At 66.9% G+C, this 56,139-nt stretch carries 56 protein-coding genes and 1 pseudogene (2 of these 57 running past the window's edge); 31 read left to right on the top strand and 26 right to left on the bottom strand.

What is annotated here, in order from left to right:
- The 3 genes in view from LWC34_RS30040 to LWC34_RS30030 are tightly spaced (each overlapping or abutting the next) and all read right to left on the bottom strand, a layout consistent with a single transcriptional unit that may run on beyond the window.
- Positions 1–436 carry the start of a TIGR02680 family protein gene (locus LWC34_RS30040; protein WP_233728440.1) on the bottom strand. The gene continues 3,593 nt to the left of window position 1, outside the view, so the window shows 436 of its 4,029 coding nt (coding positions 1–436); its start codon is at positions 434–436; its stop codon lies beyond the left edge, outside the window.
- Positions 433–1,617 carry a TIGR02678 family protein gene (locus LWC34_RS30035; RefSeq protein ID WP_233728439.1) on the bottom strand — a complete coding sequence of 395 codons (1,185 nt, stop codon included), beginning with the start codon at positions 1,615–1,617 and terminating at the stop codon, positions 433–435. Before LWC34_RS30035 ends, LWC34_RS30040 begins: the two co-directional genes overlap by 4 nt.
- A complete protein-coding gene (locus tag LWC34_RS30030; protein ID WP_233728438.1) occupies positions 1,614–3,146 on the bottom strand; it encodes a TIGR02677 family protein in 1,533 nt (510 codons plus the stop codon). The genes LWC34_RS30035 and LWC34_RS30030 overlap by 4 nt, the downstream gene beginning before the upstream one ends.
- Positions 3,147–3,657: 511 nt before the next feature.
- Here LWC34_RS30030 and LWC34_RS30025 point away from each other — a divergent pair.
- On the top strand, positions 3,658–4,227 hold the full coding sequence (locus tag LWC34_RS30025; protein ID WP_233728437.1) for a Uma2 family endonuclease: 570 nt from the start codon (positions 3,658–3,660) through the stop codon (positions 4,225–4,227).
- Positions 4,228–4,429: 202 nt separating this feature from the next.
- On the opposite strand, the gene LWC34_RS30020 is transcribed toward LWC34_RS30025, so the two are convergent.
- The gene (locus LWC34_RS30020; RefSeq protein ID WP_233728436.1) at positions 4,430–4,801 is read right to left on the bottom strand and encodes a hypothetical protein; all 372 of its coding nucleotides are present in this window, start codon (positions 4,799–4,801) and stop codon (positions 4,430–4,432) included.
- 513 nt (positions 4,802–5,314) lie between these two features.
- Here LWC34_RS30020 and LWC34_RS30015 point away from each other — a divergent pair.
- Entirely contained in the window at positions 5,315–5,539 is a 225-nt protein-coding gene (locus LWC34_RS30015; RefSeq protein WP_233728435.1) for a hypothetical protein, read from the top strand.
- 141 nt (positions 5,540–5,680) lie between these two features.
- On the top strand, positions 5,681–6,514 hold the full coding sequence (locus tag LWC34_RS30010; RefSeq protein ID WP_233728434.1) for a hypothetical protein: 834 nt from the start codon (positions 5,681–5,683) through the stop codon (positions 6,512–6,514).
- A gap of 105 nt (positions 6,515–6,619) precedes the next feature.
- On the opposite strand, the gene LWC34_RS30005 is transcribed toward LWC34_RS30010, so the two are convergent.
- On the bottom strand, positions 6,620–6,859 hold the full coding sequence (locus LWC34_RS30005; protein WP_233728965.1) for a hypothetical protein: 240 nt from the start codon (positions 6,857–6,859) through the stop codon (positions 6,620–6,622).
- Between LWC34_RS30005 and LWC34_RS30000 the strand changes: the two genes are divergently transcribed.
- Genes LWC34_RS30000 through LWC34_RS29990 form a run of 3 tightly spaced genes read left to right on the top strand, consistent with a single transcriptional unit; the run spans position 6,753 to position 7,713 of the window.
- Positions 6,753–7,082 carry a class I SAM-dependent methyltransferase gene (locus tag LWC34_RS30000; protein WP_308200151.1) on the top strand — a complete coding sequence of 110 codons (330 nt, stop codon included), beginning with the start codon at positions 6,753–6,755 and terminating at the stop codon, positions 7,080–7,082. The genes LWC34_RS30005 and LWC34_RS30000 overlap by 107 nt on opposite strands.
- Positions 7,083–7,126: 44 nt before the next feature.
- Positions 7,127–7,480, top strand: coding sequence for a class I SAM-dependent methyltransferase (locus tag LWC34_RS29995; protein WP_233728432.1), 354 nt, complete (start codon positions 7,127–7,129; stop codon positions 7,478–7,480).
- Positions 7,481–7,503: 23 nt separating this feature from the next.
- Positions 7,504–7,713: a hypothetical protein gene (locus tag LWC34_RS29990; protein WP_233728431.1), complete on the top strand. Its 210-nt coding sequence runs from the start codon at positions 7,504–7,506 to the stop codon at positions 7,711–7,713.
- A 221-nt stretch (positions 7,714–7,934) separates the two neighbouring features.
- On the opposite strand, the gene LWC34_RS29985 is transcribed toward LWC34_RS29990, so the two are convergent.
- Positions 7,935–9,200: a GGDEF domain-containing protein gene (locus LWC34_RS29985; protein ID WP_233728933.1), complete on the bottom strand. Its 1,266-nt coding sequence runs from the start codon at positions 9,198–9,200 to the stop codon at positions 7,935–7,937.
- Positions 9,201–9,374: 174 nt separating this feature from the next.
- Positions 9,375–10,613 carry an MFS transporter gene (locus LWC34_RS29980; RefSeq protein ID WP_372496644.1) on the bottom strand — a complete coding sequence of 413 codons (1,239 nt, stop codon included), beginning with the start codon at positions 10,611–10,613 and terminating at the stop codon, positions 9,375–9,377.
- Between the two features lie 315 nt (positions 10,614–10,928).
- On the opposite strand from LWC34_RS29980, the gene LWC34_RS57170 reads away from it, so the two are divergent.
- Complete coding sequence (locus LWC34_RS57170) at positions 10,929–11,054, top strand: hypothetical protein (RefSeq protein WP_284051668.1); 126 nt, start codon at positions 10,929–10,931, stop codon at positions 11,052–11,054.
- 61 nt (positions 11,055–11,115) lie between these two features.
- On the opposite strand, the gene LWC34_RS29975 is transcribed toward LWC34_RS57170, so the two are convergent.
- From LWC34_RS29975 to LWC34_RS29965, 3 genes are all read right to left on the bottom strand, one after another.
- Positions 11,116–11,376: a metallothionein gene (locus LWC34_RS29975; RefSeq protein ID WP_233728429.1), complete on the bottom strand. Its 261-nt coding sequence runs from the start codon at positions 11,374–11,376 to the stop codon at positions 11,116–11,118.
- 303 nt (positions 11,377–11,679) lie between these two features.
- Positions 11,680–12,201, bottom strand: a complete 522-nt coding sequence (locus LWC34_RS29970) for a hypothetical protein (RefSeq protein ID WP_233728428.1) — start codon at positions 12,199–12,201, stop codon at positions 11,680–11,682.
- A gap of 259 nt (positions 12,202–12,460) precedes the next feature.
- The gene (locus LWC34_RS29965; protein WP_233728427.1) at positions 12,461–12,772 is read right to left on the bottom strand and encodes an iron-sulfur cluster biosynthesis protein; all 312 of its coding nucleotides are present in this window, start codon (positions 12,770–12,772) and stop codon (positions 12,461–12,463) included.
- A gap of 93 nt (positions 12,773–12,865) precedes the next feature.
- Between LWC34_RS29965 and LWC34_RS29960 the strand changes: the two genes are divergently transcribed.
- The 3 genes from LWC34_RS29960 (at position 12,866) to LWC34_RS29950 (ending at position 16,384) form a co-directional block, all read left to right on the top strand.
- Positions 12,866–13,645, top strand: coding sequence for a transposase family protein (locus LWC34_RS29960; RefSeq protein ID WP_233728931.1), 780 nt, complete (start codon positions 12,866–12,868; stop codon positions 13,643–13,645).
- A 335-nt stretch (positions 13,646–13,980) separates the two neighbouring features.
- Complete coding sequence (locus LWC34_RS29955) at positions 13,981–14,232, top strand: hypothetical protein (RefSeq protein WP_233728426.1); 252 nt, start codon at positions 13,981–13,983, stop codon at positions 14,230–14,232.
- A 1,336-nt stretch (positions 14,233–15,568) separates the two neighbouring features.
- A complete protein-coding gene (locus LWC34_RS29950) occupies positions 15,569–16,384 on the top strand; it encodes an SAM-dependent methyltransferase (RefSeq protein WP_233728425.1) in 816 nt (271 codons plus the stop codon).
- 174 nt (positions 16,385–16,558) lie between these two features.
- On the opposite strand, the gene LWC34_RS29945 is transcribed toward LWC34_RS29950, so the two are convergent.
- Both LWC34_RS29945 and LWC34_RS29940 read right to left on the bottom strand, forming a co-directional pair.
- Positions 16,559–16,702 (bottom strand): hypothetical protein, encoded by a 144-nt coding sequence (locus tag LWC34_RS29945; RefSeq protein WP_233728424.1) that lies wholly within the window; start codon positions 16,700–16,702, stop codon positions 16,559–16,561.
- A gap of 93 nt (positions 16,703–16,795) precedes the next feature.
- Positions 16,796–19,120: an ATP-binding protein gene (locus LWC34_RS29940; RefSeq protein WP_233728423.1), complete on the bottom strand. Its 2,325-nt coding sequence runs from the start codon at positions 19,118–19,120 to the stop codon at positions 16,796–16,798.
- A 414-nt stretch (positions 19,121–19,534) separates the two neighbouring features.
- Here LWC34_RS29940 and LWC34_RS29935 point away from each other — a divergent pair, with 414 nt between their 5' ends.
- Positions 19,535–21,832: an ATP-binding protein gene (locus tag LWC34_RS29935; RefSeq protein ID WP_233728422.1), complete on the top strand. Its 2,298-nt coding sequence runs from the start codon at positions 19,535–19,537 to the stop codon at positions 21,830–21,832.
- A gap of 113 nt (positions 21,833–21,945) precedes the next feature.
- Positions 21,946–22,218, top strand: coding sequence for a hypothetical protein (locus LWC34_RS29930; RefSeq protein WP_233728421.1), 273 nt, complete (start codon positions 21,946–21,948; stop codon positions 22,216–22,218).
- A gap of 563 nt (positions 22,219–22,781) precedes the next feature.
- Here the strand turns inward: LWC34_RS29930 and LWC34_RS29925 are convergent.
- The gene (locus LWC34_RS29925) at positions 22,782–24,872 is read right to left on the bottom strand and encodes an ATP-binding protein (protein WP_233728420.1); all 2,091 of its coding nucleotides are present in this window, start codon (positions 24,870–24,872) and stop codon (positions 22,782–22,784) included.
- A 457-nt stretch (positions 24,873–25,329) separates the two neighbouring features.
- Here LWC34_RS29925 and LWC34_RS29920 point away from each other — a divergent pair, with 457 nt between their 5' ends.
- Complete coding sequence (locus LWC34_RS29920; protein ID WP_233728419.1) at positions 25,330–25,863, top strand: hypothetical protein; 534 nt, start codon at positions 25,330–25,332, stop codon at positions 25,861–25,863.
- A gap of 21 nt (positions 25,864–25,884) precedes the next feature.
- Here LWC34_RS29920 and LWC34_RS29915 read toward each other — a convergent pair whose 3' ends face one another.
- Positions 25,885–26,076 carry a hypothetical protein gene (locus LWC34_RS29915; RefSeq protein ID WP_233728418.1) on the bottom strand — a complete coding sequence of 64 codons (192 nt, stop codon included), beginning with the start codon at positions 26,074–26,076 and terminating at the stop codon, positions 25,885–25,887.
- 176 nt (positions 26,077–26,252) lie between these two features.
- Here LWC34_RS29915 and LWC34_RS29910 point away from each other — a divergent pair, with 176 nt between their 5' ends.
- A complete protein-coding gene (locus LWC34_RS29910; protein WP_233728417.1) occupies positions 26,253–27,254 on the top strand; it encodes a ribose-phosphate diphosphokinase in 1,002 nt (333 codons plus the stop codon).
- 14 nt (positions 27,255–27,268) lie between these two features.
- Here LWC34_RS29910 and LWC34_RS58950 read toward each other — a convergent pair whose 3' ends face one another.
- Both LWC34_RS58950 and LWC34_RS58945 read right to left on the bottom strand, forming a co-directional pair.
- Positions 27,269–27,550, bottom strand: a complete 282-nt coding sequence (locus LWC34_RS58950; protein WP_372496667.1) for a BON domain-containing protein — start codon at positions 27,548–27,550, stop codon at positions 27,269–27,271.
- A pseudogene (locus LWC34_RS58945) lies at positions 27,517–27,906 on the bottom strand (CBS domain-containing protein); the annotation flags it as partial. The pseudogene LWC34_RS58945 and the gene LWC34_RS58950, both read right to left, overlap by 34 nt.
- A gap of 184 nt (positions 27,907–28,090) precedes the next feature.
- On the opposite strand from LWC34_RS58945, the gene LWC34_RS29900 reads away from it, so the two are divergent.
- The 11 genes from LWC34_RS29900 to LWC34_RS29850 all read left to right on the top strand — a co-directional run bounded on the left by LWC34_RS29900 (position 28,091) and on the right by LWC34_RS29850 (position 38,969).
- On the top strand, positions 28,091–28,462 hold the full coding sequence (locus tag LWC34_RS29900; protein WP_233728415.1) for an ArsR/SmtB family transcription factor: 372 nt from the start codon (positions 28,091–28,093) through the stop codon (positions 28,460–28,462).
- Between the two features lie 80 nt (positions 28,463–28,542).
- Positions 28,543–29,028, top strand: coding sequence for an NADH-quinone oxidoreductase subunit B family protein (locus LWC34_RS29895; protein ID WP_233728414.1), 486 nt, complete (start codon positions 28,543–28,545; stop codon positions 29,026–29,028).
- Positions 29,025–31,031 (top strand): proton-conducting transporter transmembrane domain-containing protein, encoded by a 2,007-nt coding sequence (locus LWC34_RS29890; RefSeq protein ID WP_233728413.1) that lies wholly within the window; start codon positions 29,025–29,027, stop codon positions 31,029–31,031. The genes LWC34_RS29895 and LWC34_RS29890 overlap by 4 nt, the downstream gene beginning before the upstream one ends.
- Positions 31,028–31,975 (top strand): respiratory chain complex I subunit 1 family protein, encoded by a 948-nt coding sequence (locus LWC34_RS29885; protein WP_233728412.1) that lies wholly within the window; start codon positions 31,028–31,030, stop codon positions 31,973–31,975. The genes LWC34_RS29890 and LWC34_RS29885 overlap by 4 nt, the downstream gene beginning before the upstream one ends.
- Positions 31,976–31,987: 12 nt before the next feature.
- Complete coding sequence (locus LWC34_RS29880) at positions 31,988–32,650, top strand: hypothetical protein (protein WP_233728411.1); 663 nt, start codon at positions 31,988–31,990, stop codon at positions 32,648–32,650.
- Positions 32,650–34,110 (top strand): proton-conducting transporter transmembrane domain-containing protein, encoded by a 1,461-nt coding sequence (locus tag LWC34_RS29875; protein ID WP_233728410.1) that lies wholly within the window; start codon positions 32,650–32,652, stop codon positions 34,108–34,110. The genes LWC34_RS29880 and LWC34_RS29875 overlap by 1 nt, the downstream gene beginning before the upstream one ends.
- On the top strand, positions 34,107–35,633 hold the full coding sequence (locus tag LWC34_RS29870; protein WP_233728409.1) for a hydrogenase large subunit: 1,527 nt from the start codon (positions 34,107–34,109) through the stop codon (positions 35,631–35,633). Before LWC34_RS29875 ends, LWC34_RS29870 begins: the two co-directional genes overlap by 4 nt.
- Positions 35,634–35,757: 124 nt before the next feature.
- Entirely contained in the window at positions 35,758–35,964 is a 207-nt protein-coding gene (locus LWC34_RS29865; protein WP_233728408.1) for a hypothetical protein, read from the top strand.
- Between the two features lie 2 nt (positions 35,965–35,966).
- Positions 35,967–36,302 carry an ArsR/SmtB family transcription factor gene (locus tag LWC34_RS29860; RefSeq protein WP_233728407.1) on the top strand — a complete coding sequence of 112 codons (336 nt, stop codon included), beginning with the start codon at positions 35,967–35,969 and terminating at the stop codon, positions 36,300–36,302.
- Complete coding sequence (locus tag LWC34_RS29855; protein WP_233728406.1) at positions 36,302–37,114, top strand: hypothetical protein; 813 nt, start codon at positions 36,302–36,304, stop codon at positions 37,112–37,114. Before LWC34_RS29860 ends, LWC34_RS29855 begins: the two co-directional genes overlap by 1 nt.
- A gap of 40 nt (positions 37,115–37,154) precedes the next feature.
- A complete protein-coding gene (locus tag LWC34_RS29850) occupies positions 37,155–38,969 on the top strand; it encodes a phosphoenolpyruvate carboxykinase (GTP) (protein ID WP_233728405.1) in 1,815 nt (604 codons plus the stop codon).
- Here LWC34_RS29850 and LWC34_RS29845 read toward each other — a convergent pair.
- From LWC34_RS29845 to LWC34_RS29835, 3 genes are read right to left on the bottom strand one after another with little or no spacing between them, the layout of a single operon-like run.
- Positions 38,950–40,200 (bottom strand): cytochrome P450, encoded by a 1,251-nt coding sequence (locus LWC34_RS29845; protein WP_372496666.1) that lies wholly within the window; start codon positions 40,198–40,200, stop codon positions 38,950–38,952. The two genes, LWC34_RS29850 and LWC34_RS29845, sit on opposite strands and share 20 nt — an antisense overlap.
- Positions 40,201–40,247: 47 nt before the next feature.
- Entirely contained in the window at positions 40,248–40,661 is a 414-nt protein-coding gene (locus LWC34_RS29840; protein ID WP_233728404.1) for a pyridoxamine 5'-phosphate oxidase family protein, read from the bottom strand.
- Positions 40,651–41,424 carry a sigma 54 modulation/S30EA ribosomal C-terminal domain-containing protein gene (locus LWC34_RS29835; protein WP_233728403.1) on the bottom strand — a complete coding sequence of 258 codons (774 nt, stop codon included), beginning with the start codon at positions 41,422–41,424 and terminating at the stop codon, positions 40,651–40,653. The genes LWC34_RS29840 and LWC34_RS29835 overlap by 11 nt, the downstream gene beginning before the upstream one ends.
- 501 nt (positions 41,425–41,925) lie before the next feature.
- On the opposite strand from LWC34_RS29835, the gene LWC34_RS29830 reads away from it, so the two are divergent.
- Genes LWC34_RS29830 through LWC34_RS29815 form a run of 4 tightly spaced genes read left to right on the top strand, consistent with a single transcriptional unit; the run spans position 41,926 to position 46,056 of the window.
- A complete protein-coding gene (locus LWC34_RS29830) occupies positions 41,926–42,951 on the top strand; it encodes a cupin domain-containing protein (protein WP_233728402.1) in 1,026 nt (341 codons plus the stop codon).
- A gap of 9 nt (positions 42,952–42,960) precedes the next feature.
- The gene (locus LWC34_RS29825; protein WP_233728401.1) at positions 42,961–44,100 is read left to right on the top strand and encodes an MFS transporter; all 1,140 of its coding nucleotides are present in this window, start codon (positions 42,961–42,963) and stop codon (positions 44,098–44,100) included.
- A 10-nt stretch (positions 44,101–44,110) separates the two neighbouring features.
- Positions 44,111–45,178 (top strand): cupin domain-containing protein, encoded by a 1,068-nt coding sequence (locus tag LWC34_RS29820; protein WP_233728400.1) that lies wholly within the window; start codon positions 44,111–44,113, stop codon positions 45,176–45,178.
- Positions 45,145–46,056, top strand: a complete 912-nt coding sequence (locus LWC34_RS29815; RefSeq protein WP_233728399.1) for an AAA family ATPase — start codon at positions 45,145–45,147, stop codon at positions 46,054–46,056. The genes LWC34_RS29820 and LWC34_RS29815 overlap by 34 nt, the downstream gene beginning before the upstream one ends.
- On the opposite strand, the gene LWC34_RS29810 is transcribed toward LWC34_RS29815, so the two are convergent.
- The 4 genes from LWC34_RS29810 to LWC34_RS29795 are packed head-to-tail and all read right to left on the bottom strand — an operon-like array spanning position 46,037 to position 51,306.
- Complete coding sequence (locus LWC34_RS29810) at positions 46,037–47,266, bottom strand: MFS transporter (protein WP_233728398.1); 1,230 nt, start codon at positions 47,264–47,266, stop codon at positions 46,037–46,039. The genes LWC34_RS29815 and LWC34_RS29810 overlap by 20 nt on opposite strands.
- Positions 47,267–47,270: 4 nt before the next feature.
- The gene (locus LWC34_RS29805) at positions 47,271–48,407 is read right to left on the bottom strand and encodes an ABC transporter ATP-binding protein (protein WP_233728397.1); all 1,137 of its coding nucleotides are present in this window, start codon (positions 48,405–48,407) and stop codon (positions 47,271–47,273) included.
- A gap of 28 nt (positions 48,408–48,435) precedes the next feature.
- Positions 48,436–50,178 carry an ABC transporter permease gene (locus LWC34_RS29800; protein ID WP_233728396.1) on the bottom strand — a complete coding sequence of 581 codons (1,743 nt, stop codon included), beginning with the start codon at positions 50,176–50,178 and terminating at the stop codon, positions 48,436–48,438.
- A 15-nt stretch (positions 50,179–50,193) separates the two neighbouring features.
- Positions 50,194–51,306: an ABC transporter substrate-binding protein gene (locus LWC34_RS29795; RefSeq protein WP_233728395.1), complete on the bottom strand. Its 1,113-nt coding sequence runs from the start codon at positions 51,304–51,306 to the stop codon at positions 50,194–50,196.
- A gap of 111 nt (positions 51,307–51,417) precedes the next feature.
- Here LWC34_RS29795 and LWC34_RS29790 point away from each other — a divergent pair, with 111 nt between their 5' ends.
- Positions 51,418–52,605 carry an RNA-guided endonuclease InsQ/TnpB family protein gene (locus LWC34_RS29790; protein WP_233728394.1) on the top strand — a complete coding sequence of 396 codons (1,188 nt, stop codon included), beginning with the start codon at positions 51,418–51,420 and terminating at the stop codon, positions 52,603–52,605.
- 47 nt (positions 52,606–52,652) lie between these two features.
- Here LWC34_RS29790 and LWC34_RS29785 read toward each other — a convergent pair whose 3' ends face one another.
- The 3 genes from LWC34_RS29785 to LWC34_RS29775 all read right to left on the bottom strand — a co-directional run bounded on the left by LWC34_RS29785 (position 52,653) and on the right by LWC34_RS29775 (position 55,429).
- Positions 52,653–53,774: an ABC transporter substrate-binding protein gene (locus tag LWC34_RS29785; protein WP_233728393.1), complete on the bottom strand. Its 1,122-nt coding sequence runs from the start codon at positions 53,772–53,774 to the stop codon at positions 52,653–52,655.
- Positions 53,775–53,866: 92 nt separating this feature from the next.
- Positions 53,867–54,496 carry a cupin domain-containing protein gene (locus tag LWC34_RS29780; RefSeq protein ID WP_233728392.1) on the bottom strand — a complete coding sequence of 210 codons (630 nt, stop codon included), beginning with the start codon at positions 54,494–54,496 and terminating at the stop codon, positions 53,867–53,869.
- 87 nt (positions 54,497–54,583) lie between these two features.
- A complete protein-coding gene (locus tag LWC34_RS29775; protein WP_233728391.1) occupies positions 54,584–55,429 on the bottom strand; it encodes an NAD(P)-dependent oxidoreductase in 846 nt (281 codons plus the stop codon).
- Positions 55,430–55,507: 78 nt separating this feature from the next.
- Here LWC34_RS29775 and LWC34_RS29770 point away from each other — a divergent pair, with 78 nt between their 5' ends.
- Positions 55,508–56,139, top strand: partial view of an MFS transporter gene (locus LWC34_RS29770; RefSeq protein ID WP_233728390.1) — the 5' end (the start) only. It continues 646 nt past the right edge of the window; only the first 632 of its 1,278 coding nucleotides appear in the window; its start codon is at positions 55,508–55,510; the stop codon falls past the right edge of the window.

Below are 56,139 nucleotides of genomic sequence, written 5' to 3'. Positions count from 1 at the left end.
TGGTCGGGCCGACCAGCGACAGCTCGTGGCCGATCCGTTGACTGGTGACGAAGAACCAGTGCCGTGCGATTCCGCGTCCGGCAACGGCTTTCAGACCGCAGCCGATCGTGCGGTATTCCGTACCGCCGTCGGGCAGGACACGGCCGAACTCCAGCCACGTGTAGCCGAGGCGCTCGTTGTGCGGATGCTTCCCGCCCAGCAGCAGGTTCCACTCCATCCGCTTGTTGCGGTCGCCGTCCGGTTCGACGCGATGTGCCGACAGTTCGCCGTCGAGCAGGAACGGCAAGGTGAGAGCGAGCACTTTGGACTTGCCCGTCCCGTTGTTGCCGCGCAGCAACAACCGGCCGTCGTGAAAGTGGAACTCCTCGATATCGTAGTAGAAGAGGTCGACCAGGCCCGCGCGCAGCGGCTGCCAGCGATTCCGGTGCGGGATCACCTCTTCGCCCTTTCGCGGATCGTCGGTGCTTGCATCCTGTACCGGCCGATCGCCGGGCGGGCGACCACCATTTCGGATGCCGAGTCTTCGACAAGTCGCAGTGCTCGCAGCTTGTTCAGCGCGATGGCCAGCAGTTCCACGTCGGCCCCTGGTTCGGTGACGCCGCGCCGCCAGTAGGACTTGTGCTCCTGAGCCATCTTCCGCACATGCGCGCGCAACTTCTCAAGCGGCACAGGCCCGTTCTGCGTCGCAAGGTATTCAGCGATCAGCAGGGTGACGTGGCCGTCGGTGCGCTGCTCCGGCATTCGTACGTCGGTCAACTCGTCGTCCGGGTCGACCATTGCGATGCCCTCGGCACGCATCTCGGTGACCAGACCGGTGGCGTCCTCGATCCGCCGCGTGATCGCATGTCGTTGACCCACAAGGTATCCGCGCTCGTCGTCGGTCAGTTCGTCGTAGTAGACCACGGGCTCGTCGAGCAGCCGACGGGTGAGCCGATGGCGCAGTGAACGGTTACGCAGATCGTCGGTGTCCGCCACCGCTTCATGCGTGAGTTCTTCGAGCCTGCCTTCGAAATCGTCCGCAGCGACGGTCGACGGGCCACGGTTTCCGGTCAGGATCGCGGCCAGCACCCGCCGCTGCACGTCGTACAGCACGTCGCCGCTGTCGCTCAGGTATGCGTCCTCGTCACCGGCGACTCGTTCCAGCACACCCCATGTGAGCAGCAGACGCACCGCGGCGACCAGATCCGAGCGCTCGTCGCGCCTGCTGAGCGTGAACGACACACCGGCGTTCACGAGTTCCGGCTCACCTGCGGCAGCCAGCACACCTTCGGCGAGACGGCCGAGCGTGATCTGCGCGTCGGCGCGCTCCAGCACAGCCAATGCCAGGCACAGCAACACATACCTGCGACGCCCGAACGGCGGCTTGCCCTTGCCGTCGCTGGCCGGATGGGTATCGTCGGCCAAGGTCGGAGTGGTCTTGAAGAGCCGCGCGGATTCCGCGCTGACGACGAGACGCCAACCGGTCTCGGTCGCCAGCCAGGTCCGTAGGTCCGATGCGTGCCGCCGAACCAGCCGCAAGACCTCGTCATCCGCCCCCGCAGTCAACAACGGCTTGGCCAGCAACACCCGCATAGCCTTTCGCTGTTGGACGATGATGTCGTCGGCGAGCATGGTCATGCGATCGCCTCTGCCCGCTCTCGTGCCGTGAGATCGACGATCTCGATCAGGTGTTCCGGGCCGCGAAGCACCCCGTCCTCGGTCTCGATTCGCACTGTGCCGCCACCACGGACGACGCTCATCCGAACCTCCATCGTGCCGTCGCTGGTGGTCGTCCGTACCTCGGAGTCGCCCGGCAACCGGGCCGACAGCGCATCGCCGAGCAGGCCGAGGAAGAGCCGGAACGCCCAGGTGTCGAGCCTTCCGATCTGGGACAATGGGATCGGCCCTGGTGTCGCGAGACGCAAACGCGCCTCGGCCGCCTGCTCGGACTCCTGCGCGGCTTGCTCGGCGAGGATCTGCCGTTGTGCGGCCCTGTCGACTACCCGATTCGGCTGGCCGCGTCGCTCGTACGCACCGGTCCTGCGTAACTGCGGGCTGATCCGCACTCCGGAAGCGAGCCGCCACGGCATACCCGGCTGCTCTTCTTCCCATGCCGCAACGGTTTCCTGGGTGACAGTGAGATGCCTGGCCGAGTTGAGCCCAAAAGCCGCCCGCCACAACCGATGCGCCGCTGCGTCGTCCGGTGCCTCCGCGAACCACCTTGCCAGCGCACGGAAATCAGCCGAACGATCGGACCGTCCAGAGCGACGCTCGTTGAGCACGGCTACCGTATCGATCAGTTGAGTGATCGCCGTAACGGCGGCGCCACGCAGCAACCGCGCCTGCGACAGATGCCGGGAATCGGCCGACACGAACCAGTCGTGCAGCCCGCGCCACCGGTTGCGCCACGCGTCCAGGCATGCCTCTATGGCATTCTCACGAGCGTCCGGCGCGGCATCAGCCGCCTCACGCCTGGCAGCGACTTTCAGCAGCCGCTCGACATCGGCGATCCGGCCGAGGAGAGCGGCGATTTCCGCGCCCCGGTTGGCAAGATCCGCGATGAACTTGTTGACGTAGTCGATCAACTGTTGTTTGTAAGCGATGAACGCGTCCACATCACCATCGGCGAAATCGATGACCCGCCGCAGCGACGCCATGAACGCCTGCGCGTTGTCCGCCAGCCCCGTGAACCGCTCGGCAAGCGCGAGCAGAAGAAGATGCACCTTGGCAGGATCGAGATCGTCGGCAGTGGTCATCTCCGCCAGCGCCCGCAACTGCCCGGCGATGTCCTCCAAGGCCACCGACTGCAAGGAACCCCGGCGACCCAACGCCTCGTCGTAAACCGCAAGCGCTTCCTCAGCCGCCTGCCCCGCCGCGGTGAGCTGATACAGGTAGCGAGCCCGATGAAAGTCCGCAACGCTGGTCACCCGGCTCGTGTCCGGATCCGCCCGCAGATTCCCCCATTCGACCAGCTGTTCCAGCGCCGCCGCGATCCCCTCAATATCGCCCGGCCGGGACAGTTCCCCCGCGATGTCCTCTGGCCGCATATGCACGATGAAGCGATCCCTCGCCCGCGCGAATGCCAACAGCACATCCCGATAGAGCGCCGCGTTCTTCGCGCTCAAGTGCGCGAACGGCTGCGGCTCCGTGCTCTGTTCGGCCACCACCGTCCAATTATTACGCGACCCTCGGACAGCTCTGCGCAGACCCGCCGAACTCACGCCCCAACCGACGTCAACCTCTGGCCAGCGTCACATCCGGCCAGGTCCGCTCGGCGGCGAACGAGGACAGCGACAGCCCAGGCATGGATCTGCGCGGCTGTGGGTACCGAGCTGTGGTCGTCGAGCATCAGCGAGCGTCACCCGTTTCAGAAGGCGTCATCGGCTCCACAGCGTGACGTGTCTTCGCCATTTGACCTTAACCGGTCAATGACGTGCCTTATCCGACTGGGCTTCGAGTTGCGGCGCGTGCTGAGATCGATCTCGCCGCCGACGGACAGTAGGACCTCGAACGGTCCTTCCAGGGACACGCCGCCGCGGTATCCAGTACGGTGATCTCACCGCTCCGCACTCAGCCGACTGGTGGTTGCTGAGGGTAGCGAGGCGGTGCTGACCGCGGCGCTCCATGCGACACTGGATATGACACCGGCCGCGCCGCACCAGGGAGGGAGACAGGGCCATGAGCAGCGCAGCAGGGCGCCTCGACGGCTACACCCTCGCAGACTGGGAAGCCCTCGAACCCGTCGAAGGACACCGCATTGAACTCGTCCACGGGCGACTGGTCGTGAACGCCGCACCCGCTCCCCGCCACCAACGCGTCGCTGACCGCCTCTGTCGCCTGCTCGACGACGCCGTCGCTCCCCACGGCTTGGAAGCACTCACCGCCGTCGGCGTCCGCGTCGGCCAACTCGGCTACATCCCCGACATCGTCGTCTGCACCCCCGTCGACGACGATGCCATCACCATTAACTCCACCAGTGTGACGCTCGTGGCTGAAGTGGTCTCCCCTTCCACCGCCAAGACGGACCGCTTGGAGAAACCCGCCGCTTACGCCGCCGCCAGCATCCCCATCTACTGGCGTATCGAGCTCGCCCCTGGCGCCCCACCGGTCATCTACTGCTACGAACTCGACAACGGCGTATATGCCCTGACCGCCACCGCGGACACCACCGCGACCATCACCACCCGCATCACACCCGACATCAGCGTCACCCTCGACGTCACAGCGCTAACAGCACAGCGGACATAAATGCTCAGCTGCAGATCTCCTATGTAGTGAACCTCTGCACGATGTGCACCGAGGCCACCGAGTCGCCCACGCTTCGCCGACATCACCGAGCAGCAGCATATCCACCCGGCCGCCCTACCGCGGATGGTCACCTCTCCGGTCCGCCAGCCGACGTCGCCGAGCATGAGCCGCGCCACCTCGCCGCCGCGCAGACCTAGGCGCGTCAACGACAGCACGATCGCGTAGTCGCGACGGCCGACAGCGCTACCACGATCACACGACGCCAGCGCGGCACACACGCCGTCACCGCAGGCGTCCCCAGGCACTCTCCATCGTCCAAGATGGCCGCGTCCGGTCGGGACCGCGCGAGCAGGGCGGGAACGTGCCCAGCCACGTGCAGGAAACGCAGCAACGCTGGCAGCATCACCATGTCCGGCGGCATGCCTTCCCTGCCCCGCACCCACTGCATGACAAAGCCGGTGACCCGCCCCGCGGACAACCCGGACAACGAACCGTGGGATCCGGGCAGCCACTCCAAGAACACCCGCGCGCACCGCAGATAGTGCGTGACCGTCCCCGGAGCCAGTCCCCGCACGCTGTCCAGATAGCGCTGTACTCGACCAGCAGCGCCTCCTTTTGGAACGTCGCTGGAGCACGACGGCCGGCCCGCGGCGGGTACTGCGCAGATCTGCGGGCGGTTGGGTGCGATGTCCTCTTCGGATTGTTTACTCGCTGGCATATCTGACGTGAGATGAGGAGTGGCGGACCGCCCGACTCATCTGCAGCGCAAGGCGTCTTGTGTAGACGGTCTGAATGCTGGGTCTGCAATGCGGCCCGGTGGATCGGAGTGTGGAGGGGCCGGCTAAGAGTGGACTGGATGGCGAACGGCTAGCGGAGGCGATGTGGCTCAACGAGCAACACTGGGCCCGAGCGGGCCGACCGGTATCGGCGGAGACGGTGCACAAGCATCTGCGGATTGGGGCTGCCAGCTCCAGGGCGTTGACTCGGGCTGTACGTGAGGTGAATCGAGCCGCTGTCGACGGCAGTTCGGCAGCGGCGATCGAGAAGAACCAATCGTCGGCTGAGGCGAATGGCTTCCGTCTACACCATGTTTCCAGCGCAGCATTGTCGTAGTCCGAGGGAGGTCGACTCGCTGGCCGAGCTCAACGCCCAGGTTGAGGCCTGGGACCTCGCTGATGACGATCGTCGCATCGGGGCGCGGCCGCGCACGCTCGGCGAGATGTTCGCGATCGAGGCACCGCTGCTGCGGCCGGTGCCTGGCAGACCGGACGCGTGCGGTCGGGCGGCGTGGGATGCGAGGGGCTGGGGGTAGAGGCTTTGGCTGTATTCCTCGAGTGCCGGGAACCACGGCACGACGCAGCCCACCCGGGCTGGTTGGGTACGCGTCGGGAGCCGAAACGCCGGTTGCCCGTGCGGGCGGCCGGCGTGTCGGTTACTTCCAAGCAGGCGGCGGATGACGATGCGGAGCCCGCTCGAGTGCCGTGGTCGAGCGTGGAGATCGTGTCACCGCACGACCCCGAGGCGCGGTTCAGCCACAAACCCGGCAAGGTCGAATGGGTCCGGGTACAAGGACCATCAGACCGAGATCTGCGACGAGGAGCAACCGAACCTCATCGTGCATGTCGTCACCACACCGGCTCCGGAGCAGGACATCGGCGTCGTGGGCGGGATCCATGCCGCGCTGGCCGAACAACAACTGGCGCCGGCCGAGCACCTTGTGGACAGCGGCTATGTCACACCCGAGACGGTTCACCACGCGGCGACCGATCACGGAATCACCATCGTCGGGCCGGTCCGTCAGGACCCCCGCGCCAGGGAACGGCCCGGCTTCGCCAAGGAGGACTTTCACATCGATTGGCAAGCCGAGACTGTTACGTGTCCACAAGGGATAGTGAGTCCACCGTGGAAACACACGATGGCGCGCCGCACGCTGTGCTGGAGCCTCGGTCCGGAGGTGCCGGGCGAGATCGAGCCGTATGCGGTGATGGGCCTGATGTTCGAGAAGTTCACAATCATGGACTACACCCACGGCACGCTTTCGCACCGCTATCCTGTCGCGGACACCCTCGCGCTGACGGCGGAAATGCTCCGCGGCGCGACGTCGGTCGAGCGGATCGACCTGCTGGATCAGCCGGATCTGTTTGTCTTTACGGTTGGCCGCGACGCGCGGTCCGATCTTCTGGTCGGCTGGCGGTGTGGCAACGGCCTGACCGACGAGGACAAACCACCGACTGAGCTGGAGCGGGCATCTCGGCGCAATCCGTCGACGCCCACGGCAAACCGGTGAGCGTATGGGTTAGCGACGGCCGGGTGGTGTTTCCGCTCTCACTTACCCCGAAATTTGTGGAAATCAGCGGATGACCAGCGGTGCGCCGGTCATCGACGTGAGTTTTCAACCCTTGCTGGTGCGCTGAAGAGCCGCCGCGATCCGGTTTGCCGTGGTGGCCGGTCTCCGGCCGTGCACGACCAGCAGTTGGTTCACGACGAGATGGCGTTCCAGGTCCTCCCGGCCGGGCTCAGGCCCGGTGGTGCGCCTGGCCCGGTGGCGGCCGGTCCGGGACTGGCTGGTCAGGTCCACGGAGAACAGCGCCCCCGGCGTCTGGGCGGGCATCGCCTGCCGCAAACGCTGCATCGACGACAAATTCGCTGAGGCGATCCTGGCCGGGGTGGATTCGATCGTCATCCTGGGTGCCGGCCTGGACACACGCGGATACCAGCCGATGGTCCCTTCCGGCGTTCGCGTGTTCGAAGTGGACTTGCCGGAGAACATCGCGGACAAACGGAAAAGGATCCCCGAGACCGGCACGGTGACCCTGGTCCCGGTCGACTCCGACACCGAGGATCTCTCGCGATAGCCCTTGCGGTACAGGGATATCGGGCCGAGGGCAGGAACCTGTTCGTGTGGGAGGGCGTGACCCAGTACCTGACCGAGGACGGCGTGCGAGGGACTTTCGAGGTGCTGGCCAAGGTGGGCACCGGGAGCCGATTGGTGTTCACCTACGTCCGTCGGGATTTCCTTGACGGCACCGCCATGTACGGCGCCGAGAGGCTGTATCGGCGGTTCGCGGTGAAAGAACGGTTGTGGCGCTTCGGCATGGCTCCCGGCGAGGTGGCCACGGTCCTGGCCGAGTACGGCTGGCGCGAACTGGAACAGTTGGGGGCCTCCGAGTTCACCACCCGGTACGTCCAGCCGACAGGGCGAGCGGCACCCGTCTCGGAGTGCGAACGCTCCGTCTACGCCGAGGAGCTCTGACCGTTCGTCACGAGGTGAGGAACGTGCGGATGGTTGCCGCGATCGTCGGCCAGTCGTCGCCGAACCAGATGAAGTGGCTGTCGGCCCGGCTTTCGATCAGCTGGGCGTGCGGGATCGCGGCTGCGAGGGTTTCGGCGTGTGCAAAACGGGACGGCGCCGTCGTTGCGCGTGGCGATCACGAGGGCGGGCTGACTGACCGCAGTACTGACGTCCGGGGTGGGGCAGGTCGTTGAGAAATCCACTGCCCGATCGCATCGCGGAAAACAGGGCGATCAGTTCCGCGCGATGCTCGGGCCGCAGGGCTGCCAGGACGTGCCGGATCGGCCGGGTGGACAGATCGCGCAACAGGATCCGCAGACCGATGTCGGGCGCGGCAGTGTCCGTCTAGGACACGCCCAACCACCCACAGGTAGATCAGAAGAGCCACATTTGTTCGAGTGGGCCCGGGTCGGTGTTAGCCGGCATTCATGATGCTGACGACGCGGTTGCGGCCTGCTCGCTTGGCGCTGTAGAGGGCCTTGTCGGCGGCTTGGAGGAGCCGTTCCACCGCGCCGCCTGCCTCTGGGTATGTCGCGACGCCAATCGAGGCCGACAGGCCCTTGATGACCGTCGTCCTGCCCTCGTCCATTGCCTCGACCTCAAGCCTGGCGATTGCCTTGCGGATGCGCTCAGCGATGCCGACGACGTCCGCCTCGCCGGTCTCTGGCAGCAAGACTACGAATTCCTCGCCGCCGAAGCGCCCGACGCAGTCGTAGTCTCGCACCTCGCTCCTGATCGTGGCAGCGATCGCTTTAAGTACGACGTCGCCGGCCAAATGCCCGTGCTCGTCGTTGATCCGTTTGAAGTAGTCGATGTCGATCATGAGCACGCCGAAGGGCGCCTTGGCCTTGCGTTTCGCCTTCGCAAGTTCGCGAGCCGCCAGGCTGTGCCACCCAGCGGTGTTGAACAGTCCGGTCTTCTCGTCGGTGTTTGCGGCGACCTCGAGCTGCTTGACCAGCACGCCGCGGTGCAGGAGCAACAAGGGCGGTATCACCACCAGCACGAGGGCGGGCAACGTCGCCAGCGCCAACGCGGTCAGCATTCCCAGGCACAGAGTCGCTATCTCAAGCAGGTTGTCCGCCCAACCGCCGAACAGCTCCTTGAACGAGCGCGTCTTGGCACTCAGGCCTGGAACGGCAATCAGGGCACCGACCAGGAAGTAGGTGGCTGCCGCGAGGGGAATGACGCCAACACCCGTCCATCCGGCATCGAGGGCGCCGTACATGCCGTCGACGCCGGCACGTGCGAGCAGTGCCTCGGCGGCGAAACAGGTGATGATGGCCAGGCAGCAGTTGAAGACGCTCCGGAAAGCAGGTACCCGGCGCAACCGGTACCAGCTGCGTACGGCGAGGTGAACGTAGAGCAGTGCTGCAAGGACCGCCACCAAGGCCGGGGGCAGAAGCAGCACACCGGCGAAGGTCCATACAGAGGTCAAGTTGATGTGCGGCGTACCGTTCACCCGACGGCGCACCCGCTCGACCTGGCGCCCCAGTTCGGCCTGCAGGACGCCCATGCCGGCGAGACTCGCGAAGATCACCGCGTCGTGCGGTCGGCTGGGTACCATGACTGCCGTGGTGACCGTGGCCGTGACCGCCGCAGCCTCGATGAGGAGGCAGTACACGATCAGGGACCGACGCTGCTTCCAGAGCGTCCACCGAACCGGCGAGACAACATCAAGCATGCGCACCGCATCTCCCCGAACCATACTCAAGGTTGGTACACCCATGGGTGGTCCCACCAGCAAGTATCCACCCAATCACAGCTAGCGGCCAGGAACGATGCCGGTAAACCCGACTGGCGCAACGCCTGAGCAGTGAAGGGAGGTTCGCCGCCATGGACAACCGCGACACGTGAGTCATCGTGATTCCTCTATTGCCGACCGCTTGGCCCGGCGCCACCCCACCGCGATGGGAACTGCCACGATCGCTCCGGTGAGACCAGCCAGGGCGATGGCGTGCGCCGGGCCGACCAGGTCGGCGAAGACGCCCGCTGCCAGGGCGCCCAGTCCTTGGATTGTGATCAAGCCTGAGGATAACAGCCCGGAGCCTTGCGCTCGCTGTGCGTCCGGGAGCTTACGCGTGTACGAAGCCGTGCCCTGGATGGTGTAGGGGGTGGCGAGCGCGCCCGCGATCGCGAACAGCGCCATCGACGTGACCAGTCCCGGTTGGAGCGCGCAGAACACCAGCGGAACCCCGGCCAGGATTCCCAGGACCCCGATCACCCGTACCTGTTGATGCTCGGGAACCCACCTTCCGAACACGATGCCGCCGATCACACTGCCAAGTGGGTCGCTCGCCATGATCAAGCCGACGCCGAGCGCCCCGGTCTCTAAGCTGTCGGCGTACGGCGCGGCCAGCGCCTCGGGCGTTATGTAGAACCCGGCCAGCCAACACAGCGCCAGCAGCACCCGCAGCGCGGGATCGCGCCACACCACACGCGCTCCCGCCGTCGTCGAGGCCAGGAACGGCATTCGTCCCGAACTGGCCGCCCTTTGGATTGCGGCGGGACGATGTCCGACGCCGCGCCGCAACACCACAGCTGACAACAAGAAGGTGGCGGCATTCAGAGCCAGCCCTACCGACGGGTTGATCGCCGAGACGAGAGCGCCGCCGCCGGCGAAGCCCAGCAGTTGAGCCAACTGGTTGGTGATGTTCCGGATCGCCATGCCGACCGTGTATTTGCTGCCACTGAGGACATCTGGCAAAAGCGCATGCTGCGCGGCCTTGAACGGGCCGTTGAGCAAGGTCACGACCGCTACCAACGTGCACAGCGGCCACAGCGGCACTCCCGGGACCGCCATGAAACCGACGAGCACCGCTCGCACAAGGTCGGCGACAACCATCACATCGCGACGCGGATACCGATCGCCCAGGCTCGACAGCAGGATCCCGCCGACGAGGGCCGGAACAAAGGTCAGCGCGTAGGTCAACCCGGTCAAGAACGCCGAAGCGGTCCGCTGAAAGACGAGAACCGACAAGGCAACGCGGGCCAATTGGTCTCCGGCGATGGACAACAACTCGGCCGTCCACATCGCGCGGAACTCCCGCACGCCCAGCACCGACCTGAAGGTAACGCGCTCGCCGTCCCGGGTCATTACGCCCCTTGCCCTCGCTGACTAGCGTCAACCCGACCTGGGCCGTCGCCGCATTGGCTCGCTGTAGTTGTGTGACTGCTATCGGTCGGCAGCGCTCGCGTAGAGCCCGCGTCCAGCGAAACAGCTGGTCAAAATCGTCTGCGTGGACGTGGCGCCGTTCCGGCGGATGGCGAGCCAACCCAAGGCGTTGGCGCCGGGGAGCGGTGAACCGGCACCTGGGCGGTGGCGTGGGGCAGGTCGCGGTCATCGGCCACCTCGTACAGCAGCGACACCAAAGCTGCCGGGGCCTGCCTAGCGGCCACCGCGTGCACCACTATGCCCCGCACCGCGGTCAGCACCCCGTTGATCCGCGACGGGTCGGGAACCCCTGGAGAAGGAATGCGGATCGGTGAGGCGGTGGGGCTGCGCCGTCAGGACATGCACCTGCTGGCCGACTCGTAGGCGCTCGGTTGCATGGAGAAGGGGCCGTACGTCGGAAGGTGTCCACTGTGGACATTAGAGGTCAGCCGGGGTGGGCGCCCACGGTGTCGCGGATCTGCGCGCCCAAGCCGGAGTCGGCGGCCCGTGCGCAATGCGCACAGCAGTAGAAGCGGCCAGCCACCTCGACACCGTGACCGAGCATCCGGCATCCACAGTGCTTGCACACCGGGGCGAGCCTGGTGACCGCACACTCGAAGCTGTCGAAGGTGTGCCCGTCCCCACTGGCCGTGTGCACCTCGAAGGTCATCCAGTAGTCGTTCCCGCACACGTCACAGGTGGCCATCGAAAACACCTCCCACTGCTGGGCTGTCCGTATCCGTCCACCGTGCGCTTCGGCGGATCGATCGGCAACTCGAGGTCGTGTGGGGTTGGCGCCGCCCCTGGGACCAGGAGCATCCGGGCACACCAGGCAGGCATCGTCAGCCGGTGACCAGCCGGGCGTGGCCGCTGCGGACCCGCGATCCAGGACCCCTCATCATGCCGTTCACCTGTGCCGCCTGCGCTGACCGTCGGCAGAGCTCTGGATAACACGAACATTCCGCACATTGAAGGATCGGGACTTCCGACGGTCGATCCATTGTGGACATCAGGTCATCGTTTGCCAGTCTGCCTCCTCCAACGCAGTGATGACACCGTCCACCACATCCGGATGGCCAAGCGGGATCGGCGGCTCCACCCGGTCCCGGTCACCACCCACGCTGCGGGCGACGACTCTGGTCCGCACCTCGGCGGCTGCACCTAACCGGTCGCCGGGGTCCACGGGGCCAGGGTCGACCAGCAGCACGGATCGGACGGTGGCATCGAACAGTGCGGCAAGCGCGATTGCGCCTTTGCACACCATTCCGCTGGCCACCATGTCGGCCCGGGTTTGGTCCTGCGCCAACGTTTCCAGCACATCCTCGACATCCCGCAGCGACCCGCCGCCTGCCGGCACGCGGCACCAGGCGATCTGGAACCGCTCGGCAAGCGGACGCCAGGTGGCAGGCACCTCCGCGTGCTTGGCCGCATCCACCGGATCCACGACCACCAGCGCGGGTCCGTGATCCAGCCCAGTCCACACCACGGCCGGGCCCTGCGCCCGTGGGCCGCCATTGTCGAACTGCCGCACCGTGGAGTCACCTCACCTGTCTCGGGACACCGCTACCCAGGTCCGCGGCAGGGACCTACACATCATCCTGCGAGCATCGCGTTACTCCTGCTCCGCCCACAACGGAATCCGAGACGTCCCATATGGACAGTACTCGGGGTTTGGTCCGGAGCAGAGCGTTGAAGGCGCGACGACTCGGTGGTCGTCGCCGGCAGTGTTGGCTGAGAACTCTCGATACTCGCTGTCCATGCCAAGCCCTGTTACGTCCAGGTGTCCGGTGTTAGATCTGCGGGCCGCGGGGGTGGCGGCTCTGAGTGCCCAGCATGAAGTAGGCAGCGCCTCGGTCGTCGACGTTGGCGTCGAGCACCTTGTCGTCGAGGTAGGACGCGGCGTGTGGGTCGACGAAGACCCGTGCGCTGGGTGTGTCGAGCACCTGGTCGTGTTCGGCTGGGCGGGAGGTGATCTCGACCTGCAGCCCGCCCTCGGGCGCGGCAGTGTCGGGGGAGATCCGCAGCCCGGCGCCCTCTGGGCGCCCCAGGGCAGTGGTGAGGTCGTTCACGACCGCAACGGCGGCCGGGGTCAATACCAGCATGGTTTCCTCTCTTCCATGGCCTGTCGAAATCACCTAAGGGCTGTCTCGTAACCCAGTGATTGACTGGCGAACGTCATAGTTGATCATGTGCGGGTGCAGGTGATCTCGGCGTCCCGGTCGGAGTGGATCGCCCCGTTCACGGGGCTGCAACCAGGTCAGTTCCGCAAGCTGGTGCGCGTGGTGGCCCACCGCGGCGGCGAAGCGATCGCCGACGGCCGTCCGGGCCGACAGTGGTGGCTGGTCCTCGCCGACCGCGTACTGCTGGTGGCGACCTACTGGCGAACGAACCTGACCATGCGGCAGATCGGCCCGCTGTTCGGGATCTCGCACTCCGCAGCGCATCGCGTGGTCGACTCGCTCGGCCCGCTACTGGCCCTGGCCCCGGTCCGCCAACGCCGCGGCGACCAGGTCGCGATCGTCGATGGAACCTTGGTGCCCACCCGCGACCACCGGGTCGCCGAGCGATCGAAGAACTACCGGTATTCCACCAACCTGCAGGTCGCCATCGATGCCGACACCCGCCTGGTGATCACGACCGGAGACCCGCAACCGGGCAACCGCAACGACTGCACCGTCTACACAGACTCCGGCATCGCCGATGCGCTGGCGGGTCGACCGGTCATGGCCAACGGTGGCTACCAGGGCAACCCCGGCGTGATCATGCCCTACCGCAAGCGCACCAAGGACAAGCCTCTGCCGGACTGGCAGGAAGATCTCAACAAGATCCACCGCAAGGTGCGCGCCCGCGTCGAACACGCCCTGGCACGCATGAAGACCTACAAAATCCTGCGCGACTACCGCCGCGCCGGCCACACCCTCGCCACGACCGCATCCGGCATCGCGTTCCTGCACAACCTCGCCATCACCAGCTGACCCGACACCTCGCCACCCAGCCACAAAATCAGTTACGAGACAGCCCTTAGGCGGACGATGATGCGTTCTGCAATACGCAACTCAACAACGTCTCAATACGGGGTTTGCATTGCTCCGCCCGCGCCGCCGGTCCTGACGGTGGCACCGGCGGCTCGACAATCCACATTGCTTAGTCCAGTAAAGACACCATCTCCGGGATCTCTGAGTCCGACCACGCCACCGAACGAGCGGCACGGGATTGGGGCGACCGGGAGCTGCCGCGAACTGATTTCCTGACTGGGTCGCACGGCACCGGCACGGCGTCGCCGGTGCGTTCCTACACGGTAGCGTCACGCGTGGCTACATCACTTTCGGCCCGGAGCCGTCCTGGAAACCCGATATCGACGCGCCCACACCATCGCCATCCTCACCCGATCTACCTCGGCGTGGTCCTGCCCGGCCCGTGGTTTCTGCGCCACCGCGACAACCCGCAGATCAAAACGTTCGTCGCCGGAGCCACCGCCGCGGCCGCCGGTGCCATCGCCGGAGCCGTCATCGTCCTATCCCGACAGACCATCACCGACTGGCCCGGCGCCGCCTCGCCGTGATCACCCTCGCGGTCCTGCTCAAGTTCAAGATCAAGGAACCGTACGTCGTCGGGTCGGCGACAGCGGCTGGGCTCGCCCTCTACCCGACCTGGTGAACCAACAACCGTCGCCGTCGGGCTCTGTCCGGGGCGGGCATCGAGCGTTCGCCTTTGTATGACAGGCATTCCGATGCTCACTGGGCCAATAGCGTGGAGGTGGCGGGCCAGTCTGTCCAATGAGGCCAGTTTCGTGCCGGCGACCTCCAGGCTGATCTGGAGTCTTTGCACGTCGCCGAGTCAGCCGTTGGCGCCCAGTTCGGCGATCCGGTCAGTGGATATCCGAACGGCCAGGATTCCTGGCCATATGGCTGATCAGTTCGTCCTCATTGCGACAACCTCGATGTGTGGGTAACGGCCAACGCCAAACTCGGCATCACGGTGCCGTTAGCCGACGGAGAGGCAATGATCAATGAGCCGACAGTGTCCATAAGGTTTGCGGCGTACCCAGAAGTTGACACCGTCGTGGAGAGGCTTCTTGACGCCGCGGATCGGGCGCTAACTCGATCGTGTGACGGATACGTGGACGTCCGAGCGTGCATGGCAGGTCGAGTCCATACTGATCAAGCGGAGGTGCCCCGGCGTGATTCCCCTCGACGCCGGGCGGCGGCCGTCGGTGCGCATGGCGGGGTGCCGACGGCCACCGGTTCCTCGGCCCGGCGAGCTTCCCGGATTTTCTTGTTCATTCCTTGAAAACCGGCGCGAGCATGTCGTACCGCAGGGTCTATTCGGGGCCTTCGAGGCCACCAGTCAGTAACTCGATGCTCACCGTCGTCACGCACGGTTTCCGGGAGCGACCGGACGATCCGCTTGGCGGCACTCACCACGCGGTCGTTCTCGTGGCGACTGTTCAATGAGTTGCGTCCATAGTTGACCTGCTGGTTCTGCCAGAACGCCGGCGGAGTTCAGCGGGGCCCATGTCCATTACGGACGGAGTGTGCTGCGTTGGTGGGCTGCCACGCCATCTCCACGGTCCAGAGTGGATTGATTGCGGCCTCTGGTGTGTTCCGACGATTCCCTGGGTGGCGCGTCCTGCGCTGATTGCGGCCGGGTGTGCCGCGGGCCGGGGAGATCGTCCGGTGTGTCCTCGTGGTGCGTGGGACGGCCGACGCTTGCGATGTCGATGGCCGATCTGTGCGCGGCGATCGGTCGTGACGCCCGCGTCGGCCGATGGTTGCAGCTCTGACGCCGGTCACTCGATCGAGTGATGTGTACCCCTGGACCGATTCGTGCGGCAGCCTCCGACGTTATGGCGGAGGTACCTTCGAGCCTTGATCAGCCTGGGGTGAACGGAGTGTGTGGTGGAGCGGCCGGCCTGGACGTTGGCCGAGATCGAGCTGTCGGCTCCGAGCATGGCACGGGTGTACGACTGCTGGCTGGGTGGCGCGCACAACTTCGCCGTCGATCGGGCGGTTGCCGCCCAGGCGCTGCACGCCATGCCTGAGCTCAGGCACGTCACCCTGACCCATCGGGCGTTCCTGTCCCGGGCGGTGCGTTTCCTGCTGGGCGTCGGTGTGCGGCAGTTCCTTGACCTCGGCTCGGGCATCCCCACTCTGGGCAACGTGCACGAGATCGCCCAGCGGGACCACCCGGACGCCCGCGTGGTCTACGTTGACATCGACCCGGTCGCGGTCAGCCTCAGCCAGTTGATCCTTCAACTTCAGGGCGCCCGGCATGTCGGCGTGCTGCACGCCGACTTCCGTGACCCGGAGGCGGTGCTGAATTCCGCCGAGGTGCGCGGGCTGCTGGACTTCGACCGGCCGATCGGCCTGGTGATGACCGCGGTACTGCATCTCCTACCGGACGGCGACAACCCGCACGCCATCCTCCGCCGCTACCGTGACGGGCTGCCGTCGGGCAGCTATCAGGCGATCTCCCACGCCAGCCTCGCCGGGGACACCCGGTCCGCCGGACCCAACCAAGCCCGAAACCCTTACGAAGGCAACGTCACCCCGATATTCTTCCGCAACCGCGCGCAGTGTGCCTCGTTCTTCGACGGCTTCGACGTGGTCGATCCGGGCGTGGTGCGGCTTCCGTTGTGGCGGCCGGACTGGCTCCAGGACTGCGACAAAGCGGTCCGGTTTCCCGGTTTCGGTGGGGTGGGACGCAAACGTTGAACGACGCGCCGGAAAGAGCGCGCCGCGTACTCGCTGTAGGTGGCCGCTACACACGCGTTGCTAGCGGCTTTGATCAGGCGGCGTTGATCGGGCTGAGACCAAGCGCAGCAGGCAACTCCGCAGTGTCGGCGGCCGGGCGCGGACATGACGACAGGCCACCACCGGCTGACGCGGTCAGGGCAGTGGTGTGCCGCGGTAGCCGAGTTCTTCAATCACGGCGATCACGTCCTGCGGCCTGTTCTGGCTCGGATCCAGCTCGACCGTGCTGCGCCCGTGTCGGACGCGGACCTCAAAGCGCGAAGCGGCGTTCGACGGCATGGATCATGAGTGTTTGTTGGAGTCGCTCGGCACGGTTCCCGCGCGGGAACACATTGCTGGGTGGCTGCGGGCGGGTGGACCCTACAGACGGCGTCATGGGCCCTGCATGCGGTGTTGGGTGATCCACACCGCGATGTGGGTGCGGGTGGTGAGACCGAGTTTGGTGAGGATGCGTTCCACGTGGCCTTCGGCCGTGCGTTGGGCGATGAGCAGTCTGGCGGCGATCTCCTTGTTCGTCAGGCCTCGCGCGATCAGCTCGGCGACCTGGAGCTCCCGGGGTGTCAACGCCTGTGGCTGCCCGGCGCGGGTATCGGCTGCCGCCCCGGCTGGGGTGGTGGCGGCTGCATGCTCGTTCACCAGGTCTGTCAGTGCCTGGTCGAGATCGACGTCACGGGATGCCCCCGCCTCGAAGGCCGCCTGAAATGCCTGCGTGCCCAGCGTCCGCTGGGCTTGTTCCGCACAGGCCTGATGCGGTTGCAGCCAGCTCTCGGAGCCGAACAGCACCGTGACGCCCGCGTCCCGCCATGCCCGGCTGGTGAGCCCGAGCAGCCAGGCAGCGCGCTCATCCGCGTGCTGTGCACCGGCGATCCAGGCCAGCAGTTCCACGAGCATGGCCCGTCCGATGATCTCGTCATCGTGCCCGAGTTTGACGCGCAGGCTCGCCATCGCGTGGCCGGTGGCCTCCACTAGGTGACCGGCACGCCACTCGGCCATGGCGAGCGTGTACCAGGCAAAGCCTCGGGTGGCCGGATCACCGAAAGTTTCCGCGATCCGGACGGCCTGCTGTGCCAACTCGACCGCTCGTCCCCCATCGCCGGCGAGCGTCGTGGCCATCGCGTGCGAGCATTGCGCAACGATCGTTTTCGTATCGTGCCGGCCGGATCGCTCGAAGAGCTCGATGCATCGGGTGAAGTAGACATCGGCATTGGCGTGGTCATCGCTGTGGAGAGCGGCAATCGCCTTGGTCAGCAAGGCTGTCCCCAGCAGGTAGTCGTCGTCCAGATACCGCGCCATGGCCATGGCTTCCTGGCTTCGCATGGCAGCGAGGGGCAAGTCTCCGCATATGCCCGCCAGGAGAGTGCTGGTCCACAACAACTCGATCCGGACCGCCGCAGTCAACGAGCCGATCGCCAGCACTCGCTCGAGCCACCGCAGCGCTTCACTGTAGAAGCCAAAATGCCAATAGTATTGCAACGCGACGGCAAATCGCGCCACGATCTGTGTGTCCTGGGGTTCGCTCAGGCTGAAGTCCAGAGCGGACCGCAGATTCGCGTGTTCGCGCCGGGTCGTGGCGAACACCCGCGGCTGCTCCGGCCCCGTCCAGTCCTCGGCGAATCGCTCAGCCACGTCGAGGAAATAGTGCTGGTGCCTGCGTTGGAACACCGGCTTCTCACCGGCCTCGACCAGCTTGGTCATCCCGAACTCGCGCAGCGTCTCCAACATCCGGTACCGCACCACCGACGCGTTGTCGTCGCGAATCAGAATGGACTTGTCCATCAGGCTGTGGATCACGTCCAATGGCTCGTCCTCCAGCGAGGCCTCGCTGGCCACCGCTTCGGCCGCGTCGAGCGTGAACCCGCCACTGAACACCGACAACCGCGCCCACATCGCCTGCTCCGCCGGCGAACACAGCTCGTGACTCCACTCCACCGTCGCCGCCAGCGTCCGCTGGCGCGACGGCCGTCCGGAATGCTCATTGCTGAGGAAACCGAACCTGTCGTCGAGGTGCCGCAGGACCTGTTCCACGGACAAGGTCCGCATGCGTGCCGCGACCAGTTCGATCGCCAGTGGTATCCCGTCCAGCAGCCGGCAGATGGCGGTCACCGCCGCCAGGTTGGCGGGCCCTACCTCGAACCCCGGGTCGACCGAGGCCGCCCGATGCGCCAGCAACGTAACTGCATCACCGGCCCCCGGCACACGTGTCGCCGACGGTTCCGGCACCGGCAACGGCCGCACCGCAAGCAAATGCTCCCCGTACACCCGCAGCACATCGCGGCTAGTGGCCAGCACCCGCACCCCGGCCGCAGCCGTCAGCACCCTGCTGACCAGCAGCCCACAAGGCCGAACCAGGTGCTCGCAGTTGTCCATCACCAGCAGCAACGACCTGTCGCGGAGAAACTCCACCACCCGGGCCATGGGCTCAGGACCCATATCACGCAATCCCAGCTCTGCGGCCACCGTCTGCGGCAGCAGGCCGGGATCCCGCAAGTCCTGCAGCTGCACCAGGTGCGCGCCGTCGGAGAACGCCCGCATCACCGTCCGGGCAGTCCGCAACGCCAGCCGGGTCTTGCCCACACCACCAGGCCCGGTCAAGGTCAACAACCGGCTCGTCGCCAGCAAGTCCCGTGCGTGCGCGAGTTCTTCACGCCGCCCGACGAAACTCGTCGACTCCGCAGCTAACGACCCGAGCGGGGCCATCGCTGACCGCCTCCCGCCACACGGACCTCGTTGCGTACGAGGAGATCCAGCTACCCGTTGCGCAAACGTAACATGCCACTGCGGCACCACTACCCACCCGGGAACCCATTTGCCGCGGCTAAGGGCCTCCGCAGCATGTGGCGTGATCGTTCCATCGTAGTGAGCCACACAGCGCGGTTGCCGCCAGTGCAAGGACGATGCATCTGGGCGATCCCAGCCACCACTACGCGATCCGCGCTTTCGCTCACCGCTTAGTCTACTGTGGACATGCTGGCGGGCTGGCGTTTCGACTCGAGGTCACCCGTCTCACGGCGGCGATCAATGGACACTGGCGAGCCTGCGCCAATCCTGCGGCCTATCACGTCACATTTTTCTCACACCACTGGATTAGTGTCCGTCGCAGTGGCGACATGGATGAGAAAGGGTAATCTGCCCGCCGAGGTGAGCAGTTTCGTCGGTCGTCGCCACGAGCTGACTGAAGCCGGGAAGCTGTTGTCGTCCAGTCGATTGGTGACGTTGACCGGTGTGGGCGGCGTGGGTAAGACGCGGCTGGCGTTGCGGGTGGCGGAGCAGGCCCGTAGGGCGTTCGCAGATGGGGTGTGGCTGGTCGAGTTGGCTGAGCTGGGGGATCCGGCGCTGCTGGTGCAGACGGTCGCGGACGCCCTGCGGGTCGGTGACCACTCTGTCCGGTCGTCACTGGTCGCCTTGGCGGAAGGCCTGGAGGACACGCGGCTGCTGTTGATTCTCGACAACTGTGAACACGTCATGGAGGCGTGCGCCAAGCTGGTGTCCACGCTGCTGGCGGCGGCTCCTGGGTTGCGGATTCTGGCCACCAGCCGCCACCCGCTGCGCATCGAGGGTGAGCACATTCTTGTGGTGCCTGCGTTGCCGTTGCCCGAAGTCGATGGCGGGCCACATGCGAACGGGCTGGCTGGTAATGACGCGGTGAGTCTGTTCGCCGAACGGGCGAGGGCCGTCGACCACCAGTGGCAGGCCGACGCCGACCATCACATGACGATCGCTCGGATCTGCCACCGGCTGGACGGGCTTCCCCTGGCGATCGAGTTGGCAGCCGTCCGGATGCGAGTGCTGACGCCGGAGCAGATCCTGCAGCGTCTGGACGACCGCTTCTGTCTGCTCGTCGGAGGCAGCCGCTCTGCGCCGCCCCGTCATCAGACGCTGCGGGCGGCCGTCGACTGGAGCCATGCTCTGTGTTCGTCGGGTGAGCAGGTTCTGTGGGCGCGGGCATCGGTGTTCGCCGGTGGGTTCGACCTCGACGCGGCGCAGGCGGTCTGCTCCGGGGACGGCATCGACCGGGATCGGGTGATGGATCTTGTCGGCGGGCTGGTGGACAAGTCGATCCTGGTCAGGGACCTGCACGGATCTCTGTCGCGGTATCGGATGCTGGACAGCATCCGGCACTACGGGCTTGAGCGCCTGTCCCGCCGGGAGGAGGAGACAACGCGTCGCCGGCATCGGGACTTCTATCTGATGCTGGCCGAACGGCATGAGACAGAGTGGTTCGGCCCGACCCAGGCGGATGTGTTCTTCCGGACACAGCTGGAGCACGCCAATCTGCGGGCCGCCTTGGAGTTCTGCCTTCATCACCCCAGTGAGGCAGCGACCGGTCTGCGGTTGGCCGGAGCTCTGTGGTTCTACTGGGTCGGTTGCGGGTTCCTGCGGGAGGGCCGTCACTGGCTCGATCGGGTACTGGCCGCCGACCGGGAGCCGAGCCCGGAACGAGCGAAGGCGTTGTGGGTCAATGGGTATGTCGCGGCATTGCAAGGGGACGTCATGTCCTCGCGCGCGATGCTGGAGGAGTGCCTCGAGTGTGCGCGGCAGGTGGGCGACCCGATTGCGCGGGCCCATGCCACGCATCGGCTGGGATGCAACGCGCTGGTCAGCGACCACTTGCAGGTCGCAGCGGTCTTTTTCGAACAAGCTCGAGTGCAGTATCTGCGCCTGGGCGAGATGAGCAGCAACGTGCTGATGGCGTGGAACGAACTGGCGGTGACCATCCTGTTCCTTGGCGAACTCGACCATGCCGCCGCCCTCGGTGAGGAGGCCCGCGCGGCCGCCGACGCGCACGGCGAGCAGTGGGCCCGTGCCTACGCGATCTACGTGCTGGCTCTGGTCGCGTTGAGCCGAGGCGAGTACGGCCAGGCCACCGTGCACGGGCTGGAATGCCTTCGGACCGTGCGGGTCTTCAACGACCTGTTGGGCATCGCGCTGGCCATCGAGGTGCTGGCGTGGATCGCCGTCGCGGACGGCCTGCCGGAACGAGCCGGCATCCTGCTCGGCGCGGCCGGCCGGATCTGGCCTTCGGTGGGTTTTCCGATGTTCGGGTCGACGTTTTTCGGTGCCCCGCACCAGCAATGTGCGACAGCTACCCGGCAGGCCCTTGGTGAGCACGGGTTCGACGCCGCCGTCCGGCGTGGCCGGGCGTACGACCGCGAGCAGGCCATCGCCTACGCCCTCGACGAACCGGGACCGGCCCCACCTGTGCCGGCCACCGAACGCCCGACGCCGTTGACCCGCCGCGAACTCGATGTCGCCGAGCTGGTGGCCGAAGGCCTGTCCAACAAACAGATCGCCGACCGGCTGGTCATCGCCCAACGCACAGCCGAAGGCCACGTCCAGCGCGTCCTCACGAAACTCGGCTTCACCACACGCACCCAACTCGCCACCTGGATCACCGAACGACGATCCTGACACCTCGCGCGACCGGCCATCACGTCAACCGGCGGCGCAGATGGCGTCGTCCCTGTTCTCGGGGAGAAACCAACGCCTTCAACGACCTGCTGGGAATTGCCGTCGCCATCGAAGTGCTGGCGTGGACTGCCGCCGCACAGGGAACGTCGTACCGGGCCGGTGTCCTGCTCGGCGCCGCCGCGCAGATCTGGCCGTCGGTCGGCTTTCCCCTGTTCGGTTCCCAGTACTTCGGCGCTCCGCTCCAGCAGTGCGAGACAAGTGTCCGCTGTACCCTCGGCGATACCGGGTTCGACGCCGCCGTGCACAGCGGCATGGCGTACACCCTCGATGAAGCCATCGCATACGCGCTCGACGAAGATCCTGCTGCTACGCCGCCACGCCGCTGACCCCCACCGGAACCGCACGTAGCCGAAAGTAGCCACGAGCGAGACCGGTGAACGTGGCATGGTCCACTTTGGACAAGGTTTCCGGATCACGTACGGCACTCCGGCCCCACCTGCATGCGTATGGGTCTGCAACGCGGTGTGCTGTTCACCGGCGGCGCCGACGAGATCACCGACAAGAGGGCGGCACTAGGCGAGGTGAATCTTCCCGGTGTCGTCTACGGCTGTCGAGCGGCCTTGAAGGTCATGCGAGAAGGCGAGTCGGGGTGTCTGGCGTTCCCGTGTGTGTCGCCTGCACTATCAGCGCGGTCCGTGGTTTGGCCTGTTGATTGGGTGCTGGCTATCCAGCGGGCGATCTGTGTTCGGGTGATGAGGCCGACGGCGCCCTCGCCCATGCGAAAGCCCTGTGTGACGAGTGTGTCGAGCGATGTGCCGCCATCGGCGAAAGCTGATGTTGGTCCTGCGCGCTGTATGTCCACGGTTTCGTGCATTCCGTGGTGCGTGGGGACACCCCGGATTACGCGATTGCCGCAGTGATCCGGAAGATTCTCGAGGACTCCGGTCCATCAGTGTCGCTGTGGCTCGAGTGCGTAGGCGATGGCCTCGTCGGTGGTGAGGCGGGTTCCTTCGCGGAATACTGTCGCGAACTCCTCGTCTCCGAGTGACTGGCGGATCTGCCGCTCGCACTGGCCGTGGGACAGGGCCAGATACCTGAATGTGGACGGCAGGACGCCGGTCGCTCGCCAGATGGGGGCGGCTACCCCGAGCAACCCGGCGGCGCGCCGGTACCGTCCTTCCGCGGCCGCGATCCATGCCAGCATCTCGATGCCGTGGGCTAGGCCCCATTGATTGGACGGCTGGTTGATTCGGATGCCTTCGCGGACCAGCGTGCCGGCTGACTGCCGGTCACCGGTCAGCCAGCGACCGATGGCGAGCGCCCATAACGCCCAGGACCTGGACAGATGCGCGCGGGAATCCGACATGGCCAGGCACTCCTCGCCGTAGGCCACGGCCTGCTCGGGTCTTCCGAGGGTCGCGGTCGCCACGGTCAGTTGGAGGAGGGTTATCCAGATGCCGCTCCGCTCGCCGAGTCGCCGGAGGCGGATGAGCGCGTCCTTGAGGAGCCTGCCCCCGCCCGGGACGTCGTTCTGCAGGAACGTCGCCACGCCGGTGACTCGGGTGGCGTGACCGAGGGCGGATTCGTCGCCGAGCCGTTGTGCCACGCGGCGGCATTCCTCGGTCATCGACCGTCCCGCGGCCGCGTCGGCCTGCATGACGGCGAGCCAGGCGTTGACCCACAAGGCCTTCGCCCGTGTCGGATTGTGTTCCGGATTCGCCTCGAGCGCCCGGTCGAGCCAGTAGCGGCCTTCGGTATGCGAGCAGGACAGAAACCAGTAGTTCCACAGTGCGGTCCCGATAGCGAGACCGGCTCGCTGCTCGCCGGGTTCGGTCAGGCAGAACTCCAATGCGGCCCGCAGGTTGGCGTGCTCACGCTGCAGCTGGGTGAATGTGTCCAATTCCTCTGGGCCCAGCCACGCCCGCTCGGCGTGCTCGGCCAGCCGCCAGTAGTAGTCCCGGTGCCGGGTCCGCACGATCGTCCGCAGGCCGGACGAGGCCAGTCGTTCCTGGCCGTACTGCCGGATAGGTTCCAGCATCCGCCACCGCACCGTGGCTCCACCGCTGTTCACTCGCGTCAGGATGGACTTGTCCACCAGTCTGTCCACCAGGTCGAGGACGGCCTCGCTGGCGATGCCCTCGCCGGCGCAGACGGCTTCGGCCGCGTCCAGGTCGAACCCGCCGATGAACTCGGATGCCCGCGCCCACATGTCCTGGTCCTCGAACGAGCACAGGTCGAAACTCCAGTCGAACGTGGCGTGCAGTGTCCGCAGGCGGGGCACGCAGATCCGGCTGCCCTCCGCCAGGAAGTCGAAGTAGTCGTCCAGCCGGCGCAGGATCCGGTCGACTGGCAGCGCCCGCACCCGGACCGCGGCCAGTTCGATGGCCAGTGGGATGCCGTCCAGCCGACGGCAGATCCGGGCGATGGTGTCGTGGTTGCCGGCATTCACCCGGAAACCCGGCAGCGCGGTCGCGGCCCGCTCGGCGAACAGGCGCACCGCCGCATAGCGCGTCGGGCTCGTTGCTCGGGGCAGGTCCGGCGTGGGCAGCGGGGCCACCTCCAGCAGGTGCTCGCCGGCCGTGCGCAGCGCGTGCCGGCTGGTGGCCAGGACCCGCAGTTCCGGCGCCGCGCGCAGCAGCCTGTCCGCCAGCATCGCGCACGCATCCACCAGGTGCTCGCAGTTGTCCAGCACCAGCAGCAGCCGTTTGGCCGCAAGGTAATCCGAGAGCGTGTCCAGCAGCGGCCGGGCCGACTGATCCTGGATGCCCAGCACATCAGTGAGTGCTTGGGTCAGCAGCTTGTCATCGGTCAGCGCCGCCAGCTCGACCAGCCACACACCATCCGGAAACCCCGCCTGAACCCGCGCGGCAATCTGCAGGGCCAGCCGGGTCTTGCCGACCCCGCCCACCCCGGTCAGCGTCACCAGCCGGGTCGTAGACAACAGGCACCTGGTCGTGGTGATCTCTCGCCGCCGGCCGACGAAACTGGTGGTCTCGGCCGGGAGATTGCCTTTGAGCCGACGCGGTTCGGTACCGGTCATGTCGGTGTCTCGTATTCACTGTCGAGTGATCGGTCGAAAAGGGAGACCGAGGTCGGTCTGGATGCGTCCACGACCAGTGGAGCCAACCGCGCCACGGTGTGCTTGTGGACAGTCTGTGAATCACGACAGTCGAGGCCGAACATGGTGCTGGGCGCGGACACAGTGCGAACACGGCACCGAGGATCCTGCGCGCCCGACTCGGTTCGCAGTGGCCGTGAGCGGCAGAGTCTCGCCACTGGCTACAAGCCGCCATCGCGCGCCGCACTCATGCCGCACTCATGCGGCGTTGATGTCGATGACGTGGCCGTGGACCCGTGCCCGCAGATCAGGGGGTGCGAACCGGGCTGTGCGGGCAGGTTGGCGTGGCGTTCGTGGAGCAAGCCTTGGCGCGGACCCGCGTTAGCGCAGACAGCCCCAGGGTAGTCGTGTACTGAGGCAGGAGAGGTGACCAGCGGCGGTGCGACAGTTCGATAGCGGCGGCCCGCGGGCACAGGGCCCGGCGGTGGTGTGGGCAGGGCTGGACCAGGGGCCGGCACTGGTGGTCATTGACCCGGCGGGAGAGGCCACGCATGCGGAGGTGCCCGCCACCTGGCGTCCGCTTGCCGAGCGTTTCCAGATCGCCTGGTGTCGCGTACCGGCCACCGGCGAGTCGCTGCGGGACGTGGAGGATGTGCTGGAAACGTTGGCACAGGACCAGACCCGGGCCGACCTGGTGGTCAGCGGGCTGGTATCCGATGGCGCGCTCGCGCTCGCCGCACTGTTCGATGCCACCGTTCGATCCGTGCTACTGGTCAACCCCGGGCCAGTAGAGCCTGGCGATCAGGTGCGTGCCGCCGGGGTACGGTCCCGAATCGTCGCCCACAGCGAGGGTGGTGACCAGGACCGGGAGGAACCGCCGATCCCGCTCGGCCATCCGGACGTGGTGGCGGGCGTCATCACCGCGTTGGCGGATGCCGACCGCCAACCATGGCCTGATGTTCGTGACGACTGACCGCCCCGAGAGCATTGCTTGTCACACACCACCGTCGAACTGGATACGGCGATTGCCGCCACGCTGGCGGGTCGCTACCACGAGCGCTACGCCGAACATGCCGTGTCCGTGGTTCGGCATGTCGGATTGCTCGTGGTCGGCATACCGCACCAGTAACACCTGCTGGGTTGCCTCCGCTCCGGCACGCTGTTGTGGACTTGCTAAAGTCAGCAACTATTGAACCGTGCGATCATGTGAGGAGGCGTGCCGGTGACCCAGCTGGTGCGCACGTCGCCGGACGCGGCCTCCTGGGGGATGAGCCGCGGTCACCCCGCTGATCCCTGGCTTGTTGCCCGGCGGGGTGACCGCACCTGTGCCACGCGGACCCTGCTGGTGAGGACACCAGCACCATGACGCTCAGCGCATCCGCCCCGGCCAAGGCACAGTCGGGGGCTGTCACGAAACGGTTGATGGTCGTCTCCAATGGGTCCCATCTTGAATTGGCCAACGAAATTGCCACGCATCTTGGTGTGTCCATCACGCCCCTGACGGCGCACGAGTTTGCCAACGGTGAACTGTTCGTCCGTTTCGACGCTTCGGTTCGGGGTGGCGACGTGTTCGTTCTGCAGGCCGCGACCGGCTCGCTGAACACGTGGCTCATGGAGCAGTTGATCATGGTGGACGCGCTCAAACGCGCCAGCGCGCGGCACATCACCGTGATCCTGCCGTTCTATCCGTACTCCCGGCAGGACAAGAAGCACCGTGGCCGGGAACCGATCAGTGCTCGGCTGGTCGCCGATCTGTTCGCGGTCGCGGGCGCGGAGCGGATCATGACCGTCGACCTGCACACACCGCAGACGCAGGGATTCTTCGACGGCCCGGTCGATCATCTGCTGGCCCGGTCGCTCCTGGCGGGGCACATCCGGCGGCGGTATGCCGATGCCGACGTCACTGTGGTTGCGCCAGACGCCAGCCGTGTCCGCCTGGCTGAGGCCTGGGCGGGCCTGCTCGGCGAGCGGCCCATCGCGTTCATCCGTCGCCGGGACACCCTGTACAGTCGCCACTCCCGCACGGCGCCGGTGGTGGGTGATGTGCGCGGCCGGTTGTGCGTCGTTGTCGACGACATGATCGACACTGGTGTGACGATCGCCAGCGCGACTCGGCTCCTGCTTGGTGCTGGCGCGTCCGGCGTGATCGCTGCGGCAACCCATGGCGTGCTCTCCGGCGACGCCACTGACCGTCTACACGCCAGTGGGGTCCGCGAAGTGGTGCTCACCGACACGCTGCCCATCCCGGACGGCAAACGTTTCCCGCAGTTGACCGTGTTGTCCATCGCGCCGTTGTTGTCGAAGGCGATTCAGCAAGTCTTTGACGACGGCTCGGTTACCAGCCTTTTCGATGGACAGGCCTGACGACGGCCCTCTTGTTACAGGCCGGTGATCATGAGGTCGTCGGTGTCGTAGCGCAGGTTGTTACGGACGGCGACGACGCCGGGGACGTGGTGTGCGGCGTGGCCGGCGCGCTGGACGGTGCTGTGGAGGGGGAGTGTGCCGTCGAGGGTGACGATGCCGTCGGTGACGTGCAGGTGACCTGGTTGGGCTGGCGGGTTCTGGTGGTGATGTCGCGTTCGATGTCGGCCTCGATGGCGCTGTCGCTGCGGACGAACAGGTGTAGTGCGTCGCGGCGGGCGAGCATGCCGATCAGGCAACCGGTGCAGGTCACGACGCAGATCTGGCGTATCCGGTGGTGTGCCATCAGGTGTATCGCGGTGCTGACCGGGGTGCCGGGGGTTGTGGTGATCGGTGGTGTGGTCATGAGATCGGCCGCGTGCAGGGCGAGGGATTTGTACCACCGGGCGCGGCAGCGGGGGCCGGCGAGCATGGGTGTGGGGTCGGCGCCGCCGTGGAATTCCAGTTTGGTCATGACGTCGGCTTCGCTCACCACGCCGAGAGGCCTGCCGTCGATGTCGATGACGGGCAGTACGTCGACGCCATGGGCGAGCATGGCGCCGGCCAGTTCTTTGAACGGGGTGTCGGCCACCGCAGTGATCACCTGGCGGGTCATCACCTCGGCCACGGTTGGTTCGCCCATGGTCTGCCTCGTTGCGCCGTGCCCTTTCGGACTTGCTAAGGTTAGCAACTGTTGAACCGTGCGGCTAGGGATGTCGTCGTCGCTCCAGGTGCGGGCCCAGGGAGGATCGTGGGATGAGCACGACAGATACGCACGGCGCTCGTGAGGAGGGGTGGCGGTGAGCAGGCCCCTGTATCAGTTGAAGGCGGAGTTCTTCAAGACGCTGGGGCATCCTGCGCGGATCCGGGTCTTGGAATTGTTGAGCGAGCGGGAGCACGCGGTCGCGGAGATGCTGCCGGAGGTGGGCATCGAGCCGGCGAACCTGTCGCAGCAGTTGGCGGTGTTGCGCCGGGCGGGGCTGGTCACCACGCGCAAGGAGGGCTCGAACGTCTACTACTCGCTGGCCAGCCCGTTGTTCGCGGAGCTGCTGGCGGTCGCTCGCCGGATCCTGACCGGAGTGTTGTCCGGGCAGGTGGAGTTGCTGGAAGACCTCAAGACGCCGGTGGTGGTGCCCGTGACGACCCCGGAGGGGGACTCGCCGGGCGGATGAGCTGCGGTCGCCCCGCCGTTCTTACCTCTTCTTCCGGCGGGGCGATCGCTCCTTTCGTGATCCGATATGCAGGAGAGCTAGTGCTGGGTTTGTGGCGCAAGATCCGCGCGACCGGGCGGGTCGCGCAGCCCGCGCCGCCGCGGCCGGAGGGCGATCGTCCGGCGGCCGCGGTGGGGCTGGGCGGTTCGGTGCAGATCCGTCATGTGGATGCCGGGTCGTGCAACGGCTGTGAGGTGGAGATCGGCTCGGCGTTCGGGCCGGTCTACGACGCCGAACGCTACGGCGCGCGGTTGGTGGCCTCGCCGCGGCATGCCGACGCGCTGGTGGTGACCGGGCCGGTGACCCGCAACATGGCCGAGCCGTTACGGCGGACCTACGACGCGGTTCCCGGCCCGAAACTGGTGGTCGCGGTGGGGGATTGCGCCCGCAATTGCGGAGCGTTCGCGGGCGCGTACGGCGTGGCCGGTGCGGTGTCCGATGTGGTGCCCGTCGACGTGGAGATCACCGGATGCCCGCCGCGACCGGAGGCGATCGTCGAGGGATTGCGGAAGCTGACCGGGCGATGACAGGGGTGAGCTTCGGCATTGCCACGGCGCTAGGTGTGCTGGCTGCGGTAGGTGCCGTGGTTGTTCCGGTCGCTATGCGGTCCACGGTGGTTGGTGTGGGAACGGCACTCGCCGGTGCGGCGGGGGTGTTGGCTGGTGGTGCCGCGCTGGCCGGGGATTCGTTTTCGGTTGCGCTGCCAGAGGTGCTGCCGCTGTCCGGCGTGTTGTTCACTGTGGACGCCCTGAGTGGCTTATTCATCGCGGTGATAGGCGGTGTGGCGGTCGCGGCCGGGGTGTACGGGATTTCCTATGCCCGCAACGGGTTGGACTCGCGGCCGGTGCAAGCGGTGTTCCCGTTGTTCGTGGTGGCGATGCTGCTGGTTCCGGCTGCGGGGAGCGTGGGCACGTTCCTGGTGTGCTGGGAGCTGATGGCGTTGACCTCGCTGCTGCTGGTGGTGGCTGAGCATCGGCGGCGAGCCGAGGTCGCGCAGGCGGGCCGATGGTATGCGGTCATGACCCATCTGGGGTTTGTGGCGGTTCTTAGTGGACTGTTGGTGTTCGTGGCGCACGCCTCGGGTGACTCGTTCCCGGCGTTGCGGGAAGCAGATCTGTCGCCTGGGGCGGCGAGTGTGGTGTTCGGGGTGACGCTGGCCGGATTCGCGTCGAAGGCGGGGATTGTGCCGCTGCACGCGTGGTTGCCGCGGGCGCATCCGGAGGCGCCGAGTCATGTGTCGGCGTTGATGTCGGCGGCGATGGTGACTCTTGGCGTGTACGGGATTGTCCGGGTCGGGTTTGATCTGCTGGGTGGTGGCGAGCGCTGGTGGTGGTTGCTGGTGCTCGGGCTGGGCGCGGTGTCCGCGGTGTACGGGATCTTGCAGGCCGCGATGAGCACGGATGTGAAGCGGCTGCTGGGGCAGTCGACGACCGAGAACATGGGGCTGGTGCTGGTAGGCGTGGGCGCGGCCGGGCTGTTCGCCTCGTCGGGTAATCGGGTTCTGGCCGGGCTGGCGCTGGCTGCGGCGTTGTTACATGTCATCAACCACGCGGCGTTCAAGACGCTGCTGTTCCTGGCCGCCGGTTCGGTGCTGCACGGCACGCACAGCCGGGAGTTGGACGAGTTGGGTGGGCTGCGGCCGCGGATGCCGGTGACCACGGCGGCGTTCGGCCTGGGTGCGCTGGCCGCGTCGGCATTGCCGCCGGGCACCGCGTTCGTGTCGGAATGGTTGCTGTTGCAGGCGCTGATTCACGGGCTTCCAGCTTCTGGGGTGGCTGCGGCGATCGCGATGCCGGTGGCGGTGGCGGCCGTGGCGCTGACCGCGGGGCTCGCAGTGGCGACCTTTGTGAAGGCGTTCGGGGTGGGATTTCTGGCCAAGCCCCGAAGCGCGGCCGCTGAACAGGCGCACGAAAGTCCGCCGGGCATGCTCGTCGGCATGGGGCTGGCAGGTGCCGCGTGTGTGGTACTGGCGGTGCTGCCGACCGTGGTTCTGCCGGCCGTCGCGTCGGCGACCGGAATCGCTGTGGGGACAGGTGATGCGGCCGCGTCCGGCGCGGTGACCCTGCAACTGGCGGGAGTGACCGGGTCGTTGTCGCCGTTGATGCTCGCGCTCGCTCTGGTTGCCGGTGTCGTTGTCGTCGTGGGCGTTCTGCGGTTTGTCGCGGTTCGGCGGGCACGTCGTGAGGTGCGGCTCTGGGACTGCGGGGGTGGACCGATGTCGGCGCGGATGGAGTACACGGCGACGTCTTTCGCCGAGCCGTTGCAGCGGGTGTTCGACGACGTGGTCCAGCCGGAGACCGATGTGGACGTCAGCCACCATGAGGAGTCGCGGTACCTGGTTCAGGCGGTCGAGTACCGGCGGCGGGTACCCGACCGGATCGAACGGCGGCTCTACGAACCGGTGCTGGCCGTGGTGTCCGCGTGGGGCCGCGTGGGCCGCCGGTTGGCCACGGGGAGTGTGCATCGGTATCTCGGGTATGGCTTCTACACCGTGTGCGCGGCGCTGATCCTGCTGGCGGTGACGCGGTGAACACGTTGGGAGTAGTCGGCGGGATCGTCCAGCCGGTGGTCATCGTCGCCGGGGCACCGCTGCTGGTCGGCGTGATGCGGCAGGTTCGCGCGAGGCTGGAAGGTCGCGCGGGTGCCGGTGTCTGGCAGCCGTGGCGGGATCTGCGCAAGCTGTTCGGCAAGGAGCGGATCACACCTCGTGGCACCAGCGAGGTGTTCCGGATCGCGCCGCTGGTGTTGGTGGCCACCACGCTGGTGGTCACCGTGGTGGCGCCGTTCGTGACCACTGCTTCGGCGATCAATCCGGTCGCGGACCTGTTCGCTGTGGTCGCGTTGCTGGCGTTGGGCGCGGTGGCGCTTGCGTTGGCCGGGCTGGATACCGGGACCGCGTTCGGTGGCATGGGATCCAGCCGGGAGGTGACGATTCTCGCGCTGGTCGAGCCGACTCTGCTGGTGGCGATCTTCGCGTTGTCGGTGCGGGTCGGGTCCACCAACCTCGGCGCGATCGTGTCGTCCACGTTGGACGATCCGGCGCGGGTGATCTCGCCGGTCAGCCTGCTGGCCGCGGTCGCGTTGATCGTGGTGATCGTCGCGGAGACCGGGCGGTTGCCGGTGGACAACCCGTCCACGCACCTGGAACTAACCATGGTGCACGAGGCGATGGTGCTCGAGTACGCAGGTCCAGACTTGGCGCTGGTCGAGCTGGCGTCGGCGATGCGTCTGTCGGTGTTCCTCGGCCTGCTGGCGAACCTGTTCCTGCCGTGGGGAATCGCGACGTCGGCGGCCCCGCTCGCAGTGCTGATCGGTGTGCTGGCTTTGGTGATCAAGGTCGGTGTGCTAGGCGTGGTGCTCGCGGCGGGCGAGGTGTTCCTGGCGAAGCTGCGGCTGTTCCGGGTCCCGGAGCTGCTGGCCGGGTCGTTCCTGCTCGCGCTGCTGTCCGTGGCGGCCTCGTTCTTCCTGGCCTGAAAGGGATTCGTGATGGACGAGAGCCTCTACGTGCAGCTGCTTGACCTGGCGTGCGGCGGTCTGCTGTTGACCTCTGTGCTGGTGCTGTGGCGCCGCGAGCTGGCGATGATTATCCGGGTGTTCGCGTTGCAAGGCCTGGCGCTCGCTGTGCTGGTCGGTGTCTTTGCCGCGCACGAGAACTCGGTCGAGCTGTGGGTCGTCGCCGTCGGTGTGCTGGTGTTGCGCGCTGGGGTGCTGCCTTACTTGGTCCGGCGAGCGTTGGCCAGCGCGGGTGAGGCCCGGCGGGAGACTCGGCCGTTGGTGAACGTGGCCGCGTCGTTGCTGGCAGCCGCGGTGCTGACGTTGCTGGCGTACGCGGTGTCCCAGCCGTTGGTGCAGCTCGCGCCCTCTGCGGCGACGCAGGCGATCCCGGTCGGGTTGACCGTGGTGTTGATCGGGTTCTTCGTGCTGGTTACTCGGCGCCGTGCGCTGTCGCAGCTGGTCGGTTTTCTGTTGATGGACAACGGGATTACTGCGGTCGGGTTTCTCACCACGGCCGAGGTCGGCCTGGTTGTCGAGCTGGGCGTTTCGCTGGATGTGTTGCTTGCCGTGCTGGTGCTGCAGGTTCTCACCGCGCGGATGCGGGAGACCTTCGGTGACACCGATCTGGACGAGCTGCGGGAGTTGCGCGACTGATGACCATGCTTCTCCCACTTGCGGTTCCCGTTCTCGGCGCGCTGGCCTACGCCGTGATCGGGTGGCGCCGAGCCACGGCGTGGATCAGTGCGTTGAGCGCCGCCGCGGTACTCGCCTCGGCGATCATTCTCGCCGGCTCACAACCACACACCGCTCTTGCCGGGTTGCTGCGGGTGGATGCGCTTTCGGCGTACATGCTCATCGTGATCGGTGCGGTGGCGCTGCTGGCCACTGTAGCCACTCCGGCGTACTTCACGACCGAGATCGCGGTCGGGCGAGCCACCGCACGCACCGCCGCCCGGCACAGCGTGTTGGTGCAGTTGTTTCTGGCGGCGATGGCACTGGCGGTGCTCGCCGCGAACCTGGGCGTGTTGTGGGTGGCGATCGAGGCCACCACCATCGTGACGGCATTCCTTGTCGGGCAACGCCGGACGCGCCCGGCGGTGGAGGCGGCGTGGAAGTACGTGGTGATCTGCTCGGCTGGCATCGCGCTCGCACTGCTGGGCACGATTGCGCTCAACTACGCCTCCGCTCGAGCCCCCGGCGCGTCCGGACTGGACCTGGCAGCGCTGGCGGTGAACGCGTCCAGCCTCGACCCCGGGGTCACCCGGATCGCGGTGTTGTTGCTGGTTCTCGGGTTCGGCACCAAGGCCGGGCTGGCGCCCTTGCACGCATGGCTGCCCGACGCACACAGCCAAGCGCCCGCACCGGTGTCCGCGCTGATGTCCGGCGTGCTGCTGTCTGTGGCGTTCTACGCGATCCTGCGGGTCAAAGTGATCGCCGACGGCGCGCTGGGCACCGGGTTCGCCCGCACGCTGCTCGCGGTGATGGCGGTGGCGTCCCTGATACTCGCGGCGTCTTTGCTGGTGGCGCAACAGGATTACAAGCGGATGCTGGCCTATTCCAGCATCGAGCACCTTGGCCTGGTCGCCCTCGGCACCGCGTTCGGCAGTCCGCTCGCGCTGGCCGCGGTTCTGCTGCACATCCTCGGCCACGGGCTAGCCAAGGGCGCGCTGTTTCTCGGCGCCGGGCGGATCCTGCAGGTCGTCGGCACCAGCCGGATCGACGGGGTACGTGGCTTGGCCGCGCGTCATCCGGTCCTCGCCGGTGGGATCGGATTCGGAATCCTGGCGCTGATCGGCTTGCCGCCGTTCAGCCTGTTCGCCAGCGAACTGGGCGTGTTCCGCGCCGGATTCGCGGCGGGCATGGGCTGGCTCACCGCGGTCGCGGTGGTTCTGGTGTTGATCATCGCCGCGGCTCTGGTCACGCACACCAGCCGGATGCTGCTCGGCGCCGCGCCGGACGGCCCGGGAACGGCCACCCGGACCCGCCGGTTGCCAGTGCCCACCGCGCTCGCCCTGATCGGCGGACTAGTCGCGTGCGCGGTCCTGGGCGTCACCGCGGGACCGCTGACCACACTGCTGCACTTGGCCGCTGACACCCTGGTGGGGGCCCGATGAGCACTCCGAACACGCCCGCTCTCGGTGAACCGGTCGGTGGCCGCCGCACCGCACTGACCGTCGCCCCGGGCGAACTGGCCGACCACGCGCGTTTCTTACTGGGCAACGGATATCGGGTCGCATTGGTCGCCGGTCACGACGACGGCGACCGGCTTCGCGCGGTGTACCTGTTCACCGCCGCCGAGTTGGACCGACGCGTTGACGTGCATGTCCCGCTTGACCGTGCTGCCCCGCACGTGCCGAGCCTGGCAGGCTTGTCCTTCCCGGCCGGGCGGTTTGAGCGGGAGATGCGCGACCTGTTCGGCATCGTGCCCACCGGCCACCCGTTGCCGCGGCGCCTGGTCCGGCACTTCCACTGGCCGCAAGGCTGGCACCCGATGCTCACCGACGCGGGCGAACCGCCGGAATTCGGCGATGTCGACGGCCCATATCCGTTCAGGACTGTTGAGGGACCAGGAGTTTACGAGATCCCGGTCGGCCCGGTGCATGCCGGGATGATCGGCCCAGGCCACTTCCGGTTCTCCGTGGTCGGGGAGACCATCCTGAATCTCAAGGCCCGGCTCTGGTTCGTGCACAGAGGAATCGAAAAACTGTTTCAAGGCCGGCGCCCCGAACAGGCCATCGAACTGGCCGAGCGGGTCAGCGGCGACACCACCGTCGGGCACACCCTCGCCTTCTGCCAGGCGATCGAAGACGCCTGGCAGCACCCGGTGCCCGCGCACACCCAGCGGATTCGCGCGATCCTGCTGGAGCTCGAACGGCTCTACAACCACATCACCGATATCGGCGCCCTGTGCAACGACGTCGGCCACGGCATCCTCAACACCCACGCCCAGCGCGTCCGCGAACAACTGCTGCGCATCAACGACGAGGTCACCGGACACCGGTTGCTCCGCGGTGCCATTCGCCCCGGCGGCGCCACCGTCATTGCCCTGCCCGACCCTGTCCGCCTGGCGGTGATCGGCGCGGACATCGCCGACATCGTCGCCCTCGCACTCGGCAACACCGTCGTGGCCGACCGATTCGCCGGCACCGCCGTGCTCACCCGCGAACAGGCCACCGATCTCGGCACCCTCGGCTACGTCGCCCGCGCCAGCGGCCTACCGATCGACGCCCGGCACGACCACCCGCTCCTGCACGAGGTGTTCCGCCGCATCGAGCACACCCACACCGATGGGGACGTGCTGTCCCGGTTCCTGGTCCGCGCCGAGGAGATCACCTACTCGATCGGACTCATCACCAGCCTCGTGCACACCGTGCGTCAACAGTCGGCAACCCCGCCAACCACACCGGTCCAACCTCGATCCGGCCGGTCCGGGGTGGGCATCGTCGAGGGATGGCGGGGCACGATCGTGCACCGCGTCGAACTCGCCGGCGACGGCATACTGACCCGGGTCAAGATCGTCGACCCGAGCTTCTTCAACTGGCCGGCCCTGCCGGTCGCGCTGGCCGACACGATCGTCCCGGACTTCCCGCTGACCAACAAAAGCTTCAACCTCTCCTACGCCGGCAACGACCTCTGAAGTAACCACATGTGACGTAGTCGCACGGTCTATCACTTGCGAAGTTCTTTAACTGCGTAGATTATGTATTCCATCGCCGATGCAGGGGTGTCGCTGTCTGCGTGCCGGAACGAAAGTGGGGATGATGAAGGAGTTCACGACGGTCTTGCGCAGCCAAGTCGACCAGGCCAAGCAGGCAATGGCAGTGGCCCGGCGGGTCGGCCACGACTATGAGGTTCACCTGCACGGCACCCGGATCCGCGACCTGCTGGACGTGGCCGCCCGGCACGGCATCGACACCAGCGACTGGGTGGATCGCGCGGCGCTGGACGATGCGCGGCTCGGGGCTTGACCATGGGGATGTCGCTGTGTGAGGCGAAGTCCGCGTTGTTTCGCGGGTTGGCGCACCCGGTACGCGTTCGCGTGCTGGAACTGTTGGACGAGGGCCCGAAGACGGTGCGTCAGCTGCTGGACGCGATCGCGATCGAAGGGTCACGCTTGTCCCAGCAGCTCACGGTGCTGCGCGGCACCGGACTGGTCGCCACCCGCCGCGCCGGCAACACCGTGGAGTACTCGCTCAGCACACCCGAGGTGACCGAACTACTCCACGCCGCGCGCCAGGTGTTGACTCACGTCACGCTCGGGCAAGGACAGCTGCTTGCGGAACTGCGCCTGGAGCACGCTTCGTGATGTCCAGCAATCGCATGGTGGCAGTGGTCAGTGACGGCAGCTCCCTCGCCGACCCGGACACCCCGGTGGAACCAGTGCTGCTCGAGTATTCCGCGCTGATCCGCGATGTGGCTGGTCTGTCGACTCTCGTGATGCCGGTCGAGGGGGATGCCCCGAGGCAGCTGCAGAGCACGCTGGGTGGCCTCCCATCCACCGTCGGCGCGGTCTTTCTGCCGCACGTCACCCCTGAACGCGCCCACGTCGCGCGACTAGCCGCAGGCAACACGCCAGTGGTCACCGACCACGACACCACCGCGATGGCGCTGACCGCCGCACTGCTGACCACCCTCACCCGCGCCGGCCGCCCACTGACCTCCGGCCGTGTCGTGATCGCTGGCGCGAACACCATGCCGATGCTGTCCCCGCTGCTGGTGACCGCTGGAGTCGGCGACATCACCACCTGGAACCGCGCCGACGCCGTCGCGTTCCCCCTGCACCGCATCGCCGCCCAGTCGGACGCCGTGATCGACCTGCTCGGCGGCCACAGCACGGCCTTCGACGCGCCTCGCGAACCCGTAATGATCACCCGCGACGACCCACGCATCCCGTTGCTCGCGCTACCCGGACTGCTGCGCGCGCTGACGCACGTCCCACACGCGAAGCTGGATATCGACGTGTACCACGCCTGCGCGCTCGCGCTGGTGATGGCCACCCCGCCCGAGCTGCAGTTACCCGACGGCCCGGACCGCGTCCTCACCTCCCGGGTCGCCGACGCCGCGACCGCAACCGTCCACCAGCCAGCCCACCACCCGCACGACACACGTTCCAGCTGACCGGCAGACAAGCGCCGGGCGGCCCGCAAGGAGACACACGATGACCGCAGCCACCATCCCCGGCCTGGACCAGACACCGACCACACACCAATCGTTGCTCGCCTGGGTACGTCAGGTCGCCGAGCTGACCACCCCGGCGGAAGTGGTGTGGTGCGACGGCTCGGACGAGGAATGGCGGACAATCACCGGCAAGCTGGTCACAGCGGGGACCTTTGTGCGCCTCCGGCAGAAGCCCAATTCCTTCTGGTGTGCCTCAGATCCGAGTGACGTCGCCCGGGTGGAAGACCGCACCTTCATCTGTTCGACTTACGAGGCCGACGCGGGTCCAACCAACAACTGGATGGATCCGATCGACATGAAGGTCATCATGACCGAGCATTACCGAGGCAGCATGGCCGGTCGCACCATGTACGTGATCCCGTTCTGCATGGGCCCGCTGACCGCGGAGAAACCCATGCTGGGCGTGGAGATCACCGACTCCGAGTACGTGGTCGCCTCGATGCACATCATGACCCGCATGGGCAGCAAAGCGTTGGCGCTGTTCGGCGACGACGCCGAGTTCGTGCGCTGCCTGCATTCCGTGGGCGCGCCGCTCAAGCCCGGTCAGAAGGACGTGCCGTGGCCCTGTGACCAGACCAAATACATTAGCCAGTTCCCCGAGGAACGGATGGTCTGGAGCTACGGCTCCGGCTACGGCGGAAACGCGCTGCTGGGCAAGAAGTGCTACTCGCTGCGGATCGCCTCGGTGATCGGCCGCGAGGAGGGCTGGCTGGCCGAACACATGCTGATCCTCAAACTCACCTCACCCGAGCAGAAGGTCCACTACATCGCCGCCGCGTTCCCCAGCGCCTGCGGAAAGACCAACCTGGCCATGCTCGAACCGGCCATCCCCGGCTGGAAAGTCGAAACCCTGGGCGACGACATCGCGTGGCTGCGCTTCGGCGAGGACGGCCGCCTGTATGCGGTGAACCCGGAGAACGGGTTCTTCGGCGTCGCCCCGGGAACGGGGTGGAAGACCAACCCGAACGCCATGCGCACCCTCTACACAGGAAACTCGATCTTCACCAACGTCGCGCTCACCGACGATGGCGACGTGTGGTGGGAGGGCTACTCCGAGGTCCCACCGGACCGCCTGACCACATGGAAGCGCGAACACTGGACGCTGGCCAGCGACGAGCTCACCTCGCACCCCAACTCCCGCTACTGCACCCCGATCGCGCAATGCCCGATCACCGCGCCGGAATGGGACGACCCGAACGGCGTGCCGATCTCGGCGATCTTCTTCGGCGGCCGACGGGCCACCACGATCCCGCTGGTCACCGAATCCCGGGACTGGCAGCACGGGGTGTTCCTCGGCGCCACCCTCTCCTCGGAGACCACCGCCGCCGCAACAGGTCAGGTCGGTGTGGTGCGGCGGGATCCGATGGCAATGCTGCCGTTCATCGGCTACCACGCCGGGGACTACTTCCAGCACTGGATCGACACCGGCAAACACGCCGACGCCACCAAACTGCCGAAGATCTTCTACGTCAACTGGTTCCGACGCGACGCCGACGGCCGGTTCCTCTGGCCGGGATTCAGCGAGAACGCCCGCGTACTCAAGTGGGCCATCGAACGCATCGAAGGCACCGCGCCCGCCGTCGACACACCAATCGGCTGGGTCCCCACCACAGGCGCGCTCGACATGAAAGGCCTGGACACCCCCGTCGAGGACATTGAGGCCGTATTGGAAGTCGACCTCGACGAGTGGCGCACCGAGATCCCGCTGATCGAGGAGTGGTTCACCACGATCGGCGACAAACTACCCACCCCACTGCACGACGAACTCGAAGCCCTCAAACACCGCCTCGCGTGACGTGAAGGAGCACGGGCAGGGTCTCGATCCCGTAGACGAGCGAGAGCTTCCGGAACGACAACTCGCTCGGTGAGATGGCCGGCCGCAGCGCGGGATAGGCGGCGCGGAGTTCCATCCGGGTGAGTTCCGCGCCGAGACATCGGTGCACGCCATACCCGAAGGCCAGGTGCGGCGGAACCGAGCGGGCCGGGTCAAGCACGTCCATGTCCGTGCCGAGCGCCGGGTCGCGGTTGGCCGCGCTCAACGAGCAGAGCACGATGTCCCCTTTGCGGATCATCGTTCCGGCGATCTGGATGTCTGTACGGGCGAATCGCGGGAACGCGAGCTGCACCACGGTCAAGTAGCGCAGCAACTCGTCGACAGATGGTCCGATCGTGTCCTCGTCCTGCATCCGGGCCGCGAGGTCCGGATCTTGCAGCAGCGCCAGGGCGCCCAGGGCGAGCATGCTCGCGGTTGTCTCGAACCCGCCGGTCAGCAGGCCATCGGCGACCCCTGCGAGCTCCTGGTCGTCGATCTCGTCACCGTGTGCTCGCACGAGCCTGCCGAGCAGCCCGTCGGAGGGTTGTGTGCGCTGCCTTTTCACCAGCTCGAGCAGGTAGGCCAACGACTCCGAGACAGCACCCAGTGAGGCGTTCGCACTGCCGAACAGGTCGAAGCGGGCCATGCTCAGTCGCTGGAAGTCCGCGCGGTCTTCGTAGGGCACGTCGAGCAGTTCGCAGATGATCAGGGACGGGATCGGCAGCGCGAACTCTCCGACCAGGTCGACCGGCCGGTCGCCGTGCGCCGCAAGGCGATCGAGCTGGGTGTCCACAATGGCCTGAATCAGCGGGGCGAGCGGTTTCAGCCGGTGCATCGTGAACTCTGGGGTCAGCATGCGCCGCAACCGGGTGTGGGCCGGGGGATCGCTGAACCCCAAGCCACCAGGGTTATGCTCCGCACCGATCCCGACGATGCCCGGGTTGGAAAAGTCGTTGCTGAACGTGGCGGTATCGCCGAGGACGGCCTGCACCTCGTCGTAGCCGGTGACTAGCCACACGGTCATGCCGAATGGCAACGGGAGTCTGCTGACCGGCTGCTCGTCGCGAATCCGGGACAGCTCGGCCACCGGATCCAGGCCGTCTCGTTTCAGCGGGAACAGCGCAGGCTGCGGAACGAACGGCATCCGGGAGACGTCCGTCTTGCGCACTCTGGTCAGATAGACCAGATAGGCCCGTGCCAACCAGGAACGCAGCCGCGCCGCAATGCTTTTCGTGATCACCCAGAACCTCGTGTCGTTGGTCAGAAGTCCGCGCCGTCGAGCATTTCGTAGCCAGTGACGATCTCGGGATCGATGCGGATCACGTGGACCATCTGTTCGCGTACCCAGGGGCGCAGCATTTGCTCGTAGCGCGCCACCCTGTCAGGATCCGTGACTAGCCGGGCAACACCGGTCACGACCACGCTCCACCCCAGACGTGTGTGCGCGTCGATCGCGTCCGCCTCGTAGGCCACCACCATGCCTACCGTGCCCAGCGCCGCCGCCCCCAGGTGCGTGCGCACGATGACCGCATCGTCGTCGACGACATGGTTCAGCAGTCGAATCGCTGGCAAAGCGTGCTGATTGAACACCATCCGGCCGAAGGCCACGCTACCGAGCAGGCGGAGTGAATCCGCCGTTGTCAATTCCTTCAGCCAACGCGGCTCACTGTCCATCGTGGATTGCCTCCGCGTCCGGCCGTTCCTGGTCAGGTGGCGCGGGGGCCAGTAGGCCGTAGTTGCCGTCATAGCGCCTGTAAAGCACCGCGCCTCGGCCGGTGGCGTGGTCGCGGAAGAACTGGTACGGCATCTCGGTCGCGGTCAGTCGCGCCACCGCCTGCTCCAAGGTCGCTTCCGGCACAGGGTGCACGTTGATCGTCAGCGGCACCGTGACCGGCGCCGAGGGCGGCGCCATCCCAGACAGGCGAGCCAGCCGATAGCCGGTTGGGCCGACCCGGTAGATCAGGCTGTCCTGACCCGTGTCCGCATCGGTGAACAGGTGGAAGTCGTAGTCCATCACGTCCATCGTCAGCGCCGCCTGATCCGGTGTGCACCGAGACAGCGGGTACGACTTGCGGCGGACGATCGCGCGCCTCCGAGCAGCATGTGACACCGGCTGCACACCCCTGCATGTTTCGGATGGCCATGGCCGCGGCATATCAGGATGGGTCAGCCTGGCGACCTGCGCCGCCAGCCGCAGCCGCAACAGGCGGCCCGCCTCGTGCAAGAACGCCACCGGCACCTGCGCCCGAACCGGATGGTCCCGCAACTCCAGGTTGACCTGAGCCAGGGCCGCCCACGGACCGCTGGCACGGCTGAACACAGTGAGCTTCACCCGGGCCGACACCAGCGGCCACGGAAGCCGCCGGATGAACGCGGCGACCTGCCTCCGCACATAGTCCCGGGCGCTGTCCAACACCTCGCCCGTGGTCTGTACCACGATGTCTCCAGGGATCACCCTGTTTGACCTCCTCGCCACCACTGGCTCCCCCAAGCGACCGAAGACTACGCAGGACCAATAGTTGCGAAATTCTGCAGCTCCCGTCTTGGGCCTCGATAGGGTCCAAAGCCCTTGACAAACACCCTTGAACCCATTCCTGCGAACCGCTGTCGGCCGCCGCTCAGGTCCTGACGGGCATGCGATGACCGCCAAGGCCCCAACCTCGTGTACGAAAGTCCACACCAAGCTCACGGTGCTCACCTCGCCCTGTGGGGCGGCGGGCGAGCTGGGGTAACGGCCTGGTCTCGGTCGGATGAGCTGGTGTCCATCCGTCGTGCTCCGTCGTCGCACGATGCTGGCGGTCCCACCCTGTAGGCGACTTCATTGCGCACTAGGTAGAACGGTAATACCATTGGCCCTGTCGATCCTGGCTCGGGGAAGAGCACGGATGCCGCATCCGCGCCGCCTGGTCGTGCTCGTCGAGGTCATTCGGAGGATGAGTTGGGTAAGAGCGGACGCGTGTTCGTGCGTGGACTGACGTCGGAGACCTACGGGCTCGGGGAGTTCCGCCAGCGGCAGCTCGCCGCCGAGCGGGTCCGGGACGACTCCGTTGTCGTCGACGACGCCAAGGTCGCGCACTCGGGCGACAGTGCCAAGAGCCGCACCTGGTGGCGGATCGGGCCGGGGGACGAGGACTTCCTGACCCAGACGATCCAGGTCCACTTCGTCGAGCTGCCCGCGGAGTCGTCGAACCACGGGCATGGTCACCAGAACGAGGCTGCCTTCTATATTATCGAGGGCCGCGGTTACGAGATCCACGACGACAAGCGCTACGACTGGGCCAAGGACGACCTCGTCTTCGTCCACACCGACTCCGTGCATCGGCACTTCAACCCGCACGATGAGAAGGCTGTCGCGCTGGTGGTGAAGGCCAAGAGCACCTTCATGTTCATGGGCCTGATCCAGCAGGGCCGCTCCGGCCCGGTCGAGCGCGAGTCCGAGTTCGGTCCGCGCGAGGACTGGTCACGCGTGTGGACCCAGGGCGTGCTCGACCGCAAGAAGGTCATCTCGCCGTCGGACACCGTCTGGGAGGACACGCCGCTCGGCCGGGTGCGCGTCATGTCCTCGCCGGCGCGGACCGATGCCCGCATCTTCAGTGTCGACGCCTTCGAGCTCGATATCCCCGCGGGCGGCAGGAGCGGCAAGTACTGGAAGATGGCCGACGAGGTCTACTACGTCCTCGACGGCGGCGGCTACGCCCTGCAGTGGGAGGTCGAGGCCGAGATCGCCGAGAAGTACTACGCGCGCATCGCCCTCGAGCCCAAGCGCTACGAGATCACCAAGGGCGACACGCTGTACGTACCGCAGAACCACGTGTGCCAGCTGTTCGCCGCGGACGGCACGCCACTGCGCCTGTTCAACGCCCAGAACCGGGTCTTCAAGCACCTCGGCTACGACACGGTCCACTACTTCGAGCCTGCCTCCGAGAGCGCGCCCGCCGGGCGGCTCACCGAATCCAACGCCTGACGGCGCCAAATGCGGCCGTCGCGTGACCAGGCCGCGTCAGCAGGAGGCGCGGCGCTCTTCTCCTGCTCACTGGGCATCGCCAGCGTCGCCTTCCCGCTTGTGGCTCTGCGGGCCGGTTACTCGGTCGCGGAGGTCGGCTTTCTCACCGCCGTCTCTGCGGTCGCGCAGATGGCCACCCGGTTCGCGCTTGGCTGGGTGATGCGGCGCGTCGGCGACTGGGTGCTCATCGTCGGTGCCGGCGTCACCCTCGGGTTGTCGTCAGGGCTTGTCGTTATGTCCGTGGCGGTCGTCCCGTTCACGATCGCGCAGCTGCTGCAGGGAGTGGCGCGCGCGTGCTACTGGACCGGTAGCCAGACGCATGTCGTGCGGGGCGACCGCCGCCCCGTCGGCGCGCTCGCGACGATCAACTTCGTGTCCAGCTTCGGTTTGCTCGTCGGACCGGTGCTGGCGGGCGTGCTCATCGAGATCTCCGCGCAGCTGGCGCTCATCCTCGGGGCTGTCGTGGCGTGCGCCGCGATAGTGCCCGCGCTGCTGCTCGACCGGCTGCCACCGTTCCAGCCGCCGGCCGATCGGCCGCCGGGTGGGATCTGGCGGCGGCCAGGAGTGGACGTCGGTTGCTGGGCGGGCGTCAGCGCGGGAGCTTGGCGCGGCCTGCTGGGCAGTTTCGTACCAGTCGCGCTCGACTCGGCGAGGCAGTCCTCATCGACTGTGGGCGCGCTCGTCACCGTCGCCAACGGCACGGCGCTCATTGGCGCCGCGATTGTCGGGCGGGTACGTGGGCAGTGGATCGGCCGGTCGTTTGTCCTCGGCACGATCGCTGCCGGTGGCGGGATCGGGCTTGTGGTGCCCGTCGCCGAGTCATGGCCGCTCGCGGCTGTCCTGCTCGGGATCTCCGGGCTCGGCGCCGGAGCGTTGCAGACCATCGGGCCCGCGATCGCCACGGTCGCGGTCCATCCGGAGGAACGCGGGGAGGCGATCGCCGCCGCGGGCACGTTCCGCGCGGCCGCGCTGTTCGGTGGACCGCTCGCGGTTTCCGGTGCGGTGCTGGCATTCCCGTTGACGGCGGCCATGGGCGCCATCGGCGTGCTGATCGCGGTGAGCGCAGCGGTCGTACGCGGCAGAGGGGCCGCACTCGTACAACCCAGCTAGGAGGTATCAGGTGACCACGCGGACGACAACCGGTGTCAGTCACTATCACGTGCAGAAAGCCAGGCGTGCCAAGTTCATCGAGGACTGGCGGGCCAATCACCGTGACGTGGTCGCGGTCGAGGACGTCGTGATGCACAAGACCGAACGCGGCCACCGGGTGGGTGTCTACGTCGGTGAGGACGGCGAGCGCCCGACGCGGACGATGGACGCGCTTGCCCACGAGTTCGACCCCGGCGCGACGACCACGATCCACCGGCATTCGTGGGATGCCATGGTGCTCGTCGTCGCGGGCTGGGGCTGGACGGAGATCGACGGCGAACGTATCGACTGGGGTCCCGGCGACTCGCTGCACATCCCCGCGTGGGCGTGGCACCGCTCGGGCAACGACGGTACGGAAGTCGCGCGGTACCTGACGTTCTCCAGCGAGCCGATGCTCGCGACGATGGGCATGAACGTGCTTGAGGACGCCGGCCACACCCCGGTCGCGGAACTGCCTGGGAGGCCGGCGTTCAGCACGCACCTCGACGGCGACGACCCATATGCGCGCCGTATCCGCCGAGTCGGCCGCGAGCAGACCAACCGCCGTGCAGGTCGGCTGCACACCAGTTGGGACGACCTCGAGTTGGTCAACACCCCGCGGGGCACCAGGACCACGTTCCTGCTCGACCGGGCGATCGGCTACCAGGCGTCCGGCATCACGATGGCGATGTTCGAGATCGGACCGGGCCGGGGCCAGTCGATGCACCGCCACCCCGGTGAGGCGTGGCTGTACGTGCTGGACGGCGAGGGCCGCACCTACCTCGGCACCGAGCCGGAGGGTGGCACCACGCACCGGTGGAAGAAGGGCGACGTCATCGTCGTCGACCATTTCCTGTGGCACCAGCACTTCAACGATCACCCGGAGAACACCGCGAAGGTCGTCCGCATCCACATGTTCGACAGCCTGCTGGAGACCATGCGGGCGCTCTGCGACCCGCTGGTGTTGTTCGAGGAGCCGCCGAACGTCATCCGCGACAAGCAGGCCGGTGATCCGACGACGATCGAATGGCCCGCACTCGAACGGCCGACCTGGCCATGAGCCTCCCGCACGGCGTCAGCGGAATCCACGTCCTGCCTGCCGACCACCACGACGGACCGTGGGAGTCGATCATCGTGCCGCCGGGGACGAAAGAACGGCTGCTCGGTACTGCGGTTCTCGTGCTGCGCCACGGCCGGGCGCTGCAGTCGCTGTCCGGCCCGCCGCACGGTCTCGTCGTGCTCGCCGGGCCGCCCGGCACCGGCAAAACGACGCTGTGCCAAGGCTTGGCGCAGGCTGCGGCGATGGCGGTGGCCAACCGCGGGGCGACGACGTTCGTCGAGGTGGACCCGCACGACTTCCCGAGTGAAATGCTCGGTGAGAGCCAGCGCGGGGTGCGCAGGCTGTTCGCCGAGACGCTGCCGGAACTCGCCGCGCGCCGACCGCACACCGTCGTGCTGGTCGACGAGGTGGAGGCGTTGGCTGTGCGGCGCAGCACCGCGTCGTTCGAGACCAACCCGGTGGATGTGCATCGCGCGACAGACGCCGTGCTGTCCGGTTTGGACGCGCTGCGTGCCACGTGTCCGCACGTGCTGTTGCTTGCCACGACCAACTTCACCGAGGGCGTCGACGAGGCGTTCCTGTCGCGGGCGGATCTGGTGCTGCGGCTCGATTTGCCGGACACGGACGTGCTGGCGCGGATCATCCGGTCCTCGTTGGTGGAGCTCGCGGCCCTCTGGCCGTCGTTGCGCGGGCTGGTCGAGGACGACGCCCTGCACGCCAAACTCGCCGACTGTTGCGCCGGTTTCGACGGCAGACGTACTCGCAAGGCCATCCTCGCCGCGGTTGCCCAGCGCCCGGACCTGGCCGAGAACCCCGAGCGGCTGACCGTGGACGACCTGTTCACCGCGGTCGAGGCTTTCAGGCCCGGTCCTCCGTGACCACGCCGCTGTACGAGCGGACCACGTTGTTGTTGAACGAGAACGACGCGGCGACGCCGATGGTCGCCAACGCTCCCACACTCAAGGCGACCACCGGACCCACCAGCCCCGCGAACGCGCCGACCACCACGTCGCCGAGAGCGGGTCCGCCGCGCGACGACATCTGGTAGAAGGCCGTCACCCTGCCGCGAATCTCGTCAGGCGTGTCGATCTGCACGGCCGCGTGGCGGATTGTCGTTGCCATGGCGTCGAACCCGCCGAGCAGTAGCGCCGCGACGACAGCGAGCGCGAACACAGGCGAGAACGCCAGCAAGATCGCCGCGGCTCCGTAGAGCACTGTGGACAGCAGAAGCACCCGGCCCTGCCGCGTACTTCGCTGGACGGTACGGAACACCGAGTACGTCGCCAACAACGCACCAGCCGACGGCGCGGCGGACAAGATGCCATAGCCGGCCGACCCGACGTGCAGCACGTCGAGGGCGAGGGCGGGCAGCAGCACCCGGTAGGCGCTGAACACCGTCGCCGACAGGTCCAGAGCCATCAGGGTGTAAATCAACGGCCGGTGCGCGATGTACCTCGCACCTTCCACAATGGACTGGAAGACCGTGCGTTTCTCCTCGGGCAGTGGGAGCGGAGGCGTCCGCAGCACCGCGAGAATCGCTACCAGCAAAAGGTACGTCGCCGCGTCCACGGCGTACATCAACCCCGGCCCGGACATCGTGATCAGCACACCGGCCAGCAACGGGCCTAGCAGCACAGCCAACTCGCGCGACGGGTTGAGCAGTGCGATGGCCTCCGCGATCTGGCTGCGCGGCACCAAGGCAGGGATGAGCGCCTGGCGTGCGGGCTGGTCGAATGTCGCGGCCGCGGTGGTGAGCACCACGGACAGCACCACGTGCCAGGCCACCGCGTTACCTGACAGAGTAAGCCACGCGAGCGCACCGGCCACGAGGAGCGCGACAGTCTGCGCGCCCTGCAGGAGGCGGCGCCGGTCGACCCGGTCGGCGAGGGCACCGCCGAGCGGGCTGAGCACGACCAACGCTATTGCCTGCGCCGCGCCGACGAGGCCCGTGTACGCGATCGAGCCGGTGAGTTCGTAGACCTGGTAGAAGTTGGCGGCGACCGTGCCGCGGGTGCCGATCTGCGAGGCCACCACACCGGCCCAGTACAGGTTGAAGTCGCGGTTACGCAGAACCGCAGGCAACGCCACCCGTTCAGTCCACGGGGACGAGTGTCAGCTTGGCCGGGTCCATCCGGACGAACACATCCGTGCCCGGCTGGATCGAGATGGACGGGTTGCCTCGTGCCCGGATCTCGTGCTCACCGACGCGGATCACGTGGTCGACGGCCTCGCCGAGGAATGCCCGGTTGACCACGGTGCCCTTCCACTCGTTGGGCACCTCGCCCGCGCGGCTGTCGAGGTGGACCTCCACCGCTTCCGGCCGGATCGAGACGACCACATCCTGGTTGGTCCCGATGTCCACGGCGGAGTCCAGTGCCAGCGGGCCGTCGGCGGTCAGCACGGTGTACCGTTCGCCGTTCTTCGAGTCGACCGAACCGGACAGCATGTTCGTGGTGCCGATGAACTCCGCGACGAACCTGCAGTTGGGGTTCTCGTAGATCTCACGCGGGCGGCCGAGTTGGATGATGTTGCCGTTCTTCATCACCGCGACTGTGTTGCTCAGCACGAGCGCCTCGGTTTGGTCGTGTGTCACGTAGATCGACGTGATCCCGAGTTCGCGTTGCAGCCGCTTCAGCTCGAAGCGCAGCGATTCCCGCAGTTTCGCGTCCAGGTTGGACAGTGGCTCGTCGAGCAGCAGCAGCGACGGCTCGACCACGAGGGCACGGGCCAGGGCGAGCCGCTGCTGCTGCCCACCGGAGAGTTTGGTCGCCGGGCGGGACGCCAGCTCCTCCAGTTCCATCGTGGCGAGCACCCGGTGGACCTGCTCGACGATCTTCGCCTTGCTCGGCCGTTCGCCGCGTTTCTTGACCTGCAATGGGAACGCGACGTTGTTGAACACCGACATGTGCGGCCAGATCGCGTACGACTGGAACACCATCCCGAGCTTGCGCTCGTTGGCCGGGACGCTGTGCGGCTTGCGCCCGTCCCGTCCCTCGAACAGGACCCGGCCGTCGACCTCGATCACACCGGAGTCGGGGTGTTCGAGCCCGGCGATGGAGCGCAGGGTGGTCGTCTTGCCGCACCCCGACGGCCCGAGGAGCGTGAACATCTCGCCCTCGCGCACATCGAAGCTGATGTCGTTGACCGCGAACACGCGGTTCGTGCCGGTGCCCTTCTTCGCCCTGCGCTTGCGCTGTTCGGCGTCGAATGTCTTTGCCAGGTTCTCCACGTGAAGCACTGTGACCTCCTGATGGCGGCTAGTCCTGCCGCAGACCGATCTTGGCGCCGAGTTTGTACGCCACCGTGACGAGCACGACGAGCGTCAGCACCATGACCACGCCGAGCGCCGAAAGAACGGTGAACTCACCGTTCTCGTACTGTTCGAAGATGAGGATGGAAAGGACCTCGTTGCCCGGGCTGTACAGCAGGATCGAGCTGGACAGTTCACGGAAGGAGACCACGAGGATGTAGATCCAGCCGGCCATCAGGCCGGGAGCCAGCAGCGGCAGCAGCACTCTGCGGAACGTCTGCCACCAACTTGCCCCGCTGACCTGGGCGGACTCCTCGAGTTCCGCCGAGATCTGCTGCATGGACGTGACCGCGTAGCGCATCCCGTACGGCATGTACCGGGTCACGTAGGCGATCAGCAGGATGAAGATCGTGCCGTAGATGGGAATCGGACTACGCAGATACACAAAGGACAGTGCGAGGCCGAGTACGAGACCGGGCACCACCAGCGGCAGGAACGACAGCTGGTCCACGATGGACCGGCCGGGCACCTTCGACCGGACCACGACCCATGCCGCGATCGCCATGCCCGCCATCACGACGGTCGCCGTGCCCACGCCGAGGAACAGCGAGTTCTGCAGTGCCGTCAACGCCTTCGGCAGGCTCAGCAGGTTCGCGTAGTTGTCCAACGTCATCGACGCGAACGCCTGTCCCGACGGTGCCTGGTAGAACTTCAGCAGTGACGTGTACAGCAGCACCAGCAGCGGAAGCACCACCGTGAACAGGAAGTACGCGATGATGACGCCGCCCATCACCGGACGCCACTTGCCCAGCCGCATCGGGCGTGGGCGGAAACCCTTGCCCGTCACCGTCTGGTAGTTCTTCGCCGCGCGTCCCGCGAAGTTGGAGATCGCGACGCCGATCATCGCGAGCACCAGCAGTCCGAGCGCCAGCGCACCGGCCGCCGCGAGATCCGGCGGGTAGGTGCGCAGCACGAAGTAGATGCGGCTGGTGAACACGTAGATGCCGTTCTGCAGTCCCAGCAGGGCAGGCACCTCGAAGCTTTCCAGGCCGCGCACGGTCATGATGAGCACGGCGGCGCCGATCGCGGGACGGATCAGCGGCACCGTGATCCGCCGGAACACCTGCGTCCTGGTCGCGCCGCACATCAGCGCGGACTCCTCCAGCGAGGGGTCCATCGAGCGGAACGCCGCGACCATGAGCAGGAACACGATGGGGGACAGGTGCAGTCCCTCCACCCAGATCATGCCCCACACCGTGAAGATGTCGATAGTGCCAGGGCCGAAGATCGGTTCGAGCATCTTGTTGATCAGGCCGATGTCCGGGCTGGCCAGAAAGATCCACGAGATGGTGTACAGGATGCCCGGGATGATCAGCGGGATGATCGACGCGGCGAAGAACAGGGCCTTGAACGGCACATCCGTGCGCACCTGCAGGTAGGCCAGCGAGGTGCCGACGAGCAACGAGAGCACGGCGGATCCTATGGCGAACCAGAGCGAGTTGCCGATCAGACTGCCGATCCGGTCGTCGCCGTACGCGGTGGCGAAGCCGCCGAGCGTGAATCCGTTGGCGTCGAAGAAGGTTCCCCAGATCAAGTAGTACAGGGGAACGATCGCCAAGTAGCCGATCGCGGCCACCACCGCGAGGGTGATGAGCAGTTTGGGACTGGGCCACCACCGGCGCCGACGGGGGATCGGCGCCGGCTGGTCATCCGTGGTGACCGGCGGTCGGGGAGGCGCTGCCGTGGTCATCGGCTACCTTTCGGCCTAGTTGGACACCTTTTCGCCGCCTGAGACGACTTTGTCGTACTTCTTCTGCCATTCGTCGCCGTGCTCGACCATCGCCTTGACGTCGATCGGGACGATCTCCACGCCCTTGAGCGGATCGTCGCCTTCGACGACAGCGGGTGTCAGCCCGTCCTTGGCGAGCAGTTGCTGCCCTTCCTCGAGCAGCCAGTCGGTGAACAGCATCGCCGCGGCGGGGTGCGGGGCGGTCTTCATCAGACCCACGCCGTTCGGCCGGGCGATCACGGGCTGGGCGAACGGCAGGAAGTCGACGGGTGCGCCCTTGGCCTTGGCACGGTCCACAATGTACGAGTAGTTCGACGCGACGATCGAGAACTGACCGGCGGACAACAGTTCGCCCTGGACGGTGTGGCCCTTGACGATCTTGGCGCCCTTGGCCATGTCGGCGAACAGGGTGTCGATCTCGGCGTCGCTGCGGCCTTTGGTCTTCCAGTAGCCGTAGAGCGTGAGATACCAGTCGTAGTCGCCGAGTTCCATGGAGAGCTTGCCGTCCCACTTCGGATCGGCGAGGTCCTCCCACCGCTTGGGCTCCTGGCCCTTGGGCACCAGCGTGGTGTTCCAGCTCGGCGCGAACAGGTTGAACCGCGTCGCCGTCCAGCCGTCGAACTGGCCTGCCTTCGGCACCAGGTCCCGCCGCGGTCCCTTGTACTGCGCGAGCATGCCCTCGGTGTTGAGCGCGAACAGTTCGTTGGCGTTAGTCTCGATGACGTCGTTGCCGGCGAACTTGGCCGACTGCTCCTGCAACACGCGCTGCAGCACGGTTTCCGAGCCCGCCCGGTAAAGCTGCACGTCGATGCCGAACTTGTCCTTGAACGCGCCGGTGATCAAGTCCGCGATGTCGCTCGTCATCGACGTGTACAGGTTGAGCGCGTTCCCTTTCTTCGCCAGCTCGACGAGCTTGTCCCGTCGCGCCTGCCCGGTGAGGCCTGCCATCTCCGCGTAGAACGTCTCAGCCGTCGTCGGCTCGCCGCCGCCCGCGTTGCCACTACTCGCTGTCGGTGAGGCACCGCATCCCGTCGCGGCCAGCACGGCCACAAGTCCGAATGCCGCTAACCGCGCCTTTGCGGTCTTCATTGTGACTCCAATCGGCGGAGGCCCGCCTTCAGGTGTGGAGTGGAAGCCGACTCGCCTGGTCTGGGCGTGGCATGCCCGGTTGTGTCGGTACTGGCTGTTAACGTTCGGTTCGTGTCTCGTTACCGGTTGTCGCCGACGCTGGAGCAGGAGGTTGGGCTGCTGGAGCACTGCGCGCACGCTCGGTTCGTGTGGAATCTGGCCGTCGAGCAACACTCTTGTTGGTGGCCAGGGCGTGCCGCCGCGCCGGGGTATTTCGAGCAGGCGCGGCAGTTGACGGAGGCGCGGGCGGAGTTCGCGTGGTTGCGGGCCGGGTCGGTGATGGTGCAGCAGCAGGCATTGCGCGATTTCGCCCAGGCGATGCGGAATTTCTTCGCTGGTACGCATCGCAGGCCTACGTGGCGCAAGGCCGGTCGGCATGAGGGCTTTCGACAGGTCTCGGTGAAACCGGAGCAGATTCAGCGGCTGAACCGTAAGCACGGACGGGTGTGGGTGCGGAAGGTCGGTTGGGTCCGGTTCCGGTGGTCGCGTGCCGTGCCGAATGGAGTCAAGTCGTATCGGATCACACATGACCGGGCAGGTCGATGGCACATCGCGTTCGCCGCAGTCCCGGATCCGATCCCTGCGCCGGGCAACAACCTTATAGTGGGGGTGGATCGGGGTGTGGCGGTGTCGTCGGCGTTGTCGACCGGGGAGCTGCTGAGTGCACCCGGCCTGACATCCGGTGAGCAACAACGGTTGGATCGCCTGCACCGCGCGCTCGCCCGCCGCCAGCGGGGATCGAAGCGGCGCGGACGAGTCCGGCGTGCCATCGCGCGGCTGGCCGCGCGTATCACGGACCGGCGTAAGGACTGGGTGGAAAAGACCTCCACAAGTCTGGCGCGTGGGTTTGACGTGATCCGGGTAGAAAATCTCCGCATCCGGGGCATGACTCGCTCGGCGAAGGGCACAGTGGAGAGCCCGGGCCGTAATGTCCGGCAGAAGGCCGGGCTCAACCGGGGCATCCTGACAAATGGGTGGGGGTTGTTGGTGACTCGGCTGGAGCACAAGGCTTTCGGCCGGGTGGAGAAGGTCAAGGCCGCGTTCACGTCGCAGCAGTGTTCGGCCTGTGGGCATATCGCGCCGGAGAACCGCAAGAGCCAAGCGGTGTTCCAGTGTGTCGCCTGCGGGGTCACCTGCAACGCAGACGTGAACGCGGCTCGAAATATCGCCGCCGGGCGGGCGGTGACAGCACGGGGAGCCCTCCAGCCACTGGGCGGGGCTGTGAACCGTGAACCTCAACTCGCTCCCCTCGCTCTCTGAGTGGTGGTTGTGGGTTGGAATCCCCCGGCTTCTGCCGTGGGAGGACGTCAACTCCTGTCCGGACTTGACAAGAGGATGTCCCCGTAGAGCTGGTCCCACTTCTTCGGGTCCGCGAGCAGTTCCTGCTCCGGCGGCGCCACCACCTTCAGGCCGGCGAGCGGGTCGTCAGCGGTGGGGATGGAGCCGATTCGAAACGCGTCGGCAAGGGCCTGCTGCCCTTCGGTCAGCTGCCAGTCGACGAACAGCATCGCCGCGGCAGGGTTGCGTGCTGCCTTGATGAGCCCGATGCCGTTGGGGCGCAGCACGATGGGTTGTACCGGCTGGCCCGATTTCGGGTGCCATGTGACCGGTGCGCCCTTGTCGGCCGCCTTGTCCACGGTGTGGCTGTAGGAGGAGACGGTGATCGCGAACTGGCCTGCGGACAGCAGTTCGCCCTGGGTCGTGTGTCCCTTCGCGACCTTCGAGTTCGCGGCGATCCGGGAGAACAGATCGCGGGCCTCGGCGTCGGTCTTGCCCTGGCCGATGTAGTACTGGTACATCGCGGCGAACCAGTCGACGTCGCCGATCTCCATCGACACCTGGCCCTTCCACTTCGGGTCGGCCAGGTCCTCGAAGGAGCGGGGCTCGTCGCCGGGCGGGACCCTGCTGGTGTTCCACCCGACGACGAAGACGTTGAACCGGGCTGCCGTCCAGCCCTCGGCCTGTCCCTGGATGCGGACCTTGTCGCGCAGTTCGCCCTTGTACGGAGCGAGCAGGCCTTCCTTGGTCATGATGTGCAGTTCACCGGCGTTGGTGTCGATCACGTCGGTGCCGACGTAGCCGGCCTGCTGTTCCTGCAACACGCGCTGCAGCACGGTTTCCGAGTTCGCGCGGTAGACACTGACCTCGACCTTGTAGGCCTTCTGGAAGCCTTCGACCAGCTTGTCGATGTCGGTGTTGGACGTGTAGACGGAGAGCTTGCCCTCTTGCTCCGCCAGTCGGACGAGCGTGTCGTGGCGTTCTTTTCCGGTCAGACCGTTGATCCGGTCGTACACGGCCGAGGCTTTGGACACCGCCCCGGACGAGGTACCGCCGCCGCGGTCACCGGCCGCGGACGGCGAGGTGCCGCACGCGGAGACAAGCAACACGGTGGCCGCGGCCACCGCGGGTAGGACGGCATGACGTCGCATGTGCGTCTCCGGCAAGGATTGCGGGCCGGCGTCGTCGCCAGCCCTCGTGCACTGTTCCCCTGCGCTGTTCCCCCGCGGAGATGGTGTGAAGGTCAGTCCGAGTTCGGGTCGCGGACCGGCTCGACGATTCCGGCGTGCTCGGCGATCCCGGTGTGCCCGCCGTGCACGGTCCCCTCGGCGATCGCGGCGCGCAGCAACTCGGCGCCTTGGTCCGGCGACAGCTGGACCGAGTGCCGCTCGATGTTGTGCAGGCGCATCGTGCGCAGCAGGCCCGTGTCCTGGATGGCCAGGTACCGCGAGGTGTCGTTCTCGTCGAGGTTGAAGTGCTGGTGCCACGCCCACCTCGGGGGCGCGAACAGGGTGCCTTCCGACCACTCGACGACCTCGACGGGCTCGTCGTCGTAGTTGATGAGTGAGTAGCCACTGCCCTTGACGATGTAGAGGTACGCCTCGGTCGTGTGCCGGTGGCGTACGGACGCCGAACCCGGCTTGAGCTCGGCGAGGTGGGCGTTGAGCACCTCGTAGTCGGCGAGATCGAACCAGTGGCCGCGGTTGTTGCGCCACTTGCGCTCCGGCAGGTCCATCTTGCGCAGATCGTGCGGGACCACGAGGCCCTTGATCGGCGGATGCTGCCGGTTGAACTCGTCCCTCGCGGCGATCTCGGACGCGTCGCGATTCTTCTTCTCGCCGGACAGAACGCCTTTTAGGTAGTCGTCGCGCACTATGGGCTCCTTCGGGTCGAGTAGGTCTGAGTACACCCCAGCGGTGGACTAAAGGTCTAACCTTTCATGGGTACGGTTACCGGAACGTTACCTCGATTCCATGTGGTCAGGGCCGTGCAACGGCCCGCCGGTCAGCAGCCGGGCCACGTCCGCCGCGGTAATGCCGCGCATCACCTGGCGAGCGGTCCGCGCGATCGGGATGTCCAGCCCGACCTCGTTCGCGAGTTCCGCGGTGTTCGCCAGATCCTTGGCGTGCCATGTCAGGCGCATCTGTTCGAGCTCGCGCAGGGTCCGCGAGTCGGTCGGCCCGTCCATCAGCGCTCGGCGCAGCACGGGCACGTCGACGCCGCCGCGCCGCGCGAGTTCCAATGCCTCGGTGATCGCGCAGATCTGTGGCCAGTGCACGAGGTTGTTCGCGGTCTTGCCGACCTGGCCCGCACCGAGCGGACCGAGGTGGTGCACGGCGGACGTCCACGGTTCGAGCAGGGGGCGTACCCGGTCGAGGACCTCGGCGTCCCCGCCGACCAGAAGGTTCACCACGCCCTCCTCGGCGCCGCGCACCCCGCCGGTCAGTGCGGCGTCGAGGACGTCGACGCCGGGTGGTGCGGCGGCTGCCACCTTCGCACAGGTTTCGGGTCGCAGCGAAGAACAGAGCAGAACGACCGCGCCGCCGCGGACACCGGCGAGCACACCGGACTGTCCCAAGCAGACATCGAGGACATCTCGGTCGGTCGGCACGAAAATCGCGACCGCGTCGGCTTCTTTCGCCGCATCGGCCGCACTTGTGGAGACTCGCGCGCCGAGTCCGCGGACCGCTTCGGTCACCGTGACGTCGAGATCTCGGACGGTGACGGTGAGCCCGGCGGCGAGCAGGTGGCGTGCGATGGGCAGGCCCATGGCGCCGAGGCCGATCACCGCAACGGTTGCCGTCATTGGCTGCTCCTCACTGGGGGAGCGCTTCCTGCGGTGAACTAAACGTTATACCATTGTGCCAATAATGAGGAGGGTTTCGTGCGGCGTCTCCTTGCAGGTCTTGCCACGCGTGCACGGGGCGGGGCGGGGCGTGTGTTCCGATCGCTCGCGGTGCCCAACTACCGCTTCTTCTTCATGGGCCACGCGGTCAGCGTCGTCGGCACATGGATGCAGCGGGTCGCCCAGGATTGGCTGGTACTCGACCTGTCCGACTCGGCCGTGGCGCTTGGCGTCGCGACCGCGTTGCAGTTCCTGCCCACACTGTTGTTCGGGCTGTGGGGCGGCGTCCTGGTCGATCGGCTGGACCGGCGTCGCACGATCATGGTCACGCAGGCCGTGAGTGCCGTGCTCGCCGCGATCCTCGCGGCAACCGTGCTCGGCGGGGTGGTTCAGTTGTGGATGGTCTACGTGCTGGCGCTGGGCCTTGGCCTCGTCACGGTGGTCGACGTGCCGGCGCGGCAGGCGTTCGTCACCGAGATGGTCGGGCCGGAGGATTACGTCAACGCCCAGTCCTTGAACTCGACTGTCCACAACGCGGGACGTCTGGTGGGGCCCGCGATCGCCGGCGTCCTCATCGCGGCCGTCGATGTCGGTCTGGCGTTCGCGATCAACGCGGTGTCGTTCGCGGCCGTCCTTTATGGACTCGCGCGGATGGACTCCTCGGCGCTGCG

Origin of the sequence: Kibdelosporangium philippinense (assembly GCF_021390435.2) — a bacterium.
Lineage (GTDB): Bacteria > Actinomycetota > Actinomycetes > Mycobacteriales > Pseudonocardiaceae > Kibdelosporangium > Kibdelosporangium philippinense.
This window is presented reverse-complemented; position numbering and strand designations above follow the sequence as displayed.

What these genes read in the sequence shown, in the direction of transcription:
- LWC34_RS30035 (WP_233728439.1), bottom strand. Translation starts at nt 1,617, where the DNA reads ATGACCATGCTCGCCGACGACATCATCGTCCAACAGCGAAAGGCTATG.
- LWC34_RS30025 (WP_233728437.1), top strand. Translation starts at nt 3,658, where the DNA reads ATGAGCAGCGCAGCAGGGCGCCTCGACGGCTACACCCTCGCAGACTGG.
- LWC34_RS30015 (WP_233728435.1), top strand. Translation starts at nt 5,315, where the DNA reads ATGTTTCCAGCGCAGCATTGTCGTAGTCCGAGGGAGGTCGACTCGCTG.
- LWC34_RS30010 (WP_233728434.1), top strand. Translation starts at nt 5,681, where the DNA reads ATGACGATGCGGAGCCCGCTCGAGTGCCGTGGTCGAGCGTGGAGATCG.
- LWC34_RS30005 (WP_233728965.1), bottom strand. Translation starts at nt 6,859, where the DNA reads ATGCAGCGTTTGCGGCAGGCGATGCCCGCCCAGACGCCGGGGGCGCTG.
- LWC34_RS29985 (WP_233728933.1), bottom strand. Translation starts at nt 9,200, where the DNA reads ATGCTTGATGTTGTCTCGCCGGTTCGGTGGACGCTCTGGAAGCAGCGT.
- LWC34_RS29980 (WP_372496644.1), bottom strand. Translation starts at nt 10,613, where the DNA reads ATGACCCGGGACGGCGAGCGCGTTACCTTCAGGTCGGTGCTGGGCGTG.
- LWC34_RS57170 (WP_284051668.1), top strand. Translation starts at nt 10,929, where the DNA reads ATGCCCCGCACCGCGGTCAGCACCCCGTTGATCCGCGACGGGTCGGGA.
- LWC34_RS29975 (WP_233728429.1), bottom strand. Translation starts at nt 11,376, where the DNA reads ATGGCCACCTGTGACGTGTGCGGGAACGACTACTGGATGACCTTCGAG.
- LWC34_RS29965 (WP_233728427.1), bottom strand. Translation starts at nt 12,772, where the DNA reads ATGCTGGTATTGACCCCGGCCGCCGTTGCGGTCGTGAACGACCTCACC.
- LWC34_RS29945 (WP_233728424.1), bottom strand. Translation starts at nt 16,702, where the DNA reads ATGCCGTCGAACGCCGCTTCGCGCTTTGAGGTCCGCGTCCGACACGGG.
- LWC34_RS29940 (WP_233728423.1), bottom strand. Translation starts at nt 19,120, where the DNA reads ATGGCCCCGCTCGGGTCGTTAGCTGCGGAGTCGACGAGTTTCGTCGGG.
- LWC34_RS29935 (WP_233728422.1), top strand. Translation starts at nt 19,535, where the DNA reads ATGAGAAAGGGTAATCTGCCCGCCGAGGTGAGCAGTTTCGTCGGTCGT.
- LWC34_RS29925 (WP_233728420.1), bottom strand. Translation starts at nt 24,872, where the DNA reads ATGACCGGTACCGAACCGCGTCGGCTCAAAGGCAATCTCCCGGCCGAG.
- LWC34_RS29910 (WP_233728417.1), top strand. Translation starts at nt 26,253, where the DNA reads ATGACGCTCAGCGCATCCGCCCCGGCCAAGGCACAGTCGGGGGCTGTC.
- LWC34_RS29890 (WP_233728413.1), top strand. Translation starts at nt 29,025, where the DNA reads ATGACAGGGGTGAGCTTCGGCATTGCCACGGCGCTAGGTGTGCTGGCT.
- LWC34_RS29880 (WP_233728411.1), top strand. Translation starts at nt 31,988, where the DNA reads ATGGACGAGAGCCTCTACGTGCAGCTGCTTGACCTGGCGTGCGGCGGT.
- LWC34_RS29875 (WP_233728410.1), top strand. Translation starts at nt 32,650, where the DNA reads ATGACCATGCTTCTCCCACTTGCGGTTCCCGTTCTCGGCGCGCTGGCC.
- LWC34_RS29870 (WP_233728409.1), top strand. Translation starts at nt 34,107, where the DNA reads ATGAGCACTCCGAACACGCCCGCTCTCGGTGAACCGGTCGGTGGCCGC.
- LWC34_RS29865 (WP_233728408.1), top strand. Translation starts at nt 35,758, where the DNA reads ATGAAGGAGTTCACGACGGTCTTGCGCAGCCAAGTCGACCAGGCCAAG.
- LWC34_RS29860 (WP_233728407.1), top strand. Translation starts at nt 35,967, where the DNA reads ATGGGGATGTCGCTGTGTGAGGCGAAGTCCGCGTTGTTTCGCGGGTTG.
- LWC34_RS29855 (WP_233728406.1), top strand. Translation starts at nt 36,302, where the DNA reads ATGTCCAGCAATCGCATGGTGGCAGTGGTCAGTGACGGCAGCTCCCTC.
- LWC34_RS29850 (WP_233728405.1), top strand. Translation starts at nt 37,155, where the DNA reads ATGACCGCAGCCACCATCCCCGGCCTGGACCAGACACCGACCACACAC.
- LWC34_RS29840 (WP_233728404.1), bottom strand. Translation starts at nt 40,661, where the DNA reads ATGGACAGTGAGCCGCGTTGGCTGAAGGAATTGACAACGGCGGATTCA.
- LWC34_RS29825 (WP_233728401.1), top strand. Translation starts at nt 42,961, where the DNA reads ATGCGGCCGTCGCGTGACCAGGCCGCGTCAGCAGGAGGCGCGGCGCTC.
- LWC34_RS29815 (WP_233728399.1), top strand. Translation starts at nt 45,145, where the DNA reads ATGGCCCGCACTCGAACGGCCGACCTGGCCATGAGCCTCCCGCACGGC.
- LWC34_RS29800 (WP_233728396.1), bottom strand. Translation starts at nt 50,178, where the DNA reads ATGACCACGGCAGCGCCTCCCCGACCGCCGGTCACCACGGATGACCAG.
- LWC34_RS29795 (WP_233728395.1), bottom strand. Translation starts at nt 51,306, where the DNA reads ATGAAGACCGCAAAGGCGCGGTTAGCGGCATTCGGACTTGTGGCCGTG.
- LWC34_RS29785 (WP_233728393.1), bottom strand. Translation starts at nt 53,774, where the DNA reads ATGCGACGTCATGCCGTCCTACCCGCGGTGGCCGCGGCCACCGTGTTG.
- LWC34_RS29775 (WP_233728391.1), bottom strand. Translation starts at nt 55,429, where the DNA reads ATGACGGCAACCGTTGCGGTGATCGGCCTCGGCGCCATGGGCCTGCCC.